The sequence below is a fragment of the Streptomyces thermovulgaris genome (genome assembly GCF_002155915.1).
Lineage (GTDB): Bacteria > Actinomycetota > Actinomycetes > Streptomycetales > Streptomycetaceae > Streptomyces > Streptomyces thermovulgaris.
Genome location: NZ_MUME01000019.1, coordinates 1 through 44,571 on the forward strand (window position 1 = coordinate 1; position 44,571 = coordinate 44,571).

At 71.1% G+C, this 44,571-nt stretch carries 37 protein-coding genes, 1 other RNA gene, 1 pseudogene and 1 CRISPR repeat array; of the genes and pseudogenes, 18 read left to right on the forward strand and 21 right to left on the reverse strand.

The annotated features are described in order from the left end of the window. Nucleotides 1-53: 53 nt before the first annotated feature. Nucleotides 54-326: direct repeats of the CRISPR family, unit length 29 nt; unit sequence GGGCCATCCCCGCAGGTGCGGGGAGCAGC. A 130-nt stretch (nucleotides 327-456) separates the two neighbouring features. Beyond that, nucleotides 457-888: a hypothetical protein gene (locus tag CCN35_RS02260; protein ID WP_067388424.1), complete on the reverse strand. Its 432-nt coding sequence runs from the start codon at nucleotides 886-888 to the stop codon at nucleotides 457-459. A 440-nt stretch (nucleotides 889-1,328) separates the two neighbouring features. Beyond that, nucleotides 1,329-2,351, reverse strand: coding sequence for an ArsR/SmtB family transcription factor (locus CCN35_RS02270; RefSeq protein ID WP_067388020.1), 1,023 nt, complete (start codon nucleotides 2,349-2,351; stop codon nucleotides 1,329-1,331). Between the two features lie 145 nt (nucleotides 2,352-2,496). On the opposite strand from CCN35_RS02270, the gene CCN35_RS02275 reads away from it, so the two are divergent. Beyond that, on the forward strand, nucleotides 2,497-3,741 hold the full coding sequence (locus tag CCN35_RS02275) for an MFS transporter (protein ID WP_086791352.1): 1,245 nt from the start codon (nucleotides 2,497-2,499) through the stop codon (nucleotides 3,739-3,741). Between the two features lie 138 nt (nucleotides 3,742-3,879). On the opposite strand, the gene ssrA is transcribed toward CCN35_RS02275, so the two are convergent. The 5 genes from ssrA to ftsE form a co-directional block, all read right to left on the reverse strand. Further along, nucleotides 3,880-4,279: a transfer-messenger RNA gene (gene ssrA, locus CCN35_RS02280) on the reverse strand. Nucleotides 4,280-4,486: 207 nt separating this feature from the next. Beyond that, nucleotides 4,487-4,966, reverse strand: a complete 480-nt coding sequence (smpB, locus tag CCN35_RS02285; RefSeq protein WP_067388018.1) for an SsrA-binding protein SmpB — start codon at nucleotides 4,964-4,966, stop codon at nucleotides 4,487-4,489. Nucleotides 4,967-5,055: 89 nt separating this feature from the next. Further along, nucleotides 5,056-6,234 (reverse strand): S41 family peptidase, encoded by a 1,179-nt coding sequence (locus CCN35_RS02290; RefSeq protein WP_079129460.1) that lies wholly within the window; start codon nucleotides 6,232-6,234, stop codon nucleotides 5,056-5,058. 68 nt (nucleotides 6,235-6,302) lie between these two features. Then, nucleotides 6,303-7,220 (reverse strand): permease-like cell division protein FtsX, encoded by a 918-nt coding sequence (gene ftsX / locus CCN35_RS02295; protein ID WP_067388016.1) that lies wholly within the window; start codon nucleotides 7,218-7,220, stop codon nucleotides 6,303-6,305. Nucleotides 7,221-7,255: 35 nt separating this feature from the next. Further along, entirely contained in the window at nucleotides 7,256-7,945 is a 690-nt protein-coding gene (ftsE, locus tag CCN35_RS02300) for a cell division ATP-binding protein FtsE (protein ID WP_067388014.1), read from the reverse strand. Nucleotides 7,946-8,186: 241 nt separating this feature from the next. On the opposite strand from ftsE, the gene CCN35_RS02305 reads away from it, so the two are divergent. After that, a complete protein-coding gene (locus tag CCN35_RS02305) occupies nucleotides 8,187-8,378 on the forward strand; it encodes a hypothetical protein (RefSeq protein ID WP_067388012.1) in 192 nt (63 codons plus the stop codon). A gap of 129 nt (nucleotides 8,379-8,507) precedes the next feature. Here the strand turns inward: CCN35_RS02305 and CCN35_RS02310 are convergent, their stop codons facing one another. The 3 genes from CCN35_RS02310 to CCN35_RS02320 all read right to left on the reverse strand — a co-directional run bounded on the left by CCN35_RS02310 (nucleotide 8,508) and on the right by CCN35_RS02320 (nucleotide 11,563). Further along, nucleotides 8,508-9,179 (reverse strand): PT domain-containing protein, encoded by a 672-nt coding sequence (locus tag CCN35_RS02310; RefSeq protein ID WP_086791354.1) that lies wholly within the window; start codon nucleotides 9,177-9,179, stop codon nucleotides 8,508-8,510. A gap of 327 nt (nucleotides 9,180-9,506) precedes the next feature. Beyond that, entirely contained in the window at nucleotides 9,507-10,649 is a 1,143-nt protein-coding gene (gene prfB / locus CCN35_RS02315; protein WP_425444274.1) for a peptide chain release factor 2, read from the reverse strand. Beyond that, on the reverse strand, nucleotides 10,580-11,563 hold the full coding sequence (locus tag CCN35_RS02320; RefSeq protein ID WP_067394819.1) for an aldo/keto reductase: 984 nt from the start codon (nucleotides 11,561-11,563) through the stop codon (nucleotides 10,580-10,582). The genes prfB and CCN35_RS02320 overlap by 70 nt, the downstream gene beginning before the upstream one ends. A gap of 120 nt (nucleotides 11,564-11,683) precedes the next feature. Between CCN35_RS02320 and CCN35_RS02325 the strand changes: the two genes are divergently transcribed. Then, the gene (locus CCN35_RS02325; RefSeq protein ID WP_067394822.1) at nucleotides 11,684-12,739 is read left to right on the forward strand and encodes an LLM class F420-dependent oxidoreductase; all 1,056 of its coding nucleotides are present in this window, start codon (nucleotides 11,684-11,686) and stop codon (nucleotides 12,737-12,739) included. A gap of 300 nt (nucleotides 12,740-13,039) precedes the next feature. On the opposite strand, the gene CCN35_RS02330 is transcribed toward CCN35_RS02325, so the two are convergent. Continuing rightward, nucleotides 13,040-14,047 (reverse strand): magnesium and cobalt transport protein CorA, encoded by a 1,008-nt coding sequence (locus CCN35_RS02330; RefSeq protein WP_067394825.1) that lies wholly within the window; start codon nucleotides 14,045-14,047, stop codon nucleotides 13,040-13,042. Between the two features lie 217 nt (nucleotides 14,048-14,264). Between CCN35_RS02330 and CCN35_RS02335 the strand changes: the two genes are divergently transcribed. The 4 genes from CCN35_RS02335 (at nucleotide 14,265) to mshC (ending at nucleotide 17,924) form a co-directional block, all read left to right on the forward strand. Beyond that, nucleotides 14,265-14,951 (forward strand): histidine phosphatase family protein, encoded by a 687-nt coding sequence (locus tag CCN35_RS02335; protein ID WP_067394828.1) that lies wholly within the window; start codon nucleotides 14,265-14,267, stop codon nucleotides 14,949-14,951. 111 nt (nucleotides 14,952-15,062) lie between these two features. After that, nucleotides 15,063-15,653 carry a DUF3090 domain-containing protein gene (locus CCN35_RS02340; RefSeq protein WP_067394830.1) on the forward strand — a complete coding sequence of 197 codons (591 nt, stop codon included), beginning with the start codon at nucleotides 15,063-15,065 and terminating at the stop codon, nucleotides 15,651-15,653. Then, nucleotides 15,617-16,447, forward strand: a complete 831-nt coding sequence (locus CCN35_RS02345) for an SCO1664 family protein (protein WP_079129733.1) — start codon at nucleotides 15,617-15,619, stop codon at nucleotides 16,445-16,447. The genes CCN35_RS02340 and CCN35_RS02345 overlap by 37 nt, the downstream gene beginning before the upstream one ends. Nucleotides 16,448-16,694: 247 nt before the next feature. Beyond that, entirely contained in the window at nucleotides 16,695-17,924 is a 1,230-nt protein-coding gene (gene mshC / locus CCN35_RS02350; RefSeq protein ID WP_086791355.1) for a cysteine--1-D-myo-inosityl 2-amino-2-deoxy-alpha-D-glucopyranoside ligase, read from the forward strand. A gap of 71 nt (nucleotides 17,925-17,995) precedes the next feature. On the opposite strand, the gene CCN35_RS02355 is transcribed toward mshC, so the two are convergent. From CCN35_RS02355 to CCN35_RS02380, 6 genes and pseudogenes are all read right to left on the reverse strand, one after another. Continuing rightward, nucleotides 17,996-19,036, reverse strand: a complete 1,041-nt coding sequence (locus CCN35_RS02355; RefSeq protein WP_067394839.1) for a PAC2 family protein — start codon at nucleotides 19,034-19,036, stop codon at nucleotides 17,996-17,998. 167 nt (nucleotides 19,037-19,203) lie between these two features. After that, nucleotides 19,204-19,872: pseudogene (locus CCN35_RS02360) on the reverse strand (FadR/GntR family transcriptional regulator); the annotation flags it as partial. Nucleotides 19,873-20,053: 181 nt separating this feature from the next. Next, nucleotides 20,054-21,670 carry a glycerol-3-phosphate dehydrogenase/oxidase gene (locus CCN35_RS02365; protein WP_067394842.1) on the reverse strand — a complete coding sequence of 539 codons (1,617 nt, stop codon included), beginning with the start codon at nucleotides 21,668-21,670 and terminating at the stop codon, nucleotides 20,054-20,056. 8 nt (nucleotides 21,671-21,678) lie between these two features. Further along, entirely contained in the window at nucleotides 21,679-23,214 is a 1,536-nt protein-coding gene (gene glpK / locus CCN35_RS02370; protein WP_086791359.1) for a glycerol kinase GlpK, read from the reverse strand. A 124-nt stretch (nucleotides 23,215-23,338) separates the two neighbouring features. Next, nucleotides 23,339-24,133 (reverse strand): MIP/aquaporin family protein, encoded by a 795-nt coding sequence (locus CCN35_RS02375; protein ID WP_086791357.1) that lies wholly within the window; start codon nucleotides 24,131-24,133, stop codon nucleotides 23,339-23,341. A gap of 343 nt (nucleotides 24,134-24,476) precedes the next feature. Next, the gene (locus CCN35_RS02380; protein ID WP_067394848.1) at nucleotides 24,477-25,241 is read right to left on the reverse strand and encodes an IclR family transcriptional regulator; all 765 of its coding nucleotides are present in this window, start codon (nucleotides 25,239-25,241) and stop codon (nucleotides 24,477-24,479) included. A gap of 318 nt (nucleotides 25,242-25,559) precedes the next feature. Between CCN35_RS02380 and metH the strand changes: the two genes are divergently transcribed. The 3 genes from metH to CCN35_RS02395 all read left to right on the forward strand — a co-directional run bounded on the left by metH (nucleotide 25,560) and on the right by CCN35_RS02395 (nucleotide 32,137). Beyond that, nucleotides 25,560-29,072, forward strand: a complete 3,513-nt coding sequence (gene metH / locus CCN35_RS02385; protein ID WP_067394850.1) for a methionine synthase — start codon at nucleotides 25,560-25,562, stop codon at nucleotides 29,070-29,072. Between the two features lie 292 nt (nucleotides 29,073-29,364). After that, nucleotides 29,365-30,108: an HAD family hydrolase gene (locus tag CCN35_RS02390; RefSeq protein WP_067394854.1), complete on the forward strand. Its 744-nt coding sequence runs from the start codon at nucleotides 29,365-29,367 to the stop codon at nucleotides 30,106-30,108. Nucleotides 30,109-30,526: 418 nt separating this feature from the next. Further along, a complete protein-coding gene (locus CCN35_RS02395) occupies nucleotides 30,527-32,137 on the forward strand; it encodes an ABC transporter substrate-binding protein (RefSeq protein WP_067394857.1) in 1,611 nt (536 codons plus the stop codon). Between the two features lie 257 nt (nucleotides 32,138-32,394). On the opposite strand, the gene CCN35_RS02400 is transcribed toward CCN35_RS02395, so the two are convergent. Both CCN35_RS02400 and CCN35_RS02405 read right to left on the reverse strand, forming a co-directional pair. After that, on the reverse strand, nucleotides 32,395-33,066 hold the full coding sequence (locus CCN35_RS02400) for a response regulator (RefSeq protein ID WP_067394860.1): 672 nt from the start codon (nucleotides 33,064-33,066) through the stop codon (nucleotides 32,395-32,397). A gap of 14 nt (nucleotides 33,067-33,080) precedes the next feature. Beyond that, complete coding sequence (locus CCN35_RS02405; RefSeq protein WP_067394863.1) at nucleotides 33,081-34,061, reverse strand: RecB family exonuclease; 981 nt, start codon at nucleotides 34,059-34,061, stop codon at nucleotides 33,081-33,083. A gap of 295 nt (nucleotides 34,062-34,356) precedes the next feature. Between CCN35_RS02405 and CCN35_RS02410 the strand changes: the two genes are divergently transcribed. The 3 genes from CCN35_RS02410 (at nucleotide 34,357) to CCN35_RS02420 (ending at nucleotide 37,747) form a co-directional block, all read left to right on the forward strand. Further along, nucleotides 34,357-35,916 carry a site-2 protease family protein gene (locus CCN35_RS02410; protein ID WP_067394867.1) on the forward strand — a complete coding sequence of 520 codons (1,560 nt, stop codon included), beginning with the start codon at nucleotides 34,357-34,359 and terminating at the stop codon, nucleotides 35,914-35,916. A gap of 140 nt (nucleotides 35,917-36,056) precedes the next feature. Further along, on the forward strand, nucleotides 36,057-36,956 hold the full coding sequence (locus CCN35_RS02415) for a tRNA (adenine-N1)-methyltransferase (protein ID WP_067394870.1): 900 nt from the start codon (nucleotides 36,057-36,059) through the stop codon (nucleotides 36,954-36,956). Between the two features lie 224 nt (nucleotides 36,957-37,180). Then, nucleotides 37,181-37,747 (forward strand): hypothetical protein, encoded by a 567-nt coding sequence (locus CCN35_RS02420; protein ID WP_067394872.1) that lies wholly within the window; start codon nucleotides 37,181-37,183, stop codon nucleotides 37,745-37,747. A 57-nt stretch (nucleotides 37,748-37,804) separates the two neighbouring features. Here CCN35_RS02420 and CCN35_RS02425 read toward each other — a convergent pair whose 3' ends face one another. Beyond that, nucleotides 37,805-38,110 carry a ferredoxin gene (locus CCN35_RS02425; RefSeq protein WP_086791360.1) on the reverse strand — a complete coding sequence of 102 codons (306 nt, stop codon included), beginning with the start codon at nucleotides 38,108-38,110 and terminating at the stop codon, nucleotides 37,805-37,807. A 243-nt stretch (nucleotides 38,111-38,353) separates the two neighbouring features. Here CCN35_RS02425 and arc point away from each other — a divergent pair, with 243 nt between their 5' ends. The 5 genes from arc (at nucleotide 38,354) to prcA (ending at nucleotide 44,081) form a co-directional block, all read left to right on the forward strand. Continuing rightward, entirely contained in the window at nucleotides 38,354-40,120 is a 1,767-nt protein-coding gene (arc, locus tag CCN35_RS02435; RefSeq protein ID WP_067394878.1) for a proteasome ATPase, read from the forward strand. A gap of 233 nt (nucleotides 40,121-40,353) precedes the next feature. Next, entirely contained in the window at nucleotides 40,354-41,865 is a 1,512-nt protein-coding gene (gene dop / locus CCN35_RS02440; protein ID WP_342748555.1) for a depupylase/deamidase Dop, read from the forward strand. 189 nt (nucleotides 41,866-42,054) lie between these two features. Continuing rightward, the gene (locus tag CCN35_RS02445) at nucleotides 42,055-42,273 is read left to right on the forward strand and encodes a ubiquitin-like protein Pup (RefSeq protein ID WP_067394884.1); all 219 of its coding nucleotides are present in this window, start codon (nucleotides 42,055-42,057) and stop codon (nucleotides 42,271-42,273) included. Between the two features lie 150 nt (nucleotides 42,274-42,423). Further along, nucleotides 42,424-43,269, forward strand: coding sequence for a proteasome subunit beta (gene prcB / locus CCN35_RS02450; RefSeq protein WP_067394887.1), 846 nt, complete (start codon nucleotides 42,424-42,426; stop codon nucleotides 43,267-43,269). A gap of 62 nt (nucleotides 43,270-43,331) precedes the next feature. Continuing rightward, nucleotides 43,332-44,081, forward strand: coding sequence for a proteasome subunit alpha (gene prcA / locus CCN35_RS02455; RefSeq protein ID WP_067394890.1), 750 nt, complete (start codon nucleotides 43,332-43,334; stop codon nucleotides 44,079-44,081). 168 nt (nucleotides 44,082-44,249) lie between these two features. On the opposite strand, the gene CCN35_RS02460 is transcribed toward prcA, so the two are convergent. Next, on the reverse strand, nucleotides 44,250-44,571 hold a 322-nt coding region (locus tag CCN35_RS02460), incomplete at its 5' end, for a substrate-binding domain-containing protein (protein ID WP_158100368.1).

Consider the following 44,571-nt stretch of genomic DNA (forward strand, 5'->3'; position numbering starts at 1 on the left):
CCCGCAGGTGCGGGGAGCAGGTGGACGGCGCGCGAGTGCGAGGAGTATTTGCGGGGCCATCCCCGCAGGTGCGGGGAGCAGCGCGAATCTCGGCGTCCGCCGCGACGTGATGACGGGCCATCCCCGCAGGTGCGGGGAGCAGCCACCATATCCATATTCAGGTTCACAATAACTTGGGCCATCCCCGCAGGTGCGGGGAGCAGCGGAGTTCGGCCGGTGTCTTCTGCGTCATGGCGGGGCCATCCCCGCAGGTGCGGGGAGCAGACCTTCCGCCGGCCGATCGCGAGCGCGGCGACGGGGCCATCCCCGCAGGTGCGGGGAGCAGACTGCGTGACCTGCGAGTCTACGGCGCAGGGGGCGCGGTTTTCACCAGTTTCACCGATTCCGGCAAAAGACGCGAGAGGCTGCACATCCGGCAAACAGGCGTGGGGGCGGAACTTCTGCAAGCGGCGGCTACTACGTCAGGTCCCATCGCCACACACCCCCACGACAGGACAGCTGTGTACCGGCGTCCCGCACATGAAGGACGTCCTTCTCCTCGTCCCACAGCATCCGGAGAACTTCGTCCCGTTCCTCACCGTGCAGAACCCTCTTCCACAGCGGATCGAGGTTCGTCCCGGGAGTCGGCAGTTCGACCGAACGCACCTGCTCCATGCGGAGAGTCGCCGGCCCGAGAGGGGTGTACTCGACGGTCTCGGACTCCGCCACCGCTTTGTCGAACCTCAGCCCGACCTCCACGCCCCGCTCTCCCGCGGGGAGGACGGACAGCTGGAAACCCTCGGGCTCGATGCCTACTTCACCGGCCACGCCGGGAATCTCCCCGTCCAGGATCTCCCGGCCGAGGGAGGTACGGAGCTCGTCCAGGATCGGAGTGCATCCACTCCACATCCACTCCACATGGGAATCCTTCGCTCTGTTCGCCGATGGTGGCAGTGCGCGGAGGGCGTCGCCCGCTGTCGGCCTGTATACGCGCACAGCACCCTCTGTGTTGAACCGGACCGCTGAGCCGTCGCCCACAAGCGTGCGGCTGCTTCCCTTGCTTCGGGTGCGAAGCACGCTCGCACACCCATGCGCCGGCGAACACCACCGCCGCACACGCGAACAGCACCATGGCATCGGCCCTGCCCCACGACGCCGCGGCACGGGTCTTGCCGGGCTCAAGGGCCGGGTCGTCGCACTCGACGGAACCCTGCGCGCCGGGCCGGAGGACGGCGGCTTCCGCCTGACGGCGGTGCTGCCGCTGCGATGAACACGCCCTCGCCCTCCTCCCGGTGAGGAGCCGTCCTCCTCCCGGTGAGGACCGGCGCCCGTCTCCCGCCTTCGGCGGATCAGGTCCCGGGGGAGACGGACACGGCCTCGTCGGCCCCCGCCATGAGCCGGTCGCCCAGGGCGCTGCGCCGGTACAGGACCTGGCGTCCGGCGCGGGCCCGGTTGACCAGGCCCGTGGCGTGCAGCACCCGCAGATGCTGGGAGACGGCGCTCGGGGTGACGCGGAGCCGGCGGGCCAGTTCCACCGTGGACAGCGGCTCTTCGAGAAGGCCGAGCAGCCGTGCCCGGGGCGCGCCGAGCAACGACACGAGGGCGCGCGGGTCGGCGGCGGACGCGGATTCCCCCGTGGACTCCCACAAGGTGGCCACTCCACGGCTCGGATAGACGAGCTCCGGCGGCACATCGGGGCTGACCGGGGGCGCGGGCTTGTGCGCGAACACGGACGGCAGCAGAAGCAGCCCCCGGCCGGAGGCCGCCACCCGGTGGCTGCTGATCATCTTGTCGATGTGCAGCTCCCCGTTGTGCCAGCGCAGGTTCGGGTGCATGTCGGCGAACAGCAGCCGGGCGCCGCCCAGGGCGAGTTGGCGGGCGCGGTAGGTCATGTCGGCCTCCAGGACCCGCCGCATCTGCGGCCACATCGGCTCGATGGCCACCTTCCAGTACTGCCGCAGGAGTGCGCAGAGCGCGTCGCGGAGCTCGGCGACGGCGGCGTCGTCGCCGGTGACGGCGTCCCGCAGGGCCTCGGGAAGCGGGTCCGGTGCGTGCGTGAGCCGCAGGTCGTGGCGGACCCGGGCGGGCGGCACCCGGCGGACGGCGGCGAGCTGCTCCTCGAAGGACGGCGCGAAGCAGGCGGGTGTGGGGGTGAGGAAGTCGGGGAGGGTGCGTCTGCGCGCCACCAGGGACATCAGCAGCCCGGTGTCCAGCGGTGCGAGTCCGCCGAGGACGGATCTGCGCCAGGGAAGGTGCAGCGCGGACAGGCCGGGATCCTGCAACACCCGCAGACTGAGCAGGGTTTCGTGCAGGGGCGAGAGGGCGAACCGTGTGTTCGCCAGATCCTCGACGCCCAGCACAAATGTGATCATTAAGCCATACGCTACATCGATTGGCGGCGCGGCGCCGGTGCGCTGCACTTCGGCGCATGACCTCCCCCACTTCTGCGCGGTGCCCGGCGAGGGGCACCGAAGCCGTGCACGGCACCGGCACCGTCGTCGCACCGGTGGGGCGGCCGTGAGCCGCCGGCTGCTTCTGCTGCTGTCCCTCACCTGCGCGGTGGCGGTGGGCAACCTCTACTTCCCGCAGGCCATCACCCCGCTGCTCGCCGACGGGCTGCGGGTCTCCCCCGACTCGGCCACCCTGGCGGTGACCGCCACTCAGGTCGGCTACACGGCGGGGATCGTGCTGCTGGTGCCGCTCGGCGACCGGTTCCCCCGCCGGAGGTTCCTCGTCGTGCTGCTCGTCTGCACCGGGCTGGCGCTGCTCGCCGCGGGCTGTGCGCCCGCGCTGACGCCTCTCGTCGCCGCCGGCACTCTCGTCGGGCTCACCACCGTGGCCGCCCAGATCGTCGGTCCCCTGGCGGTCGGGCTCGTGGCCGCCGACCGCCGCGGGGCGGTCGTCGGCGCCCTGCTGAGCGGATCGACCTGCGGCATGCTGCTCGCCCGTACCTTCAGCGGCACCCTCGGCACCTGGCTGGGCTGGCGGGCCCCCTATCTGGTCGCCGCCGCCCTGGCCCTGCTGCTCGCCGTCGCCCTGGCCTCCGCCCTCCCGGCCGTACGCCCGGACGCCCCCGGGTCGTCCGTCCCCGCGCTTCTGGCCGCACCGCTGCGGCTGCTGCGCACCGAGCCGGAGCTGCGCCGCTCCTGCTTCTACCAGGCGACCGTCTTCGCCGGGTTCTCGGCCGTGTGGACCTGTCTGGCGCTCCTTCTGGCCGGTCCGGCCTACCGGCTGGGCGGCCAGGCCGTCGGCATGCTCGCCCTGGTCGGCGGAGCGACCATGCTCTGCACGCCGCTCGCCGGGCGCCTTGTGGACCGCAGGGGACCGGATCCGGTGAACCTCGTCTGCCTGCTCGGCGTCCTGCTGTCCGCCGCGGTCCTCGTCCCCGGTTCCCGGGGCGGCGTGCCGGGGCTGGCCGCCCTGGTCCTCGGCACGCTGCTCCTGGACGTCTCGATGCAGTCCGGCATGGTCGCCAACCAGGCCCGGGTCTACGCCCTGCGTCCCGAGGCGCGCGGCAGGCTCAACACCGCCTACATGACCTGCGCCTATCTGGGCGGCAGCGCGGGTTCCTGGCTCGGGGTGCGGGTCTGGGAGCGGGCCGGCTGGGGCGGGGTGTGCGCACTCGTCGCGTTCCTGGCCGCCCTCGCCCTGGCCCGCCATCTGCCGGTCCTGCTCAGGCCCTCCGCCGGGACGGCACCGCGGCCCTCCGGGAAGGAGGCCCACGCTGCCCGCTCCGGGGAGGAGCGGGGCCCGGCGCTGTAGCGCGGGCCGCCTGCTTCCGCGCCGGCCGCCGTGCCGACTCATGGCGGAGCCCCGACGCGGTCGTCCCGAGACGTCCGGCCGGGGCAACGGCAAGGGCCCCGCCGCCCGGAGGCGACGGGGCCCTTGCCCACATGGGATGAGTGGAGATGGCGGGAATCGAACCCGCGTCCAACGGTGCAGAACCAGGGCTTCTCCGTGTGCAGTCCGCTTCGCTTTTCTCGGCCCCGGAGATCACGCGGACAAGTCTCCGACGGGCTCAGTCACTGTGTGGTTTCCCTCTTCACCCCGTGACCGGGCTGGAGGTTGAGTCCTCTAGCTGATGCCAGACTCCGGGCCGAGGACACTCCCGGGCTGACACTCCCTTTGAGTAGGAGGCTCGCTCGCGCTGCTTATCAGGCAGCGAGGGCGAAGGCCTGCTGGGAGGAATCGCGCTTGATGTTGGCGATTATTTTTTTCGGCCTGTGGTTTACGAGATCATGGCCGCTTCCTCGACACGCTTCCCCTGCTTCAACAACCGCTGTCGAAACCGATCATCCCCATGTTGACTTTTCAACCCCCTCCAGGAGGGGTCGCATGCACCGTCCTGCGGTGCTGGCGCCATGGTACGTGACCAACGCCGGTCGATGCCACCGTATTCCCGCCGGTCACCCGGCTGTGGCACCGGGTTCACCCCCGTCGGGCCACCCATGCGCCTCTTGCTGCAACGCCCGGGGGCGCCGGATCATTCCCGGCCGCCGCACGGGCCCTACAGCCGCTGCCGGCGCCGTGCCGCCGCCATCGCGCGCTGCGCCTCACGGCGGTCCTGCTTCTCGCGGAGGGCCTGCCGCTTGTCGTAGTCCTTCTTGCCCTTCGCCAGCGCGATCTCGACCTTGGCCCGGCCGTCCTTGAAGTACAGGGAGAGCGGCACGATCGTGTGCCCCGTCTCCTGGGACTTCGCCTCCAGCTTGTCGATCTCCGAGCGGTGCAGCAGCAGCTTCCGCTTGCGGCGGGCGCTGTGGTTGGTCCACGTGCCCTGGCTGTACTCGGGCACGTGCACGTTGTACAGCCACGCCTCGCCGCCGTCCATCTGCACGAAGCCGTCGGTCAGCGTGGCCCGTCCCTGGCGCAGCGACTTCACCTCTGTCCCCATCAGCACCAGACCGGCCTCGTAGGTGTCGAGGATGTGGTAGTCGTGCCGCGCCTTCTTGTTCTGCGCGATCAGCTTGCGCCCTTTTTCCCTAGCCATAGTGCCGCCCATTTTCGCACTGCACAGGGGTGGCCGTGCGCGGGCGAAGGGCGCGTGCCCGCCGTGCACTACCGCGTGCCCGCCGTGCCCTACGACGAGGCGCCCAGGCCCGTCAGGACCGTCTCGGCCCGCTCCATCGCGTCGCTGCCCGCCTCCAGGTCGGGGATGATGCCCCGGCCGTCCACGGCGTGGCCGCCGGGGGTGCGGTAGTGCCCGACCGTGAGTTCGGCGACGGAGCCGTCGGGCAGCCGGCTCGGCATCTGCACCGAGCCCTTGCCGAAGGTGCGCGAGCCCATGACGACCGCGCGGCCGCGGTCCTGGAGGGCCCCGGTGAGCAGTTCGGCGGCGCTCATCGTGCCGCCGTCGACGAGGGCGACCAGGGGGCGGGTGGTGTCGCCGCCGGGGTCGGCGTGCAGGGCGCGCTGCTCGCCGTCGACGTCGTAGGTGGCGACCAGGCCGCCGTCGAGGAAGACGGAGGCGGTGGTGACGGCCTCGGCGACCAGGCCGCCGGAGTTGCCGCGCAGGTCCAGGATGATCCCGGAGGCGGGCGGGGAGCGCCGTACGGCCGAACGGACCTCGTCGCCCACGCCCTTGGTGAAGGCGGAGATCTCGATGACGGTCACGTCGGAGGCCGGGTGCCGCACCGTGACCGGCTCCGTGGACAGACGGGCCCGGCGCAGGGTCGTGCTCCATGTGCGTGTGCCGCGCTGCAGGCCCAGGGTGACGGCGCTGCCGACGGAGGCGTGTTCCGCGTCGCCGCGCAGCAGGGAGACGACCTCGGTGACGGACAGGCCGTCCACCTTCCTGCCGTCGACGCTGCGCAGCCGGTCGCCCGCGCGGATGCCGGCGGCGGCCGCGGGCGAGCCCGCCCGGACCCTCGTCACCTCGATACGGCCGTCCCGCTCGCGCCGGGCCCGCAGCCCGACGCCGGTGTACCGGCCGTCCAGGGACTCCTGGAACTCCTCGTACTCGCCGCGGGAGTAGACGGCACCCCAGCGGTCGCCGCTGCGGCTGACCGCGCGTTCGGCGGCCTGCAAGGGGGACTTGCCGTCGGCCATGGCCTCGGCCGCCGCGCGTCTCACGTCCTCGTCCCGGCCGCCCGCGACGGCGGCCGTGGGACCGGTCTGCCTCGACTCGGTCTTCCGCTCGTGGTGGCCGGGCAGGGACCCCGTCACCGCACCGGCGGCGAGCACACCGACGAAAACCGCTGTCAGGGCGACCCCGGTACGGCCGCGTCGAGGCTGACAGAACAGGTCACGACCCGACATGGCGGTGAGTCTAGGACAAGGCCCCGGGACCGTACGGCCGGTCGGGTGTACGGCCCCGTTGGCATGCGTCACACCTTCAGGTACTTGCGCAACGCGAAGAACGCTGCCACCGCGGGCATCAGCACACTTGTCGCAAGGATGAGCGGCAGCTTGGTCAGGACCGCGTCCCAGCCGATGAAGTTGATCAGGTTCAGCTTCTCCGACAGCGCCAGACCGTTGTCGATGATGAAGTACCGCCCGATGATCAAAAAGCCGCAGGCGAGCACGCCGCCGATCAGTCCGGCGACCGCCGCCTCCATGATGAACGGCGCCTGGATGTAGAAGCCGGAGGCACCCACCAGGCGCATGATCCCGGTCTCCCGCCGGCGGCTGAACGCCGACACGCGCACGGTGTTGACGATCAGCATCAGCGCCACGACGAGCATCAGCGACATCACCGCGCGCGCGGCCCAGTTCATGCCGTTCAGCAGCCCGAAGAGGTTGTCCAGGATGCCCTTCTGGTCCTGCACGGACTGCACGCCGTCACGGCCGTTGAAGGCGCTCGCGATGACCTTGTACTGCTCCGGGTTCTTCAGCTTGATCCGGTACGACTCCTGCATCTGGTCCGGTGTGATGGTGTTGGCCAGCGGAGAGTCGCCGAACTGCTCCTTGTAGTGCTTGTAGGCCTCGTCCTGGGACTCGTAGGTGACCTTCTCGACCACCGACATCTTCTTCAGGTCGGTGAGGATCGCCTTCTTCTGGTCCTCGGTGACCGCGCCCTTGGCACAGTTGGGGTCGTTCTGGGCGTTGCTCTTGTTGCAGAGGAAGATCGAGACGTTGATCTTGTCGTACCAGTAGCCCTTCATCTGGTTGACCTGGTCGCTCATCAGGAGCGACCCGCCGAACAGGGCCAGCGACAGGGCGACGGAGACGATGACGGCGAAGGTCATCGTCAGATTGCGGCGGAGACCGACACTGATCTCCGACAGGACGAACTGGGCGCGCATGGCGTCTGGTCAAGCCTTTCCGTCGTGGACTTCGCTCAGTGCTGGTAGCCGTAGACGCCGCGTGCCTGGTCGCGGACGAGACGGCCCTTGTCCAGCTCGATGACGCGTTTGCGCATCTGGTCCACGATGTTCTGGTCGTGGGTCGCCATCACCACGGTGGTACCCGTCCGGTTGATGCGGTCGAGCAGCTTCATGATGCCCACGGAGGTCTGCGGGTCGAGGTTGCCGGTGGGCTCGTCGCAGATGAGCAGCTTGGGCCGGTTGACGAAGGCCCGCGCGATGGCGACGCGCTGCTGCTCACCACCGGACAGCTCGCCCGGCATCCGGTCCTCCTTGCCGCCGAGCCCGACGAGCTCGAGCACCTGCGGCACGGACTTGCGGATCTCGCCGCGCGACTTGCCGATGACCTCCTGCGCGAAGGCGACGTTCTCGGCCACCGTCTTGTTCGGCAGGAGCCGGAAGTCCTGGAAGACCGTCCCCAGCTGGCGGCGGATCTGCGGCACCTTCCAGTTGGAGATGCGGCCGAGGTCCTTGCCCAGGACGTGCACCTGCCCATGGGTGGCCCGCTCCTCGCGGAGGATCAGCCGCAGGAAGGTGGACTTTCCGGAGCCGGAGGACCCCACGAGGAACACGAACTCGCCCTTCTCCACCTCCAGGGACACATCCCTGAGGGCTGGACGGCTCTGCTTGGGGTAGACCTTGGAGACGTTGTCGAATCGGATCACGGATGCACCACGGGTCGCCGGGGGTAGATGAGCGTGACCTTACGCGAATCGGGTGGGGGTGCGCAGTCGCCGGTCGGCGTTGAGTGCGGGTTGTACATTTTTGTGCCGTGCGTGTACCGGGGCTCGCTCTCGGCTCAGCCACCCGCGCGCCGTTCGAGGGAACCTGGCATGGTGGACGGGGGAACATTCGTGTGTCTGTGAGCGTTTCTATGAACGGAACCGGTGCAAGGAGGGCGAGCGCATGACGTACGACCGGCTGGTGTGCGCGAACTGTGCGGCGCCCGTGAGCGAAGGCCGGTGCCCCGTGTGCCGTGCGAGCCGCGAACGGCTGCAGCAGGAGAACTTCTTCGCGGGGCTGAACCCGATGGCGCTGATCGCGCTGCTGGCGGTGCTGATCGCCGCGGTGGCGCTGCTGGCACACCAGACGGCGTAGAGCTCGCGTACGAATGCACACGAAGGGGCCCGGAGCCTGCCGCTCCGGGCCCCTTCGGCGTTCAGGACGCCCGTACGGCCCGTACCGGATGCACGGACCGCACGGACACCACTACCCTCGGTGCCGCTGTCAGGCAGCAGCGCCGCCGCGGCCCGCCATCACACGCGGCAGGACCCGGAAGGCGATGCCGCCGGCGATCATCGTCGCGGCACCGACCAGCAGGAACGTGGTCTGAGCGGCACCGGTCTCGGCGAGCTCCTGACCGTTGCCCTGCGGCGAGGTGTTCGAGACGGAGCCGGTGTCGGTGAGGGCCGAGGAGCCCTTCTCCTGCGGGACGGCGTTGTTGCCGCCGCCGTTGGGAACGGTGCCGCCCTGGCCGCCCTGACCGCCCTGACCGCCCTTGCCGCCACCCGGCTGGTCCTGGTCGTCACCCGGCTCCTCGCCCGGCTGGCTCGGGGTGTCGCCCGGCTCGCTCGGGACACCGGTGGGCTCCTCGGTGGGCTCCTCGGTGGGCTCCTGAGTCGGCTCCTCCGTGGGCTCCTCGGTGGGCTCCTCGCCGGGCTCCTCCGACGGAATCTCGGTGGGCTCCTCGGTGGGCTCCTCCGACGAGTCGCCGTCGCCCGGCTCCTCGTCGCCGTTGCCCTGCACCTCTGCCGTGAGGGTGAGGCTGCTCTTGCCGGCCTCCGCGCCGGCACCCAGCTCGAAGGCCGAGGCAGCGCCCGCGGCGGTCAGCGAGGCGCCGGCCGCGATCACGGCGCCGGCGGCAATGCGCGCGACACGAATCCGCGTCTTCTTCGTCATGTGGTTGCTACCCCCAGTAGCTGTTCATCCATGAGGCCGCGCTCGGGGCGGTGATCAACGGAGGTAGCCGAATGAGAGAGCCCCCCGGTTCACATGCGCCCCGAAGAACGCACGCCGCCGTTAACCCTTCCACATTTCAAAACGGCGTCAAGGCCGTTGCGCGCTCGATGTCCTGGTACGCGCTCTTTGCCGGAGGGTGTCGCCGCAAGTGTGACGCAAAACGCATGGACTTGGGCAGACAAAAGGCAACTACCGCATCCGGGGCGGCAGTTGCCTTGTCGACAAAACGCCTGTTTTCCCTCGCCGTTCCCACGGCGTCTGCTGCGTCTACTGCTTCTGCTGTTCCTGCTGCTTCTTCTGCTGTTCCTGCTGCTTGCGCCAGCGGATGCCGGCCTCGAGGAAGCCGTCGATCTCACCGTTGAACACGGCCTCGGGATTGCCGACTTCGTACTCGGTGCGCAGGTCCTTGACCATCTGGTACGGGTGCAGGACGTACGAACGCATCTGGTTGCCCCAGGAGTTGCCGCCGTCGCCCTTGAGCGCGTCCATCTTGGCCTGCTCCTCCTGCCGACGCAGCTCGAGCAGCTTGGCCTGCAGGACGTTCATCGCCGTGGCCTTGTTCTGGATCTGCGAGCGCTCGTTCTGGCAGGAGACGACGATGCCGGTGGGGATGTGGGTGATCCGCACGGCGGAGTCGGTGGTGTTGACGCCCTGGCCGCCGGGCCCGGAGGACCGGTAGACGTCGATGCGCAGATCGGACTCGTCGATCTCGACGTGGTCGGACTGCTCCACGACGGGCAGGACCTCGACACCGGCGAAGGAGGTCTGCCGGCGTCCCTGGTTGTCGAAGGGCGAGATCCGGACGAGCCGGTGGGTGCCCTGCTCGACGGAGAGGGTGCCGTAGGCGTACGGCGCCTGCACGACGAAGGTGGTCGACTTGATGCCGGCCTCCTCCGCGTACGAGGTCTCGTAGACCTCGGTCTTGTAGCCGTGCCGCTCGGCCCAGCGCAGGTACATGCGCTGCAGCCGCTCGGCGAAGTCGGCGGCGTCGACGCCACCCGCCTCGGCGCGGATGTTGACGAGCGCCTCGCGGGCGTCGTACTCACCGCTCAGAAGGGTCCGGACCTCCATCTCGTCCAGCGCCTTCTTGACCGCCGCGAGCTCCGCCTCGGCCTCGGACAGCCCGGCCGCGCCGGTGCCGTCCGCCGGGTCCGCACCCGCCTCCGCGTCCGGGGCGGCCTCCGCCTCCGGGCCGGCCGCCGGGTCCGCACCGTGCTCCGCGGCAGCCGCGGTGTCGTCCCGCCCGCCGGTCTCCGTCGCGGTGCCGGTGTCCCGGGTGCCGGCTCCCGGGCCGGGCTCCGGGGTGTCGGGTCCGGAGCGTGGGGTGCTCTCCGGCTCGCTCACAGCGTGCTCCAGTCGTGATCGGGATAGCGGTGCACGGGCGCCGACACGTCGTCGAGCGCCTGGCAGATCTCGTCAGGAAGACTAAGCGCCTCCGCCGACAGTGCCGCCGTGAGCTGCTGTGCGGTGCGGGCGCCGACGATCGGCGCGGTCACGCCGGGGCGGTCGCGGACCCAGGCGAGGGCGATCTGGAGCGGGGTCACCGCCAGTCCGTCCGCCGCCGTGGACACCGCGTCCACGATGCGGCTGGCGGTCTCGTCGAGGTACGGCTCGACGAAGGGAGCCAGATGCTCCGAGCCGCCCCGCGAGTCCGGCGGCGTCCCGTTGCGGTACTTGCCGGTCAGCACACCGCGGCCCAGCGGCGAGGAGGGCAGCAGGCCGATGCCCAGGTCGAGGGCGGCCGGCAGCACCTCGCGCTCGATGCCCCGCTGCAGCAGCGAGTACTCCATCTGCGCGCTCGCCAGCCGCGTCCGGGTGTCCGGTGCCGCGAGCTGCCAGGTCGCCGCCTTGGCCAGCTGCCAGCCGCAGAAGTTCGAGACCCCGGCGTAGCGCACCCGGCCGCTGCGCACGGCCAGGTCCAGCACCTGGAGGGTCTCCTCCAGCGGTGTGTAGGGGTCGTAGGCGTGGATGTGCCACACGTCGATGTAGTCCGTGCCGAGGCGGGCGAGCGAGGCGTCCAGCGCCGCCAGCAGATGGCCGCGGGAGCAGTCGAAGCGGCGGTCCGGGTCCGGGACGCTGCCCGCCTTGGTCGAGATGACCAGGTCACGGCGGGGCACCAGGCCGTCCATGAGCCGCCCGAGCAGGTACTCGGCTTCCCCGTCGCCGTACACGTCGGCCGTGTCGACGAGGGTGCCGCCCGCCTCCCAGAACACCTTCAACATGTCCGCGGCGTCGTGCTCGTCGGTGTCCCGGCCCCAGGTCAGGGTGCCGAGGCCGATGCGGGACACGCGCAGGCCCGTACGGCCGAGATACCTCTGCTCCATGGACGCCGAGATTACTGGCCGGAGTTGAGACATGGGTCGTCCGTGGGTGACCCGCTGTCCCGCCGGCCCGCGCTAGTGTTCCCGGAACAAGGGACGTTACTGATCGGTAAGGGGAACGGCATGCAGCTCGGGATCAACCTCGGCTACTGGGGTGCCGGGATGGACACGGACAATCTGGCCGTCGCACGGGAGGCGGACCGGCTCGGCTATGCCGTCTGCTGGGCGGCCGAGGCCTACGGCTCCGACGCGGCCACCGTGCTCGCCTGGGTCGCCGCGCAGACCGAGCGCATCGACGTCGGTTCGGCCATTTTCCAGATCCCCGCCCGGCAGCCCGCGATGACGGCGATGACGGCCGCCACGCTGGACTCGCTGTCCGGCGGTCGCTTCCGGCTCGGCCTCGGCGTCTCCGGTCCGCAGGTCTCCGAGGGCTGGTACGGCGTCAAGTTCGACAAGCCGCTGGCCCGCACCCGTGAGTACGTCGAGATCGTCCGCAAGGCGATGTCCCGCGAGCGGCTGACGTACGAGGGCGAGCACTGGACGCTGCCGCTGCCCGGCGGCCCGGGCAAGCCGATCAAGCTGACCGTGCACCCGCAGCGCGAGCGCATCCCGCTCTACATCGCCGCCATCGGACCGAAGAACCTGGAGCAGACCGGCGAGATCGCCGACGGCGCCCTGCTCGTCTTCCCCTCCGCCGACCACCTGGAGGAGACGGCGGTCAAGCACCTGCGGACGGGCCGCGCGAAGGCCGGCCTGACCATGGACGGCTTCGACGTCTGCCCGACCCTGCCGCTCGCCGTCGGCGACGACAAGGACGTGGCCCGGCTCGCCGACACCTTCCGTCCCTACACGGCGCTGTACGTCGGCGGCATGGGCAGCCGCGAGCAGAACTTCTACAACCGGCTCGCCTGCCGCATGGGCTACGAGAAGGCGGCGGCCGAGATCCAGGACAAGTACCTCTCGGGCGACAAGCGGGGCGCCGAGGCCGCCGTGCCGCAGGAGCTCATCGACCGGACCACGCTGCTCGGCTCCGTCGACCGGATCGCGGACCGCATGAAGGCGTACGCGGAGGCCGGTGTCACCACGCTGACCCTCGCCCCCGCCGGCCTCACCCTGGAGGAGCGGCTCGCCTCCCTCCGCGCCGGCGTCGAGGCCCTGGAGCGCGCGGGGCTGGCGTAGGCACGGACGGCACGAAGCGCACACAAAGCCCCGGCACGCCCGCAACGCCCTGCCGGCCGCGCCCGCCGGGCACGGAGGCCTTCCACGGCCGTGGTGGGGGCTCGGGGGCTCACCCCGCCACGGCCGTCACCGGGAACAACGCGCCCGCGCCCGCCCGGTCACGCCGGCACCGGACCGCCCGGCGCCCTCCGGACGCGGGCCCGGGGCCGGGCCACCGTCCGGACGGGCCGGGGCACTGCCCGGAGGGAGCCGACGACCGCGGGGGCTCCCGTGGCCGTGGGCCGGACCGTGCCCCGGCGGCTACAGCCAGCCCCGCTGTTTGAGCAGCCGGTACAGCAGCAGCTCCAGCAGCGCCATCAGCACGATCACCGCCGGGTACGACCAGGACCAGTGCAGCTCCGGCATGTGCGAGAAGTTCATGCCGTAGATCCCGGCGATCACCGTGGGAATCGCGGCCAGGGCCGCCCAGGCGGAGATCTTCCGCATGTCGTCGTTCTGCTGGACGGTGATCTGCGCCAGATGCGCCGACAGAATGTCCGAGACCGAACGGTCCAGGCTCTCCACGGACTCGTTGACCCGGGTCAGATGGTCGCTGACGTCCCGGAAGAAGGGCCGCGCCCTGTCGTCCACGAAGGGCACGGCCGGGGGGAGGACGCCCGAGCCCGTGCCGGTGCCGGCCAGACGGGACATCGGCAGGGCCAGCGGGCCCGTGGCCCGCCGGAACTCCGTGATCCGGCGTTTGAAGTCGTAGATGCGCGAGGCCATGGGCCGTGAGCCGCCCCGGTCCGGTGAGAAGACCTCCGTCTCCAGCTCCTCCAGGTCCGTCTGCAGCTCGGTGGCCACCCTCAGATAGTGGTCGACGGCGGAGTCGACGATCGCGTACAGCACGGAGGTGGGGCCCCGGCGGAGGAGCTCCGGCTCCTGCTCCAGCCGGCGTCGTACGGCCTCGGGCCCGTCGCTCTCGCCGTGGCGCACCGTCACCGCGAACGCGTCGCCCAGGAAGACCATGATCTCGCCGGTGGCGAGGGCGTCACGGCGCGGCTCGTGGATCACGGACTTGAGCACCACGAACAGCGAGTCGTCGTAGACCTCCAGCTTGGGGCGCTGATGGGCCTTCAGGGCGTCCTCGACCGCCAGCGGATGCAGCGAGAGCTCCTCGGCGACCAGACCGAACTCCTGCTCGTCCGGCTCGTACAGCTCCACCCGGACGAACCCCCCGACGGCCCGCGCCTCGGCCAGCGCACCGGAGAAGTCCCCGGGGCCCGGGGCGCGGCGGCCGTCGCGGTAGACGGCGCAGTCGACGATCAACGGGCCCCTCCGGGCGCGCCGAGCGGGAACCGGGCCTGCACATCCGCCTCCAGTCCTCGGGGAAACCGGGCCGGTCCGGCCTCCCGCACCGCCCGGGAGAAGTTCCCCGTGCCGTCCGGGAGAGGTCCTTCGGACCGTCCGGAAGAGATGTCGAGGAATGTGTTCCCCTTTCGGCCCGGGCCACCGCCCGGACCGTTTGTGCGCCTACCCTGGCCGCATGCCCACGCTGATCCTTGTCAGGCACGGACGTTCCACCGCGAACACCGCCGGACTGCTGGCCGGCCGGACTCCCGGGATCGCCCTGGACGAACGCGGTGCCGCACAGGCCGCGGCGCTGCCCGGGCGGCTCGAGGGGCTGCCGGTCGCCGAGGTCGTCACCAGTCCGCTGCAGCGCTGCCGGGAGACGGTACGGCCGCTGCTCAAGGCCCGGCCGGAGCTGACGGCGCACGTCGACGAACGCATCGGGGAGTGCGACTACGGCGACTGGTCCGGCCGCAAGCTCGCCGAGCTCAAGGACGAGCCGATGATGGAGGTGGTGCAGGCGTACCCCTCGGCGGCGGCGTTCCCCGGCGGCGAGTCCCTGCGTGCGATGCAGGCACGCGCCGTCGAGGCGGTGTGCGAGTGGAACGCGCGCGTGGAGCGCGACCACGGGGCCGACGCGGTCTATCTGATGTGCTCGCACGGCGACATCATCAAGTCCCTCGTCGCGGACGCGCTCGGCCTGCACCTGGACCTCTTCCAGAGGATCTCGGTCGAACCGTGTTCCGTCACCGCGATCCGCTACACCCGGATGCGCCCCTTTCTGGTCAGGCTCGGGGACACCGGGGACTTCGCGTCCCTGGTGCCGCGCGAGGAGCCCGCGGACGGCGACGCACCCGTCGGGGGCGGCGCGGGCGCCCCGTGATCGTCGGCCGCAGTAGGGTGAAGCGGTCGCCGACGTGCCGACCGGGTCGATGCGCCGATCCCGTCGGCTCTCCCGATTCCGCCATCCACACGATTCCCTTGGAGACAGGACGTGTCCCGTCAGGTGTTCCTCTACGACCCCCCGGACCGCTTCGTGGCCGGGACGGTCGGACTGCCCGGGCGCCGTACGTTCTTCCTCCAGGCCTCCGCCGGCTCACGGGTGACCAGCGTGGCCCTGGAGAAGACCCAGGTCGCCGCGCTCGCCGAGCGCATGGAAGAACTGCTCGACGAGGTGGTGCGCCGCAGCGGCGGCAGTGCCGCCGTGCCCGCCGTGGCGCCCGCCGAGATCGCCGACACCGACCCGCTGCAGACCCCCATCGAGGAGGAGTTCCGGGTCGGCACCATGGCACTTGCCTGGGACGGAGAGGACCAGCGTCTGATCGTCGAGGCGCAGGCGCTCGTCGAGATCGACGTGGAGTCCGAGGAGGATCTCGCCGAGGCCGAGGAACGGCTGCTGCAGGACGAGGAGAACGGCCCCCCGGTGCTGCGGGTCCGGCTCACCGGCGCGCAGGCGCGGGCGTTCGCCAAGCGTGCCATGGACGTCGTCAACGCCGGACGGCCGCCGTGCCCGCTGTGCAGTCTCCCGCTCGACCCGGAGGGACATGTATGTCCGCGCCAGAACGGATACCGCCGCGGAGCGTGACGCCCGGGGAGGCGTCCACCGAGCTGCTCGCCCGGGGCGAGCTGACCGTGCGCGGCCGGATCCGCGAGGCCTCCAACGCGGCGCTGCTGTGCACGGTCGCGTACGACGGCCAGGAGGCGTCCTGCATCTACAAGCCGGTCGCGGGGGAGCGCCCGCTGTGGGACTTCCCCGACGGCACGCTCGCCGCGCGCGAGGTGGCCGCGTACGAGGTCTCCGAGGCGACCGGCTGGGGTCTGGTGCCGCCCACCGTGCTGCGCGACGGCCCGTACGGCGAGGGCATGGTGCAGCTGTGGGTCGAGGCGACCGCCGACGGCGGGCTGCTCGCGCTGCTGGACGCCGAGGAGCCGGAACCGGGCTGGAAGGCGATCGGCTTCGCCGAGGTCGGCCAGGGCCGTACCGCGCTGCTGGTGCACGCCGACGACGAACGGCTGCGCCGGCTGGCCGTCCTGGACGCCGTGATCAACAACGCCGACCGCAAGGGCGGCCATCTGCTGCCCACCGCCGACGGGAACCTGTACGGCATCGACCACGGCGTCACCTTCAACGTCGAGAACAAGCTGCGCACCCTGCTGTGGGGCTGGGCGGGCGAACCGCTTCCGCCGGAGACCCTGGAGGTCCTCGGACTCCTCGAGGAGGCCCTCGCCGACGGCGCCCCCCTCGCCACCCGTCTGGCCTCCCTGATCACCCCGGCCGAACTCGAGGCCACACGCGCACGCGTGCGCACCCTTCTCACCACCGGCACCCACCCGGAGCCCGCCGGGAACTGGCCGGCGATCCCCTGGCCACCGATATAGGCCGGCCGGTGCGGCCCGGTCGGTACGGGCCTGCCGGCGCAGGCCGGTCATCGGCGTGGTGCGGCCGTCGCACCGGCCGGGCGCCGCACCACGCCGATGACCGGCCGATGCGACGGCGGCGGGCACGGACCGCCGCCCGCCGGAAGCGGGCGGAGGCACACCCGGCCGAATCGCGCAAGAGCGCTTTTCCGGTCATCCGGCCCGATCCGGTTCGTGTACGGGACCGCGGTCCGGTTACGCTCATGACATGCATGCCTGGCCCGCTTCCGAGGTCCCCGCCCTGCCGGGCCGGGGCCGCGACCTGAGGATCCACGACACCGCGACCGGGGGCCTGGTCACCCTCCAGCCCGGTCCCGTCGCCCGCATCTACGTCTGCGGCATCACCCCGTACGACGCGACCCACATGGGGCACGCGGCGACCTACAACGCGTTCGACCTCGTGCAGCGCGTGTGGCTCGACACCAAGCGGCAGGTCCACTACGTCCAGAACGTGACCGACGTCGACGATCCCCTGCTGGAGCGGGCCCAGCGCGACAACGTCGACTGGGTGCGGCTGGCCGAGCGGGAGACGGCCCTGTTCCGTGAGGACATGACCGCTCTGCGCATGCTGCCGCCCCGGCACTACGTCGGCGCCGTGGAGGCGATACCCGGCATCGTCCCGCTGGTCGAGCGGCTGCGGGACCTGGGCGCGGCGTACGAGCTCGAGGGGGACGTGTACTTCTCCGTCGAGTCCGACCCCCATTTCGGCAAGGTCTCCCACCTGGACGCCGAAACGATGCGTCTGCTGTCCGCCGAGCGGGGCGGCGACCCCGACCGTCCCGGCAAGAAGAACCCCCTCGACCCGGTCCTGTGGCTGGCCGCCCGGGACGGGGAGCCCAGCTGGGACGGCGGCTCCCTCGGCCGGGGCCGGCCCGGCTGGCACATCGAGTGCGTGGCGATCGCCCTGAAGCACCTCGGCATGGGCTTCGACATCCAGGGCGGAGGCTCCGACCTCGCCTTCCCGCACCACGAGATGGGCGCCTCGCACGCCCAGGTGCTCACCGGCGAGTTCCCGATGGCCAAGGCCTATGTGCACGCCGGCATGGTCGCCCTCGACGGCGAGAAGATGTCCAAGTCCAAGGGCAATCTGGTCTTCGTGTCGCAGCTGCGGCGCGACGGCGTGGACCCGGCCGCCATCCGGCTCGCCCTCCTCGCCCACCACTACCGCTCCGACTGGGAGTGGACCGACCAGGTCCTCCAGGACGCCGTGGCCCGTCTGGGCCGCTGGCGCTCGGCCGTCTCCCGGCCCGACGGCCCGCCCGCCGACGCGCTGCTCGAGGAGATCCGCGAGGCCCTCGCGGACGATCTGAACGCCCCCGCGGCGCTCGCCGCGGTCGACCGCTGGGTGGCCCTCCAGCAGGAGCGGGGAGGCGACGACACCGGCGCCCCCGGCCTGGTCTCGCGCGCCGTGGACGCCCTGCTGGGCGTGGCTCTCTGAGCCGGGCGCCGGACACCGCATCGGACGCCGGAAGGGGGCGGTGCGCGCGATGCGCACCGCCCCCGGGCCGTTCACTCCTCCGACGAGTCCGTGCCGTCCTTACCGCCCTTGTCGTCCGTGCCGCCGGTGTCCTCCGCGCCGCCTTCGGCATCCGTGCCGTCCACGGCGCCGGTCCCCGGCCCCGACGGCCGTGCACGGCCTCCGGGCCCCTCCCGCCGGTACGAGCCGCCCTCGGCGCCGTCCGCCGCGGTGGACCCGCCCGATGCGCCGCTGCGGTCCCGGCGCCGCAGATACCGCTCGAACTCGCGGGCGATCGCCTCGCCCGACGCCTCGGGCAGCTCCGCGGTGTCCCGGGCCTCCTCCAGCGTCTGCACGTACTCCGCGACCTCGCTGTCCTCGGCGGCGAGCTGGTCCACCCCGACCTGCCACGCCCGTGCGTCCTCCGGCAGCTCGCCCAGCGGAATGCGCAGGTCGAGCAGGTCCTCCAGCCGGTTGAGCAGGGCCAGGGTGGCCTTCGGGTTCGGCGGCTGCGAGACGTAGTGCGGCACCGCCGCCCACAGCGAGACCGCCGGGACACCGGCGTGCGTGCAGGCCTCCTGCAGCACGCCCACGATGCCCGTCGGCCCCTCGTACTTGCTCTCCTCCAGATCCATCCGACGGGCCAGATCCGGATCCGACGTGGTCCCGCTGATCGGCACCGGACGGGTGTGGGGGGTGTCGCCGAGCAGCGCTCCCAGGAGGACCACCAGCTCCACGCCGAGTTCATGGGCGAAGCCGAGCAGCTCGTTGCAGAACGAGCGCCAGCGCATGGACGGCTCGATGCCGTGGACCAGCACCAGGTCGCGCGGCTTGTCCCCCTCGGCCCGGACCACCGACAGCCTCGTCGTCGGCCAGGTGATCCTGCGGGTGCCGCCGTCGATGAACACCGTGGGGCGGTTCACCTGGAAGTCGTAGTAGTCCTCGGCGTCCAGCGCCGCGAACACCTCGCCCTTCCACTCCCTGTTCAGGTGCGCGACCGCGGCGGAGGCGGCGTCGCCGGCATCGTTCCAGCCCTCGAACGCGGCCACCATGACCGGGTCGATCAGCTCGGGAACCCCCTCGAGCTCGATCACCCAGTGCCTCCTTCCGACGTGCCCTCGCCTGACCCACCAACCTTACGGCGTACGGCGGTGACGCTCGCAGCCCCCTTGCACGGGGGAGTGAACGGATGACTGCCCCGTTCCCCGTGAGCGAACACCCCGGGAGCGCCGTCGAAGCGGACAGGAGCGCCGTCGCAGCGAAGAGCGCGGCGCAGCCGCTGCTCGGCGCTCGCGATGTGCACGGTCGCCCAGGAGCGCGCCGCCTCCGCGTCCCGGTCGCGCAGCGCCCCGAGAATCGCGCGGTGCTCGTGCAGGGTGCGGGCCACCGCGCCCTCCTGGAGCACGACGCGCCAGATCCGGGTCCGGGCGGCGGGCCCGGACAGCACGTCGAGCAGGGAGCAGAGCACCGGGTTGCCCGAGCCCTGCGCGATGCCCCGGTGGAACTCCAGGTCGCAGGCGACCAGCTCCTCCACCGGGGGCGCGTCGCCGAGCGCGTCCAGCCGGGCCTCGAGCGCGTCCAGTTGCCTCTCGTCGAGACGCGTGGCCGCCATCGCGGTCGCGGCCGGTTCCAGGATGCGGCGCACCGCCAGGAACTCCGGCGCCGTCTCGTCGCGGTGGAAGTCGGCGACGAAGCCCACGGCCTCCAGCAGCAGGTGCGGGTCCAGGCTGGTGACGTAGGTGCCGTCCCCCTGCCGCACGTCCAGGATCCGGATCAGCGACAGCGCGCGCACCGCCTCCCGCAGGGAGTTGCGCGACAGGCCCAGTTCCGCGGCGAGTTCGCTCTCCTTGGGCAGCCGGTCGCCGGGGCGCAGCACGCCGGAGACGATCATGTTCTTGATCTTCTCGATCGCCTCGTCGGTCACCGCCATGCCGGGCCTCCCGGTCGCTCAGACATCGGATGTCTGAGCACATTATGGGGGCGCGGAAGAAGGACAAGACAGGCGTTGCGGGCAAGGAGGACGACGGGGACGCCGGGGGAGAGGAAGACGGGACGGCGGGGCGGCGGGCCGGTCCCCGTGCGCCGGGAGCCGGCCGCCGCCCCGCCGGCGGTCACTTCGCCTCGAGCAGCTTCCGCACCTTCGCCCGGATCTCGTCCGTGGCCAGACCGCGGATGGTCAGCGTCGTCCGCCGGCGCAGCACGTCCTCCGGGGTCTCGGCCCACTCGTGGTCGCGGGCCCAGACGACCTGCGCCCAGATCTCCGGGGCGTCCGGGTGGATCCGCTCGCCCAGCTCCGGGTTCTCGTTCGCCAGCCGGGCGATGTCGAAGGCCAGCGACCCGTAGTGGGTGGCCAGGTGCCGGGCGGTGTCGGCGGCCATGCGCGGACCGGGCGCCGGACGGTCCGCCAGCAGCCGGTGGGCGACCGCGCGCGGGTGGGAGATGCCCGGCAGCGGCAGCTTCTTCGGCAGCGAGGAGACCGGCTCGAAGTCCTCGCCCAGCGGGGCGCCCGGCAGCGTCTGGAGCTTCTTCATCACCGTGCGGCCGATGTGCCGGAAGGTCGTCCACTTGCCGCCCGCCACCGACAGCATGCCGCCCCTGCCCTCGGTCACCACCGTCTCGCGCCTGGCCTTGGCGGTGTCGCCGGGCCCGCCCGGCAGCACCCGCAGACCGGCGAAGGCGTAGGTGATCAGGCCGCGGTCGAGCTGCTGGTCGCGCAGGGAGAACGAGGCCTCGTCGAGTATCTGGGCGACGTCCTTGTCGTTGACCGCGACCTTCGCCGGATCGCCCTCGTACTCCTCGTCGGTCGTGCCGAGCAGCAGCATGTCCTCCCAGGGGAGGGCGAAGGTGATGCGGTACTTGTCGATCGGGGTGGCCAGCGCCGCCCGCCACGGCGAGGTGCGCTTGAGGACCAGGTGCGCGCCCTTGGACAGACGGATGGACGGCGCCGCGTTCGGGTCCTCCATCCTGCGCAGACGGTCCACCCACGGTCCGGTCGCGTTCAGCACCAGCCGGGCGTTCACCCCGAACTCGTCGCCGGAGATCCGGTCCTTCAGCTCCGCGCCGGTGACCCGGCCCCGGGTGAAGCGCAGCCCGGTCACCTCGGCGTGGTTGAGGACGACCGCGCCCGACTCGACGGCCGCGCGGACCGTCATCAGCGCCAGGCGCGCGTCGTTCATCTGGGCGTCGCCGTAGACGGCCACGGCCTTGAGGTTCTCGGTGCGCAGCTCGGGCACGTCCCGCACGGCCTTCGCCGGGCTGAGCAGACGGCCCACGCCGTCGCCGAAGGCGGACAGCGCGGAGTAGGCGAACACACCGGCCCCGAGCTTCGCCGCGCCGTGCGGCCCGCCCTTGTACACGGGGAGGTAGAAGGTGAGCGGATTCGTCAGGTGGGGGGCCACCTGGCGGGAGACCGCACGGCGCTCGAAGTGGTTCTCCGCCACCAGCTTCACCGCACCCGTCTGCAGATAGCGCAGACCGCCGTGGAGCAGCTTGGAGGAGGCGGAGGAGGTGGCGCCGGCGAAGTCGCCGGCGTCGACCAGAGCCACCCTGAGACCGGACTGCGCGGCGTGCCAGGCGGTGGAGATGCCCAGGATGCCGCCGCCGATCACGAGGAGGTCGTACGTCGCCTTGGAGAGCTGCTCCCGGGTCTCGGCGCGGCTCGGATTCGGGCCGTGGGCCGGGCGCGTCCCCAGGGCAGGTACGGTCTGCAGGGTGGACCGACTGGTCATCGCGGTTTCTACTCCTCGTTCTCGAGCCAGCCCATGGTCCGTTCGACGGCCTTGAGCCAGTTCCTGTACTCGCGGTCGCGGGTCTCCGCGTCCATACGGGGGGTCCACTCGGCGGCCCGGCGCCAGTTGGCGCGCAGGTCGTCGGTGCTGTTCCAGAAGCCGACGGCGAGACCGGCGGCGTAGGCGGCGCCGAGGCAGGTGGTCTCGGCGACCATCGGGCGCACCACGGGGGCGTCCAGGAAGTCCGCCAGGGTCTGCATCAGCAGGTTGTTGGAGGTCATGCCGCCGTCGACCTTGAGGGCGGTGAGCTCCACCCCGGAGTCCTTGGTCATGGCGTCGGCGATCTCCCGCGTCTGCCAGGCGGTGGCCTCCAGGACGGCGCGCGCGAGGTGCGCCTTGGTGACGTACCGGGTCAGGCCGGCGATCACACCGCGGGCGTCGGAGCGCCAGTACGGGGCGAACAGGCCGGAGAAGGCCGGCACGAAGTAGGCGCCGCCGTTGTCCTCGACCGAGAGCGCCAGCGTCTCGATCTCGGCGGCGGTGGAGATCAGGCCCATCTGGTCGCGCATCCACTGCACCAGTGAGCCGGTGACGGCGATCGAGCCCTCCAGGGCGTAGACCGGCTTGTCGTCGCCGATCCGGTAGCCGACGGTGGTCAGCAGCCCGCTGTAGGAGTTGATGATCCTGTCACCGGTGTTCATCACCATGAAGGTGCCGGTGCCGTACGTCGACTTGGCCTCGCCCTCCGAGAAGCAGGTCTGGCCGAACAGGGCCGCCTGCTGGTCGCCGAGGGCGGAGGCGACCGGGATGCCGCCGAGCAGCTCGCCCAGCCTGCCGCCCCTGATCTCGCCGTAGACCTCGGCGGAGGAGCGGATCTCGGGCAGGATCTGCGGCGGCACGCCGATCGACTGGCAGATCCTCGGGTCCCACTCCATGGTGTGGAGGTTCATCAGCAGGGTGCGGGAGGCGTTGGTGACGTCGGTGACGTGTCTGCCGCCGTTCGGGCCGCCCGTCAGGTTCCAGACGACCCAGGTGTCCATGGTGCCGAAGAGCAGGTCGCCCGCCTCGGCGCGCTCGCGCAGGCCCTCGACGTTGTCGAGCAGCCAGCGGACCTTGGGGCCGGCGAAGTAGGAGGCGAGGGGAAGGCCGGTCTCGCGGCGGAAGCGGTCCTGGCCGACATTGCGGCCGAGTTCCTTGCACAGGGCGTCGGTGCGGGTGTCCTGCCAGACGATGGCGTTGTGGACGGGCTCACCGGTGTTCCTGTCCCACAGCACGGTGGTCTCGCGCTGGTTGGTGATGCCGATGGCCTTGATGCCGTCGCGGGTGATGCCGGCCTTCCGGATGGCTCCGGCGACGACCTCCTGGACGTTGGCCCAGATCTCGGTGGCGTCGTGTTCGACCCAGCCCGGCCTGGGGAAGATCTGCTCGTGCTCCTTCTGGTCGACGGAGACGATCCGTCCGTCCCGGTCGAAGACGATGCAGCGGGAGGAGGTGGTGCCCTGGTCGATGGCCGCGATGAACGGTCCCTGGCCGTGGGATGCGATGCCGGCGGGACGGGCGTCGGTCACTGTGTGCTCCTGGGGTCCGTGGTCGATGGGGCGGTGGTCGGGGCGAGTGCGGTGCGACGAAGCGGGCTGAAGGGGAGGAAGGAGGGGAGTGCCGGGCTCATCAGGCGAAGGCCACGTTGTGCAGGCCCGCGGCGACGGCGCCGCCGATGAGCGGGCCGACCACCGGCACCCAGGCGTAGCTCCAGTCGGAGCCGCCCTTGTTGGGCAGGGGGAGCAGGGCGTGGACGATGCGGGGGCCGAGGTCGCGGGCGGGGTTGATCGCGTAGCCCGTGGGGCCGCCGAGGGACAGACCGATGGAGACGACGACGAGCGCGGTGATCAGGCCCCCGAGGACGCCGAGGCCGTTGCCCTGGTCGTTCAGGCCCTGGGTGAGGACCGCGAGGATCAGCACGGCCGTGCCGACGATCTCGGTGGCGAGGTTCTGCACCGCGTTGCGGATCTCGGGACCGGTGGAGAAGATGCCGAGGACCGGGCCGGCGCCCTTCTCCCGGGCCTCGACCGCCTGGGCGGCGGTGGCCTGGGCGCCCGGACCGCCGACGATCTCCCGGTCGGTGAGGTGGGCCCGGAACTGGCCGTAGTAGGCGACCCAGACCAGGGCCGCGCCGATCATGGCGCCGAGCAGCTGGCCGGCGACATAGACGGGAACGTCCGCCCAGCCGCCGTTGCTGATGGCGAGGGCGAGCGTCACGGCCGGGTTGAGGTGGGCACCGGAGACCGGGCCCGAGACGTACACCGCCGTCATCACGGCAAAGCCCCACCCGAAGGCGATGGCGAGCCAGCCGGCGTTGCGGGCCTTGGAGGCCTTCAGGGTCACGGCGGCGCAGACCCCGCCGCCGAGCAGGATGAGTACGGCGGTACCGATGGTCTCGCCGATGAAGATGTCGGAGCTGGACACCCGAGACTCCTTCACGTCCTTCGTCCGGGGGAGCCGACCCCGGATCCCACGGGCTCTGGCGCCCTCGGGGGATGAGAGCGATGACCGGCCCTGGCGTTGTCGCACTCTAGCGCGTATTGCCAAAAGATGTTCGACAATGCCGACCGTTGGACGGGAGTCTCGCCCTGCCGTCAGGCGGGCGTCAAGGGTTCTGCTGTCGAAAATGTGATCGTTATGAGACGGGAGTGACAGGGCCCGCCGCGGACATGCGACAGGCCGGCGCGCCGCGGCGCACCGGCCTGTGCGAGAGGCGCCGGCACGGAGTCCGGCGGGGTCGGGTCCGGCAGGGACGGGGGTACGACGCTCAGAACCGCCGGGCGCCCAGGTCCCGCGAGACGGCACGGGCGCAGTCCCGCACCGCCGCGATGAGCTCGGGGCGCAGCTCGCCCCGGGGGCACACCCGCTCCACGGCGCCGGTGATGCCGACCGCGCCGACCGGCATCCGCCGCCGGTCGTGGATGGGGGCGGCGATGGAGGCCACGCCCTCCCAGGTCTCCTCCACGTCGGAGGCGTAGCCCCGTGCGCGTGTGAGGTCGAGGATGCGCTCGAAGCCCTCCAGGTCGCACACGGTGCGGTCCGTGAACGCCTTGCGGTCGGCCTCGACCGCCTCGCTGTGCGCCACGGGGTCGTAGGCCGACAGCACCTTGCCCAGGGCCGTGGAGTGCAGCGGCTGCATCGCACCGATCTCCAGCACCTGCCGGCTGTCGTCGGGGCGGAAGACGTGGTGCACGATCAGCACGCCGTGGTGGTGCAGCACGCCCAGGTAGACGCTCTCCCCGCTGGAGCGGGCCAGGTCGTCCGTCCAGACCAGGGCGCGCGCCCGCAGCTCGTGCACATCGAGATAGGTGGTGCCCAGGCGCAGCAGCTCCGCGCCCAGCTGATAGCGTCCGGAGGCCTCGTCCTGCTCGACGAAGCCCTCCTGCTGCAGGGTGCGCAGTATGCCGTGGGCGGTGCCCTTGGCGAGGCCCAGCGCGGAGGCGATGTCCGACAGGCCCAGCCGCCGCTCGCCGCCCGCCAGCAGTCGCAGCATCGCGGCCGCCCGCTCGAGCGACTGGATGTTCCGTGCCATCGCCGTCCTGCCTCCGTCCCTCCGACCGTCGGCGGACGACTCCCGCGCCGCCCGTTCGGCAATGCCGAACACTACCGGTCCATGCCGACTCACTGCCAATGGGTGGCCGATGCCTGTTGCACGGCCCGCTCCCCAGGATGACCCGCCGGCCATCCTCGTCCGCTTGGTGGACGCCCGGTTCGCCGGGGTCCGGTCCCGGCTAGGCTGACGACGTGCGCCCCCTCGGGGAGCTGTGCGCCCCGTTCCCAGGAACCCGGCGCTCCGCCTCCGGGGAAGGGGCGCAAAGCCGACAGCCGTCGCACCCGAGGGAGCCTCTTCATGGCCTCGTTGCCGCTGACCTCTTCCGCCGACGCCCAGGCCCGCGTGGCCGCTCTCCGCGAAGCACTCGCCACCCGTGTGGTGGTCGCCGACGGAGCGATGGGAACCATGCTCCAGGCCCAGGAGCCGACGCTCGAGGACTTCCAGAACCTCGAGGGCTGCAACGAGATCCTCAACCTCACCCGGCCGGACATCGTCCGCTCGGTCCACGCCGCCTACCTGGAGGTGGGCGTGGACTGCGTGGAGACCAACACCTTCGGCGCCAACCTCACCGCCCTGGCCGAGTACGACATCGCCCACCGCATCGCCGAGCTGTCCGAGGCGGGCGCCCGGATAGCCCGCGAGACGGCGGACGAGTTCACCGGCCGGGACGGCCGGCCCCGCTGGGTCCTCGGCTCGATGGGCCCCGGCACCAAGCTGCCCACCCTCGGGCACACCACGTTCACCGCCCTCCGCGACGCCTACCAGCAGAACGCCGAGGGCCTGCTCGCGGGCGGCGCGGACGCCCTGCTGGTGGAGACCACGCAGGATCTGCTGCAGACCAAGGCCGCGGTGATCGCCGCCCGCCGCGCGATGGGGGCCGCCGGCCACGAGGTGCCGCTGATCGTGTCGGTGACCGTGGAGACCACCGGGACGATGCTGCTCGGCTCGGAGATCGGCGCGGCGCTCACCGCGCTGGAGCCGCTGGGCATCGACATGATCGGCCTCAACTGCGCGACCGGCCCGGCCGAGATGAGCGAGCATCTGCGCTACCTGTCCCGGCACGCGCGCGTCCCGCTGTCCTGCATGCCGAACGCCGGGCTGCCCGTCCTCACCAAGGACGGGGCGCACTACCCGCTGACCGCGCCGGAGCTGGCGGACGCCCAGGGGCACTTCGTCCGTGACTACGGCCTGTCCCTGGTGGGCGGCTGCTGCGGCACGACGCCGGAGCATCTGCGCCAGGTGGTGGAGCGGGTGCGGGACCTGACGCCGGCACGGCGCGACCCGCGCCCCGAGCCGGGTGCGGCCTCCCTGTACCAGAGCGTCCCGTTCCGGCAGGACACCTCCTACCTGGCGATCGGCGAGCGGACGAACGCCAACGGGTCGAAGAAGTTCCGCGAGGCCATGCTGGAGGGCCGCTGGGACGACTGCGTGGAGATGGCACGGGAGCAGATCCGCGAGGGCGCGCACATGCTCGACCTGTGCGTGGACTACGTCGGCCGGGACGGCGTCGCGGACATGCGGGAGCTGGCCGGCCGTCTGGCCACCGCGTCGACGCTGCCGATCGTGCTGGACTCCACCGAGGTCGACGTCATCCGGGCCGGCCTGGAGATGCTGGGCGGCCGTGCGGTGATCAACTCGGTGAACTACGAGGACGGCGACGGCCCGGAGTCGCGGTTCGCGCGGATCACCGCGCTGGCCCGCGAGCACGGCGCGGCGCTGATCGCGCTGACCATCGACGAGGAGGGCCAGGCCCGGACCGCCGAGAAGAAGGTGGAGATCGCCGAGCGGCTGATCGCCGACCTGACCGGCAACTGGGGCATCCGTGAGGAGGACATCCTCATCGACTGCCTGACCTTCACCATCTGCACCGGCCAGGAGGAGTCCCGCAAGGACGGCATGGCCACCATCGAGGCCATCCGCGAGCTGAAGCGGCGGCACCCGCGCGTGCAGACCACCCTCGGCCTGTCCAACATCTCCTTCGGCCTGAACCCGGCCGCCCGGATCCTGCTGAACTCCGTCTTCCTGGACGAGTGCGTCAAGGCGGGCCTGGACTCGGCGATCGTGCACGCCGCCAAGATCCTGCCGATCTCCCGCTTCGACGAGGAGCAGGTGCGCACGGCCCTGGACCTGATCTACGACCGCAGGTCCGAGGGCTACGACCCGCTGCAGAAGCTGATGCAGCTGTTCGAGGGCACCACGGCGAAGTCGCTGAAGGCGAGCAAGGCGGAGGAGCTGGCCGCGCTGCCGCTGGAGGAACGGCTGAAGCGGCGGATCATCGACGGCGAGCGCAACGGCCTGGAGCAGGACCTGGACGAGGCCCTGAGGACCCGCAAGGCCCTGGACATCGTCAACGACACCCTGCTGGACGGCATGAAGGTGGTCGGCGACCTGTTCGGCTCCGGACGGATGCAGCTGCCGTTCGTGCTGCAGTCCGCCGAGGTGATGAAGGCGGCCGTCGCCCACCTCGAGCCGCACATGGAGAAGACCGACGAGGCCGGCAAGGGCACGATCGTGCTGGCCACCGTGCGCGGCGACGTGCACGACATCGGCAAGAACCTCGTCGACATCATCCTGTCCAACAACGGCTACAACGTGATCAACCTGGGCATCAAGCAGCCGGTCTCGGCGATCCTGGAGGCCGCCGAGAAGCACAGGGCCGATGTGATCGGCATGTCCGGGCTGCTGGTGAAGTCCACGGTGGTCATGAAGGAAAACCTGGAGGAGCTCAACGCCCGCGGTCTGGCGACGACCTACCCGGTGATCCTCGGCGGAGCGGCTCTGACCAGGGCGTACGTCGAGCAGGACCTGTACGAGCTGTACGAGGGCGAGGTCCGCTACGCCCGGGACGCCTTCGAGGGCCTGAAGCTGATGGACGCGCTGATCGGCGTCAAGCGGGGCGTGCCGGGGGCGAAGCTGCCGGAACTCCGGCGGCGCCGGGTGCGGGCGTCGGCGGTGGAGACCGACCGGCTCCCGGAGGAGGGGCACGTCCGCTCGGACGTCGCCACGGACAACCCGGTCCCGGCCCCGCCGTTCTGGGGCACCCGGGTGGTCAAGGGCATCCAGCTCAAGGAGTACGCGTCCTGGCTGGACGAGAACGCGCTGTTCAAGGGCCAGTGGGGGCTGAAGCAGGCCCGCACCGGCGACGGGCCGACGTACGAGGAACTGGTCGAGACCGAGGGCCGCCCCCGGCTGCGCGGCCTGCTGGACCGGCTGCAGACGGACAACCTGCTCGAGGCCGCGGTGGTCTACGGCTACTTCCCCTGCGTCTCCAAGGACGACGACCTGATCGTCCTGGACGAGGAGGGCAACGAGCGCACCCGGTTCACCTTCCCGCGCCAGCGCCGGGGCCGGCGGCTGTGCCTGGCCGACTTCTTCCGCCCGGAGGAGTCGGGCGAGACGGACGTGGTGGGCTTCCAGGTGGTCACCGTCGGCTCGAGGATCGGCGAGGAGACCGCCCGCCTGTTCGCGGCCGACGCCTACCGCGACTACCTGGAGCTGCACGGCCTGTCCGTGCAGCTGACCGAGGCCCTGGCCGAGTACTGGCACGCGCGCGTCCGCGCCGAGCTGGGCTTCGCGCACGAGGACCCGGACGAGATCCAGGGCATGTTCGACCTGAAGTACCGCGGTGCCCGCTTCTCCCTCGGCTACGGCGCCTGCCCCGACCTGGAGGACCGCGCCAAGATCGCCGACCTGCTCCGGCCGGAGCGCATCGGTGTCCACCTGTCGGAGGAGTTCCAGCTCCACCCCGAGCAGTCCACCGACGCGATCGTGATCCACCATCCGGAGGCCAAGTACTTCAACGCCCGCTGACGCCTCCGTCCGCGGCCCGTTCCCGGCCGGGCCCCGTCCCGGCCCGTCCCGGCCTGTTCCGGCCTGTTCCGGCCTGTCCCGGCCCTTTCCGGCTCGCTTCCGCCGTGTCCCGGCGCGCCCCGGCCGGGCGGCCTCCCGGGCCCGCGGACGTGAACGGGCAGGCCGTTCCCCGGGGCGTCGCGGCGTTCCGTTGCAGCGCGTTTCGACCGGGAGCGTCGTACACTGGTCGGTCCGTTGCAGGCCGGTTCCCCGCGGGGAACCGGCCTGCTTGTCCCTCAAGGAGGCATGTCGGATGACCAGTACCGTTCCCGCACCCGGCCCCCTCTCCCGGACCCTCGGCCCCGTCCGGACCGGGAAGACCCCCACGGCCGTCGACGGACCGGAACTGCAGGCCGTGCTCCTCGACATGGACGGCACCCTGGTGGACACCGAGGGCTTCTGGTGGGACGTGGAGGTGGAGGTCTTCGCCTCGCTCGGACACACCCTCGACGAGTCCTGGAGACACGTCGTGGTCGGCGGACCCATGACCCGCAGCGCCGGCTTCCTGATCGAGGCCACCGGCGCCGCCGTCACCCTCGAGGAGGTCACCGCGCTGCTGAACGAGGCCTTCGAGGCGCGTATCAACGGCTCGCTGCCGCTGATGCCCGGCGCCGAACGGCTGCTGGCCGAGCTGTCCGCGCACAGGATCCCCACCGCCCTGGTCTCGGCCTCCCACCGCCGCATCATCGACCGCGTCCTGGACACGCTGGGCTCCCATCACTTCGCCCTGTCCGTGGCCGGCGACGAGGTCTCCCGCACCAAGCCCCACCCCGACCCCTATCTGCTGGCCGCCGTCGGACTGGGCGTGGACCCGGCCCGGTGCGCGGCGATCGAGGACACCGCGACCGGAGTCGCCGCGGCGGAGGCCGCCGGCTGCCAGGTGGTCGCCGTGCCCTCCGTCGCCCCCATCGCCCCGGCTCCCCGGCGCGCCGTCGTTTCCTCCCTGGAAGACGTGAACCTGTCATTTCTGCGCGGTCTGATGACAGAAATGCGCTGACCGTTCACCCAGCGTGCAAATCCTCCGGGAAAAGCCTTGCGAGGGGCGTCCGGGGAAATTTCCGCCCCGTGGGACGGCTGAATTTCGACGGCCCCGCCCCCGGCGGTTCATGTGACGTTCCCCACCTCTTGGGCGGTCGACAAGGGGTTTGAGGTGCGCTGCTCCCCCCTTTTCGGGGGTCATGGGCACGTCCATGTGTCCCGATTGGTGAGATCCTGCACGAATCCTTCCGGTCGCGGGTTTTCGGAACGTCCGCGCCCGGTTCCGCTGTGTGATGGGAACTCAACTGTGCGGCTGTGAACCCCACTGCGAAGGACGACTAATCTCATTGCGAGAACATCGGCCCTATCCCGTGATCCGTAGCAACACCCCTTGCATGCCGGGTACACGGACTTGACAGCTCTGGAGAAACTCGAGCATGAACCGCAAGAATTTGGTGCTGCCGGCCGTGGTCGGTCTGCTGGCGCCGGTACTCGCCGCGTGCGGCAGTTCCGACAGCGGCAGCGAGAGCGGCGACGCCATCGTCGTCGGCACCACGGACCGGTTCACCGCCTCGAAGGATGCCCCCGCCCCCGTCGATCCGGCGTACGCCTACGACGTCGGCACCTGGAACATCCTGCGTCAGACCGTGCAGACCCTGATGATCCAGCCCAAGGGCGACGGCGACCCCGTCCCCGAGGCGGCCGAGGAGTGCGGCTTCACCGACACCGGCAACGAGCGTTACGCCTGCACGTTGCGCAAAGGTCTGAAGTTCGCCGACGGCACCCCCGTCACCGCGGAGGACGTGAAGTTCTCCATCGACCGCGCCCTGCGCATCAATGCCGACAGCGGCGTGGCGGGCCTGCTGTCCACCGTCGACACCGTGGAGACCAAGGGCGACCGCGAGGTCATCTTCCACCTCAACACCGCCGACGCCACCTTCCCGTACAAGCTGTCGACCCCCGTCGCGGGCATCGTCAACCCCAAGAAGTACGAGAAGGGCGAGCTGCGCGAAGGCTTCGAACTGGACGGCTCCGGCCCCTACACCATGAAGGCCGAGGTCCAGAACGACGAGGCGGTCAAGCTCGTCTTCACCAAGAACCCCCACTACAAGGGGACGTTGAAGCTCAACAACAACAAGGTGGAGCTGCGCACCTTCCACGACGCCGACTCCATGGGCAAGGCGCTGAAGGAGGGCGACATCGATGTCATGACGCGCACCATGTCGCCCGAGCAGATCCGCGAGCTCTCCAGCGACTCCAAGGACGACATCGACGTCGTCGAGACGCCCGGTCTGGAGATCCGCTTCCTGGGCTTCAACACCGAGGCCGAGTCGGTGAAGAACAAGGCCGTGCGCGAGGCCATGGCCCAGATCATCAACCGCACCGAGCTCGTCTCCGAGGTCTACGGCACCCAGGCCGAGCCGCTGTACTCGATCGTCCCGGCCACCATCACCGGCCACTCCAACTCCTTCTTCAACAAGTACGGCGACCCGAGCGTGGACAAGGCCCGCAACGTGCTGACCAAGGCCGGTGTCAGCACCCCGGTGAAGCTGACGCTGCATTACACGACCGACCACTACGGCCCGGCCACCAAGAAGGAGTTCGAGGTCCTCAAGCAGCAGCTCAACGCCAGCGGCCTGTTCGACGTCGACATCAAGGGGACCCCCTGGTCCACCTACCGTCCGGCCGGGCAGAAGGGCAAGTACGACGTCTACGGCATGGGCTGGTTCCCGGACTTCCCGGACGCCGACAACTACCTGGCCCCGTTCCTCGACAAGGGCAACACCCTCGGCAGCCCGTACGCCAACAGCGAGATCCGCAACAACCTGATCCCGCAGTCCCGCCGGCAGGCCGACCGCCTCTCCGCCTCCTCCAGCCTGACCCGGATTCAGGACATCGTCGCCGAGGACGTCCCGGTGCTGCCGCTGTGGCAGGGCAAGCAGTACGTCGCCGCCCGCAACACCGTCACGGGCACCGCGTACGCCCTCAACTCCTCCGCGACGCTCCAGCTGTGGGAGCTCGGCCGCGGCACCGGCGGCAGCAGCTGAGGTCTTCTCCCCGGCCCTGCCGTCCAGGGCCGGGCCCGGCACCGGACACGGCGGTCGCGGGCCGACAACCCCCAGGCGGGGCGCACGCGCCGACGAAGCCGGCCCCGCCCGGCGGTGCGGGGAAAGGAGCCGATCCTCCGTCACCCGGCCGCTCACCTCGCGCAAAGCGCCCTCTCCCGGTCCTTCGGGAGAGGGCGCTTTCGCGTCGCGCGGGGTTCCCGCAGGGCCCGTGGCGCGCGGGACTCTCGCCGGGACTCCTACGGGGAGCCGGGGCGCACCAGACCGCTCTCGTACGCGTACACCGCGGCCTGCACGCGGTCGCGCAGGCCCAGCTTGGTCAGCACATGCCCGACATGGGTCTTCACGGTCGTCTCGCTGACGAACAGATCGGCGGCGATCTCCGCGTTCGACAGCCCGCGCGCCACCAGCTTCAGCACCTCGATCTCGCGGTCGGTGAGGGTGCTCAGGGTCTCCGGCACCGACTCCTCGCCGGAGGGCAGATGCGTGGCGTACTTGTCCAGCAGCCGGCGTGTGATGCTCGGCGCCAGCATCGCCTCGCCGGCCGCGACCACCCGGATCGCCTGCACCAGTTCGCCCGCGGGCGCGTCCTTGAGGAGAAAGCCGCTCGCCCCGGCGCGCAGCGCCTCCACCACGTACTCGTCGAGGTCGAAGGTGGTCAGCACCAGCACCTTCACCGGACCGCTCCGCTCCGAACCGGTGATCCGCCGGGTCGCCTCCACGCCGTCCATCCGCGGCATGCGGATGTCCATCAGCACCACATCGGGCTGCAGGGCCCGCACCTGGTCCAGAGCCTGCTGACCGTCTCCGGCCTCGCCCACGACCGCGATGTCCTGCTCGGCCTCCAGGATCATCCGGAATCCGGTGCGCAGCAGCGGCTGGTCGTCGACCAGTAGGACGCGGATGGCCACGTGAGTCTCCTTCGCTAGTCCGCGCCCATTCTGCCCTGCTCCGGCGCCGGGATTCGTCCCAGGGGCAACGGGTAGGGCGGAGGAGTGCCGCCGAACTCCGGGCAGTGGGCCCGGTGCTCGCACCAGCCGCACAGCTTCGTGGGACGCGGCCGCCAGTCACCGGTCTCGGTGGCCCGCCGGATCGCCTCCCACAGCGCCAGCAGCTTGCGCTCCACCCGCTCCAGATCGGCGGGGACCGGGTCGTACGTCAGCACGTCACCGCTGCCGAGATAGACGAGCTGCAGCCGCCGGGGCACGATCTTCTTCAGCCGCCACACCACCAGGGCGTAGAACTTCATCTGGAACAGCGCGTCCTCGGCGTACTCGGGGCGGGGCGCCCGGCCCGTCTTGTAGTCGACGATCCGCACCTCGCCCGTGGGCGCCACGTCCACCCGGTCGATGATCCCGCGCAGCCTGAGCCCCGAGTCCAGCTCCGCCTCCACGAACAGCTCCCGCTCGGCCGGCTCGAGCCGTGTCGGGTCCTCCAGCGTGAACCAGCGCTCCACGAGCTGCTCCGCCTCCGCCAGCCAGCGGGCCAGCCGCTCGCCGTCCGGGTCGTCGGCGAACAGCTCCGCCACCTCCGGCCTGGTCTCGAGCAGCCGCTCCCACTGCCCCGGGACCATCGCCTTCGCCCGCGGCGCGGTCCGCTCGGCGGCCGGGGAGTCGAACAGTCGCTCGAGCACGGCGTGCACCAGCGTGCCCTTCGTCGCCGCCTCGTTCGGCTTCTCGGGCAGCCGGTCGATCACCCGGAACCGGTACAGCAGCGGGCACTGCATGAAGTCCGCGGCCCGGGAGGGGGACAGGGAGGAGGGCGGTGCGGCGGGACGGGGAGCCGTCCCCGGGTCCGTGTCCGTCACCGTCGCGGCCGCCGCCGGCGGAGCCGCCCCGTGTGCCGGTGCCGTCGGCACCGGGCCGCTGTCGCGGGCGACCGCCTCGCCCTCCCTGCTCGTCTCCATGACGCACCACCCTACGGCCCGCCACCGACGGCCACCGGTCACGGGCCGTGAGGAGATGCGCAGAGAAGCAGAAGGAAGCAGCGGGAGGAAGAGGGAAGCGGCGGAAAGCGGCGGGAAAACGAGCCGCGGAGGGGGGCAGCGGCGGGAAGGCCGCAGGGAGGAGCGGTGGGGAAACGCCGTGCGCCAGGGGCAACACAGGGGTGCTGGGCGGAACCATCCGCCACGGCCGCATACCATCGATCCGAGACCTTCCGGCCGACAGGTGCGGAAGACGTGCTTCGAACGAGGGGACACCGTGGACGTGAGCGGCGGGAGCGGGCAGCCGCGTTCCGGCAACGACGAGTCGGCCGAGCGCCGCACCGGCCCGGGGGCACCGCCTCCCGGCTCCCCGCACTCCGGCGCCACCCCGTCCCGGGACGCCGAGGCCGCGGGGAAGGCGGGCGGGCAGGACTCCGGCGAGCCCGCGGAGCCCACGCCCGGGACGTCCCAGGACGGCCCGGCCGGGGCCCCGGCGGAGCAGACCCGCCCGGGCGGCGCCGATGCGGCCCCGCGTGCCGGGGACGAGCAGGAGCGGGGACCCGGCGGGGCCCCCGGTGCCGGGGAGCCCGCGCGGAGCCTCGAGGAGCGCCCGCGCCCCTCCGGCGACACCCACCCGGACCGCGCCTTCGCACGCTCCGGGCAGACGCCTCCGCCCGCACGGCCGAAGGAGCCCGGGGGCGGCCTGCTCATGGGACGGCCCTTCGGGGTGCCCGTGTACGTGGCACCCAGCTGGTTCCTGGTGGCCGCGCTGATCACCTGGGTGTTCGGCGGCCAGCTCGACCGCGTCCTGCCCGAGCTCGGAGCCGCCCGCTACCTGGTGTCCCTGTTCTTCGCGGTCGCCTTCTACGCCTCCGTCCTCGTCCACGAGCTCGCCCACACCCTCGCGGCCCTCCGCTTCAAGCTGCCGGTCCGCCGCATCCAGCTGCAGTTCTTCGGCGGTGTCTCGGAGATCGAGAAGGAGGCCGAGACCCCCGGCCGCGAGTTCGTCCTCGCCTTCGTCGGCCCGCTGCTCTCCCTGGTCCTCGCCGGCGTCTTCTATCTCGCCCTGCGGCTCTTCGAACCCGGCACGGTCCCCGGCGTCCTGCTGGCCGGCCTGATGATCTCCAACCTCATCGTCGCCGCCTTCAACCTGCTGCCCGGCCTGCCCCTCGACGGCGGCCGGATGCTCCGCGCCGTCGTCTGGAAGATCACCGGCAGGCCCATGAGCGGCACGGTCGCCGCCGCCTGGGTCGGCCGCGCGCTCGCCGTCGCCGTCCTGATCGGCCTGCCCCTGGTCACCCGGCCCGGCGCCGGCGCCACCGAGGACACCGCCGGCACCATCACCAACGCCCTGCTCGCCGCCATCCTCGCCGCGATCATCTGGACCGGCGCCGGCAACAGCCTGCGCATGGCCCGGCTGCGCGAACACCTCCCCTCGCTGCGCGCCCGCACCCTCACCCGCCGCGCCGTCCCGATCGAGACCGACACCTCCCTCGCCGAGGCCCTGCGCCGCGCCAACGCCGCCGGTGCCCGTGCCCTGGTCGTCGTCGACGGCCACGGCGAGCCCATCTCCCTGGTCCGCGAGTCCGCCATCGCGGGCGTCCCCGAACACCGCCGCCCCTGGGTCAACGCCAGCGACCTCGCCCAGAGGCTCACCGACGGCATGCGCGTCTCCGCCGAACTCGCCGGGGAGGAGCTCCTGGACGCCCTGCGCGCCACCCCGGCCACCGAATATCTCGTCGTGGAGGAGACCGGCGAGATCTACGGCGTGCTCTCCGCGGCCGACGTGGAGCAGGCCTTCGTCAAGGCCATGGCCCGTCCCTCGGCCTCCTCCTGAGGGGCGCCGGGGAGGGCGCCCGGGCCGGTCCGGCTCCGGCGGGCGGTGCCGCCCGGCCCGCGGCGGGACCCGGGCGGCGCCCCGGGCCCGGCCGCCTCCGCGTGGTCGGGGGGCCGGTTCGGGGCAGGTAGGCTGGTCGCATGTCCGAACCGACCGGTGCCGCCCGCCGCCGCGGGCCTTTCAAGGTCGGGGACCAGGTACAGCTGACCGACCCCAAGGGCCGCCACTACACGTTCACGCTCGAGGCCGGGAAGAGCTTCCACACCCACAAGGGGTCCTTCCCGCACGACGAACTGATCGGCGCACCCGAGGGCACCGTTGTCCGCACCAGCGGCAATGTCGCCTACCTCGCGCTGCGTCCCCTGCTCCCCGACTACGTCCTGTCCATGCCCCGCGGGGCAGCCGTCGTCTACCCCAAGGACGCGGGGCAGATCCTCGCCTTCGCCGACATCTTCCCCGGCGCCCGCGTCGTGGAGGCCGGCGTCGGCTCCGGCTCGCTCAGCACCTTCCTGCTGCGCGCCGTCGGCGACCAGGGCATGCTGCACAGCTACGAGCGCCGCGCCGACTTCGCCGAGATCGCCCGGGCCAACGTCGAGCGCTACTTCGGCGGTCCGCACCCCGCCTGGCAGCTCACCGTGGGCGACCTCCAGGACAACCTGTCCGACACCGACGTCGACCGGGTCATCCTCGACATGCTCGCCCCCTGGGAGTGCCTGGAGGCCGTCTCCAAGGCGCTCGTCCCCGGCGGCATCCTGTGCTGCTACGTCGCCACCACCACCCAGCTGGCGAGGACCGTGGAGTCCATCCGCGAGACCGGCTGCTTCAACGAGCCGACCGCCTGGGAGACGATGATCCGCACCTGGCACATCGAGGGCCTGGCGGTCCGTCCCGACCACCGCATGATCGGCCACACCGGCTTCCTGCTCACCGCCCGCCGCCTCGCGGACGGCGTCGAGCCGCCCATGCGCCGCCGCCGGCCCGCCAAGGGCGCCTACGGCGAGGACTACGAGGGCCCCAACGCCGGCGGGGGCGCCCGCTGACACGGCACCTGCCGGCCGACAACGCACGGGCGCCGTGGCCGAGTTGCCGACGCCAACCGGGAACTCGGCCACGGCGCCCTCGTCTTGACCCGGCGCCACCGCACCGCCGCACCCGCCGCGGTGCGGCCCGTACGAGGACCCACCCCGCCGTTCCCCCGCACTGTGACGTGTGGCACGATGCTGGCCACCCCCACCCGGCACAGTCCTCGCAGGAGACGCTCCTCGTGCAGCAATCCGCCGTTCCGGAACTGGCCCACACGCAGACCCGTCCCATCCACTGGGTGGCCACCGCCACCGCGGTCTCCGCAGTGGTGGCCCTCTCCTCGGCCGTGCAGTCCGCCACCGCCGCCCAGCCGGACGGCCCCCGTGCGAAGCCCGCCCCCGTGGCCGCTCCCGGCACCGCAGGCGTGACGTTTCCGCTCGAGTGCGGCCCCGTGAAGGCCGTGGTGGCGAAGGAGGCCTCCGGGGACCTCGACAAGGACGGCAGACCCGAGACCGTCGCCGTCGTGCACTGCGACGCCTCCATGGGCACTCCGCCCGACGCCGTCTACGTCATCACCCGGGGCGCCGAGGACGCCGCGCCCCGCGTGGTGGCCACCCTCGTCGACACCAAGGACCGGTACACGGTCACGGACTTCGCCGTCCGTGAGGGGGCCGTCACCGCCACCCTGCTCGGCTACTCCTCGCCCGAGGTGCCCAATTGCTGCCCCGACCTCGAGGAGAGCGTGAAGTGGCAGTGGCGCGACGGCGTGTTCGTCCGCTCCACGCCCGCCGGGGCGCGCGGCGTCTGACCGCGGGCCCCGGGGCCGCGGACGGGCCGGCGATGATCACGGATCGCGCGGACGCGGTCACTCCGCGTCAGGTCCGTACAGTTCCACCTTGTCCGAAACGCGACGCACATGGATGCACGCGCCCGGGCACTCCTTCGTCGAGTCCACCACGTCCGTGAGAAGCGGCAGCGGCACCGGGGTTGCCGCCCCTCTGTCCCGCAGGAGCTCGTCGTCGGCGTTCTTCACGTACGCCAGACCGTCGACGTCCAGCTCGAACACCTCCGGCGCGTACTGGGCGCAGATGCCGTCGCCGGTGCACAGATCCCGGTCGATCCAGACCTCCAGTTCCCCGCCGTCGCCCGGGATCCGCTGCCGTACGTCCATCTCTCCTGCCGTGTCGCGCCGAGCCGCGCGGGAATCCGGCCAGCTCCGACGGGTGTTGAACAACTCGACCTTACATCGGGCGGCTTTCCATTCGTGTTCGGTGGGTATTCCCCTGGCGTGGGGGAGAGCGCAAGGGTGAAGATCGGACACACCTCGACAGTCTTTGTGATCTAGGGGTTTCAATCGGCACCCACCCAGGTAGGGTCTGGAAGCGTCCAGCTCCCCTTGGAGGAGGTGAGGACCGTGGCAGCCCACGACGACGACATGAACCGCGGCATCCGCCCGGAGCAGGGGTCCGACGACCCGGCCGGGCAGATCGCCTACCTTGAGCAGGAGATCGCCGTCCTGCGACGCAAGCTCGCCGACTCTCCGCGACACACGAGGATTCTCGAGGAGCGGATCGTCGAGCTGCAGACCAACCTGGCCGGCGTGTCCGCGCAGAACGAACGGCTGGCGAACACGCTCCGTGAGGCCCGCGACCAGATCGTGGCCCTCAAGGAGGAGGTCGACCGGCTCGCCCAGCCGCCGGCCGGCTTCGGGGTCTTTCTGCAGGCCAACGAGGACGGCACCGCCGACATCTTCACCGGCGGCCGCAAGCTGCGGGTGAACGTCAGCCCCAGCGTCGAGCTCGAGGAGCTCAAGCGCGGTCAGGAAGTGATGCTGAACGAAGCGCTCAACGTGGTCGAGGCCATGGACTTCGAGCGCGTCGGCGAGATCGTCACCCTCAAGGAGGTTCTCGAGGACGGCGAGCGCGCCCTGGTGCTCGGGCACACCGACGAGGAACGGGTGGTCCGGCTCGCCGAACCGCTGCTGGGCGTCACCATCCGTCCCGGCGACTCCCTCCTGCTCGAGCCCAGGTCGGGCTACGTCTACGAGGTCGTGCCCAAGAGCGAGGTCGAGGAGCTCGTCCTCGAAGAGGTGCCCGACATCGGCTATGAGCAGATCGGTGGCCTCAGCAGCCAGATCGAGGCCATCCGCGACGCCGTGGAGCTGCCGTACCTCTACCCCGATCTGTTCAAGGAGCACGAGCTGCGTCCGCCGAAGGGCGTCCTGCTCTACGGCCCGCCCGGATGCGGCAAGACGCTCATCGCCAAGGCCGTCGCCAACTCGCTGGCCAAGAAGGTCGCCGAGGTGACCGGCCAGCCCACCGGCAAGAGCTTCTTCCTCAACGTCAAGGGCCCCGAGCTGCTGAACAAGTACGTCGGCGAGACCGAGCGGCAGATCCGTCTCGTCTTCCAGCGGGCCCGGGAGAAGGCCAGCGAGGGGACTCCCGTCATCGTCTTCTTCGACGAGATGGAGTCCCTCTTCCGCACCCGTGGCTCCGGTGTCAGCTCGGACGTGGAGAACACCATCGTCCCGCAGCTGCTCGCCGAGATCGACGGTGTGGAGGGCCTGCAGAACGTGGTCGTGATCGGCGCCTCCAACCGCGAGGACATGATCGACCCGGCCATTCTGCGGCCCGGCCGTCTCGATGTGAAGATCAAGATCGAGCGTCCGGACGCCGAGGCGGCCAAGGACATCTTCAGCAAGTACCTCACCGAGCGTCTTCCGCTGCACGCGGACGACCTCGCGGAACACGGCGGCGACAAGACCGCCACGGTCCAGGCGATGATCCAGACCGCGGTGGAGCACATGTACGCCGAAACCGAGGAGAACCGCTTCCTGGAGGTCACCTACGCCAATGGCGACAAGGAAGTCCTCTACTTCAAGGACTTCAATTCCGGCGCCATGATCGAAAACATTGTGGGCCGGGCCAAGAAGATGGCGATCAAGGACTATCTCGAGAAGAACCAGAAGGGTCTTCGCGTCTCCCATCTGCTCCAGGCCTGCGTGGACGAGTTCAAGGAGAACGAGGACCTTCCCAACACCACCAACCCGGACGACTGGGCCCGGATCTCCGGAAAGAAGGGCGAGCGGATCGTCTACATCCGCACTCTCATCACCGGAAAGCAGGGCGCGGACACCGGACGCTCCATCGACACGGTGGCGAACACCGGTCAGTACCTGTAAAAGCAGGGCGGCTGCGGGTGCCCTTCCGGGGTACCCGCAGTCAGCTGTTTACGGGGCCACCGCATGGAGCAGGCAATGACACAAATGATCTCCCCCCCAGCGCGGAGGCGTTCTAGGCTCTTTCGTACCGCCGGGTCGCGCAGTGCGGGGACGGGCACCGCACGGACAGCCGAACACCAGCGGTACTTGTGCGGCGCCCACGACCGAGGGCGTCGCCGGGCAAGGAGGGCCGCATGACCGTACGGCGAGTAATGGGCATCGAGACGGAGTACGGGATCTCCGTCCCCGGCCACCCCAATGCCAATGCCATGCTCACCTCGTCCCAGATCGTCAACGCCTACGCGGCGGCGATGCACCGGGCCCGCCGGGCCCGGTGGGACTTCGAGGAGGAGAACCCGCTGCGGGACGCCCGTGGCTTCGATCTCGCCCGTGAGGCCGCCGACCCCAGCCAGCTCACCGACGAGGACATCGGCCTGGCCAACGTCATCCTGACCAACGGTGCCCGGCTCTACGTCGACCACGCCCATCCGGAGTACAGCGCGCCCGAGGTGACCAACCCGCGCGACGCCGTCCTGTGGGACAAGGCCGGCGAGAGGATCATGGCCGAGGCCGCCGAACGGGCCGCCCAGCTGCCGGGCGCCCAGCCGATCCATCTCTACAAGAACAACACCGACAACAAGGGCGCCAGCTACGGCACGCACGAGAACTACCTGATGAAGCGGGAGACCCCGTTCTCCGACATCGTGCGCCATCTGACGCCCTTCTTCGTCTCCCGCCAGGTCGTCGCGGGCGCCGGCCGCGTCGGCATCGGCCAGGACGGCCACGAGCACGGCTTCCAGATCAGCCAGCGCGCGGACTACTTCGAGGTCGAGGTCGGCCTGGAGACGACCCTGAAGCGGCCGATCATCAACACGCGCGACGAGCCGCACGCCGACGCGGAGAAGTACCGCCGGCTGCACGTGATCATCGGCGACGCGAACCTCTCCGAGATCTCGACCTATCTGAAGCTGGGCACGACCGCCCTGGTCCTGTCCATGATCGAGGACGGCTTCATCGCCGTCGACCTGGCCGTCGACCAGCCCGTCCGCACGCTCCACCAGGTCTCGCACGATCCGTCGCTCAAGCATCTGATCACGCTCCGCAGCGGCCGGACGCTCACCGCCGTACAGCTCCAGATGGAGTACTACGAGCTGGCGCGCAAGTACGTGGAGGAACGGTTCGGGACGGACGCCGACGACCAGACCAAGGACGTCCTGGCCCGCTGGGAGGACGTCCTCAACCGTCTGGAGAACGACCCCATGAGCCTGTCCGGCGAGCTGGACTGGGTCGCCAAGCTGGAGCTCATGGAGGGCTACCGGCGCCGCGACGGCCTCGACTGGGACGCCGCCCGGCTCCACCTCATCGACCTCCAGTACGCGGACGTGCGCCTCGAGAAGGGCCTGTACAACCGTCTGGTGGCCCGGGGCCGCATGAAGCGGCTCCTGGACGAGGCCGAGGTGGACAGGGCCCGTACGAAGCCGCCGGAGGACACCCGGGCGTACTTCCGCGGGCGCTGCCTGGAGCAGTACGCCGACGACGTCGCCGCGGCCTCCTGGGACTCGGTCATCTTCGACCTGCCGGGCCGGGACTCGCTCCAGCGCGTCCCCACCCTGGAACCGCTTCGCGGAACGCGTAAACACGTCAAGGAGCTTCTGGACCGCTGCCGCACCGCGGAGGACCTGGTCAGGGTCCTGTCCGGAGGCTGAGCGGACCCCGGGGCGCCGCAGAGGAGGGGCCGTTCCGGGGTGGAAACGCCGAAGGCAGGGAATCATCGAGGTGGCCCCCGTACGTTGAGGAAACTGCGGGGCCGATGTCGGACCTGCCTTGTAGGGTCTGATCAACACCGATCGGCCGCAATGCCGACCATGTCGGGCGAACAGAGCGGGGTGAGGGTTATGGCAACGAAGGACACCGGCGGTGGACAGCAGAGGGCCACACGCTCCACCGAGGAGATCGAGGAGCAGGCCCAGGACGCACAGGCCGCCGAGGACCTCAAGGAACGCCACGAGAAGCTGAGCGAGGACGTGGACGACGTCCTCGACGAGATCGACGACGTGCTCGAGTCCAACGCGGAGGACTTCGTCCGGAGCTTCGTGCAGAAGGGCGGCGAGTGACGCACGGCGTTCGTCCCGGTGCCGGTACGCGGGAAGCGGGCCGGCACCGGGACGGATGACCGGCGCCGGTACGGGTATGGTCCGTGCACGGATTTGATGATCGGCTCGGCCGTTCCCGGCGGGGCCGCAGCCTTATGCGGAAGGAATCGCGTGGAACCCAACCCTCGTAGCACCGGGCGTCTGCCGGCTGCCTTCCTGACGCCCGGGTCCTCGTCCTTCATGGAATTTCTCGCCGAGCACCGGCCGGATCTGCTGCCCGGCAGACGGCAGCTGCCTCCCACCCAGGGGGCGCTCGAGGCGCCGCACGGGACGACGATCGTGGCGGTGACCTTCCCGGGGGGCGTCGTGCTGGCCGGTGACCGGCGGGCGACCATGGGGAACGTCATCGCGCAGCGGGACGTCGAGAAGGTGTTCCCGGCGGACGAGTACTCGGCCGTGGGCATCGCCGGCACGGCGGGCATCGCCGTGGAGATGGTGAAGCTGTTCCAGCTGGAGCTGGAGCACTTCGAGAAGGTCGAGGGGACGCAGCTGTCGCTGGAGGGCAAGGCGAACCGGCTGTCGACCATGATCCGCTCCAACCTGGGCATGGCCATGCAGGGCCTGGCCGTGGTCCCGCTCTTCGCGGGATACGACCTGGACCGCGGGCAGGGCCGGATCTTCTCCTACGACGTCACCGGCGGCCGTTCCGAGGAGTACGGCTACGCCGCCACCGGTTCCGGCTCGCTCTTCGCACGCGGCTCCCTGAAGAAGCTCTACCGGGAGGACCTGACGGAGGCCGACGCCACCACGCTGGTGGTGCAGGCCCTGTACGACGCGGCAGACGACGACTCGGCGACCGGTGGCCCCGATGTCGCCCGCCGGATCTATCCGATCGTCACCGTGATCACCGAGGACGGCTTCCGCCGGCTCACCGAGGACGAGTCCTCCGAGATCGCCCGCTCGGTGGTGCAGCAGCGGATGGAGCAGCCCGACGGTCCGCGGGCCGCGCTGCGGTAGCCGGCGGCCGGCTGGTGTTCAGGGTGATCCAGTGACTTCGACAGAAAGGGACGGATAAACCGGTGTCGACGCCGTTCTATGTCTCACCTCAGCAGGCCATGGCCGACCGGGCGGAGTACGCCCGCAAGGGCATCGCCCGCGGCCGCAGCCTGGTCGTGATGCAGTACGCCGACGGAATCGTGTTCGTCGGTGAGAATCCGTCCCGCGCGTTGCACAAGTTCAGCGAGATCTACGACCGGATCGGGTTCGCGGCCGCCGGAAAGTACAACGAGTACGAGAACCTGCGCATCGGCGGTGTCCGCTACGCCGACCTGCGCGGCTACACCTACGACCGCAACGACGTGACCGCCCGCGGTCTGGCGAACGTCTACGCCCAGACACTGGGCACGATCTTCTCCAGCGCCGGGGAGAAGCCGTACGAGGTGGAGCTGGTGGTCGCCGAGGTGGGGGAGACCCCGGAGGGCGACCAGATCTACCGGCTGCCGCACGACGGGTCGATCGTGGACGAGCACGGCTCGGTCGCGGTCGGCGGCAACGCCGAGCAGATCAGCAGCTATCTGGACCAGCGTCACCGGGACGGCATGTCCCTGGCCGAGGCCCTGAAGCTGGCGGTGCAGGCGCTGTCCCGCGACACCAACGGCAGCGAGCGGGAGATCCCGGCCGAGCGCCTGGAGGTGGCCGTGCTGGACCGTACGCGCCCGCAGAAGCGCAAGTTCAAGCGGATCGTGGGCCGGCAGCTCCAGCGGCTGCTGCAGGCCGACGGCGCCGTGACGGAGGCGGAGAGCTCCGAGGAGGGTTCCGAGGAGAAATAGCCCGGCGGGCCCGGCCCGCGGGCCCGGCCCGCCCGCTCCGGTTCCCCCGCCGATCCGCCTTTCTCCGCCGTCCCCGTCATCCGCGCCGTTCCCGCGCGCCGTTCCCGTCCTCGTCCTTCCCTCGCTCCGGATGCCCCGGCCGACGGCACGGCCGGGGCACCGGCGTTCTCAGGAGGCGTTCGGCGGCGCCGTGGAGCCCCGTACGACCAGTTCCACGGGAATGTCGCCGCCCTCGGGCGCACGGCCCTCCAGGACGGCGAGAAGGGCGCGCATGCCCCTCTCGCCGAAGAGCTCCGCGTCCAGCCGCACGGTGGTCAGCTCGGGGTCGACGGCGGTGGCGAGGGCGAGGTCGTCCAGGCCGGTGACGGAGACGTCGTCGGGCACACGCAGTCCGAGGCGGCGCAGCCCCTTGTAGGCGCCGACGGCCAGCAGGTCGTCGTCGCACACCAGGGCGGTGGGCCGGGGGCCGGGGCCGCCGAGCGCGGCCTCG

Bases quoted from the DNA above. Each gene is read 5' to 3' on its own strand.
- CCN35_RS02405 (WP_067394863.1), bottom strand. From the start codon at position 34,061: ATGGAGACGAGCAGGGAGGGCGAGGCGGTCGCCCGCGACAGCGGCCCG.
- CCN35_RS02310 (WP_086791354.1), bottom strand. From the start codon at position 9,179: ATGACGAAGAAGACGCGGATTCGTGTCGCGCGCATTGCCGCCGGCGCC.
- dop (WP_342748555.1), top strand. From the start codon at position 40,354: ATGACCGTACGGCGAGTAATGGGCATCGAGACGGAGTACGGGATCTCC.
- smpB (WP_067388018.1), bottom strand. From the start codon at position 4,966: ATGGCTAGGGAAAAAGGGCGCAAGCTGATCGCGCAGAACAAGAAGGCG.
- CCN35_RS02380 (WP_067394848.1), bottom strand. From the start codon at position 25,241: ATGGCACGGAACATCCAGTCGCTCGAGCGGGCGGCCGCGATGCTGCGA.
- CCN35_RS02365 (WP_067394842.1), bottom strand. From the start codon at position 21,670: ATGACCAGTCGGTCCACCCTGCAGACCGTACCTGCCCTGGGGACGCGC.
- CCN35_RS02390 (WP_067394854.1), top strand. From the start codon at position 29,365: ATGACCAGTACCGTTCCCGCACCCGGCCCCCTCTCCCGGACCCTCGGC.
- CCN35_RS02415 (WP_067394870.1), top strand. From the start codon at position 36,057: ATGTCCGAACCGACCGGTGCCGCCCGCCGCCGCGGGCCTTTCAAGGTC.
- CCN35_RS02270 (WP_067388020.1), bottom strand. From the start codon at position 2,351: ATGATCACATTTGTGCTGGGCGTCGAGGATCTGGCGAACACACGGTTC.
- CCN35_RS02445 (WP_067394884.1), top strand. From the start codon at position 42,055: ATGGCAACGAAGGACACCGGCGGTGGACAGCAGAGGGCCACACGCTCC.
- CCN35_RS02320 (WP_067394819.1), bottom strand. From the start codon at position 11,563: ATGGAGCAGAGGTATCTCGGCCGTACGGGCCTGCGCGTGTCCCGCATC.
- CCN35_RS02305 (WP_067388012.1), top strand. From the start codon at position 8,187: ATGACGTACGACCGGCTGGTGTGCGCGAACTGTGCGGCGCCCGTGAGC.
- ftsX (WP_067388016.1), bottom strand. From the start codon at position 7,220: ATGCGCGCCCAGTTCGTCCTGTCGGAGATCAGTGTCGGTCTCCGCCGC.
- mshC (WP_086791355.1), top strand. From the start codon at position 16,695: ATGCATGCCTGGCCCGCTTCCGAGGTCCCCGCCCTGCCGGGCCGGGGC.
- CCN35_RS02335 (WP_067394828.1), top strand. From the start codon at position 14,265: ATGCCCACGCTGATCCTTGTCAGGCACGGACGTTCCACCGCGAACACC.
- CCN35_RS02290 (WP_079129460.1), bottom strand. From the start codon at position 6,234: ATGTCGGGTCGTGACCTGTTCTGTCAGCCTCGACGCGGCCGTACCGGG.
- CCN35_RS02345 (WP_079129733.1), top strand. From the start codon at position 15,617: ATGTCCGCGCCAGAACGGATACCGCCGCGGAGCGTGACGCCCGGGGAG.
- metH (WP_067394850.1), top strand. From the start codon at position 25,560: ATGGCCTCGTTGCCGCTGACCTCTTCCGCCGACGCCCAGGCCCGCGTG.
- CCN35_RS02425 (WP_086791360.1), bottom strand. From the start codon at position 38,110: ATGGACGTACGGCAGCGGATCCCGGGCGACGGCGGGGAACTGGAGGTC.
- CCN35_RS02325 (WP_067394822.1), top strand. From the start codon at position 11,684: ATGCAGCTCGGGATCAACCTCGGCTACTGGGGTGCCGGGATGGACACG.
- CCN35_RS02260 (WP_067388424.1), bottom strand. From the start codon at position 888: ATGTGGAGTGGATGCACTCCGATCCTGGACGAGCTCCGTACCTCCCTC.
- CCN35_RS02395 (WP_067394857.1), top strand. From the start codon at position 30,527: ATGAACCGCAAGAATTTGGTGCTGCCGGCCGTGGTCGGTCTGCTGGCG.